Origin of the sequence: Caryophanon tenue (assembly GCF_001700315.1) — a bacterium.
GTDB classification, from domain to species: domain Bacteria; phylum Bacillota; class Bacilli; order Bacillales_A; family Planococcaceae; genus Caryophanon; species Caryophanon tenue.
Genome location: NZ_MASJ01000002.1, coordinates 1 through 57,671, shown reverse-complemented (window position 1 = coordinate 57,671; position 57,671 = coordinate 1). Strand labels below are relative to the sequence as shown.

Below are 57,671 nucleotides of genomic sequence, written 5' to 3'. Positions count from 1 at the left end.
TGTAATATAGCTACTGTTTCCTCAGGCTGGCTAATTTGAGGATAATGACCTTTTATATTTAAAAAAACAAGCTCACTTCCTGCAATATGCTGATGCAAATATTCCGAAACTTGAACGGGTACAATTGCATCATCTTTGCTTTGAATTAACACAGTTGGTACCTTTATTCTTTCTAAATCAGCACGATGGTCTGCTAAAAATGTTGCAGTCGCAAATTCTCGTGCAATTGCTGCATCATTACTTTTAAATGTTTGTTCTACTTGCGAAGTAGCTTTTGGCGTGCGCTCAGGATCCGTTACAATCGGCGCTAAATGGCTTGCCCATCCTGTAAAGTTCAATTCCATCATTTGGAATAAACCTTCGACAGCTTCCTTCGTAAAACCACCGATATAATCACCATCGTTTAAATAACACGGGGAAGCACCAATCATTATCAACGTTGAAAAAGCATTAGGGCGTTCAAATGATGCAAGCATACCAATCATGGCACTAATCGAATGTCCCACAAACACAACGTTTGTTAAGTTCCATTCATCAATCATATCAATAACATCTTGTGCATAACCATGAAGTGTCGCATACTTTTCAGTAGAATAGGCTGTTTTGTCCGATGCACCTGAACCAACATAATCAAATAACATGACACGGTACTCCTGTGAAAGTGTCGGTAAAATATACTTCCACATTTGTTGGTTACTCGCAAAGCCATGCGCTAGTATAATCGTTTTCTCGCCATTTCCAATGAATTGAACATTATTTCGTTTTTGAATTGTCATGATGATTCCCCCCTAGTATTTATATTATACCGTGAAGTATGTAATTTTCGTTAATAAGTCTAAAGAACTTATATTAGTGCTTTAAAACTAAATAAAGCATTTAAAAGGAATCTACACAATTAATGCTTTTCATCTAGTTACAATACTGCAATTACAATATTATACAAAAAAGATGAAGTGATATCTAGTTAAAGATACCACTTCCCCTGTTTTACGCTTGTAATAGCTGATCAATCCATGTTTGGATTTTCGCGCCCTCTTCAAATGTCACTAAGCCTTGTCGTACTTCACAAGCATCTAATAACGAATCCACAGTTTGTTCAACAGTAATTTGCTTTTCACCTTCTTGTGACGTCATTTCCCAAAGCTCTCCCCAGTTACGAATAAGCATCGATTTTTTCGTACCATATACTTTATAGTCAATACGCTCTTGCTGTGCAATACCGGCTGCTGCGTTGGCGACGAATGGAATACCCGTTGCTGTTTTTGCAAGTGCCGTTACTGCTGTTTCACATAATGTAACGTCCTCTGGATATACCGTTTGATGTGCTTCAATCGAAATATCTCCAAAAATATGATGCGTTAATTGGAAATAATGCGGGAAGATTTCACGAATGAATCCACCTTGTTCACGTGATGCAATCCATGGGTTTTGTTGCCAAGGACGTGGCCAAACTGGGAAATGTGTGTGTAGCTCAATGCGTACAATTTCTCCTAACTCCTTTGTATCAACCGCTTGTTTCAAACGATGCACGATTGGGCTATACATCATCGGGAAATGCATCGCTGTCTGTACTGCTTCTGTATCTTCTACCATTTGTTGTCCGTCTACCGCATCATGTGCTAACGGCTTCTCGCATAAAATATTAAACCCTTGCTGTGCAGCTAATTTCGCTAACGGCCCATGGCTAACAGGTGGTGTGCCAATATATACCCAGTCCGGCTTTGTCGCAAATAGTTCTTCTAAAGAAGAGACAGCTGGCACATTATATTTTTGTGCCATTTGTTGTAGTCTTGCTGTATTTTCATCATAAATAGCTGTAATACTGCTTGTTCCATGCTGTGAAATTTGATGAATAATACGTTCACCTACAACGCCTGTTCCGATAATCGCATATGTTGTCATACTGTTCCTCCATTTTGTTCGTGGTGTAATAGCCATTCTTTGCGCCAAACGCCTCCTGCATAACCAGTTAGCTTACCATTTGTCCCAATAATACGGTGACAAGGTACGATAATGCTCAAGGGGTTTTTGCTATTGGTCATACCAACTGCGCGCACAGCTTTTTCATTATCAATCGCAATCGCAATATCTTTGTAAGAAGCTGTATCGCCGTACGGCACGGTCGTTAACGCTTGCCATACTCGTTGTTGAAATGTAGTCCCCTCTAAATGATACGGCACATTAAATGTTGTACGCTGTCCATTAAAGTATTGCTGTAATTGTTCAATGGCTTCGATTAATACTTGTGGCTTTGTCGTTTCTGGATGACTTTGTTCAACGAAGTAAACAGATACGATATGTGTCGCAGTAGATGTCACCTCTACTAGCCCGATTGGAGAGTTGAATGATGCAAAGAATCGTTCCATAACGTCACCTCATTTTCTACTTTTCTTCACTATACAATATTTCGAAATACGAAAAAACACATTATGATAAAAAAGAGACTGAACAGAACTCTATTTCTGATGAAAATGAGTTGATTGAGCGGATAAAAATTTGCTGGTGCGTCCGCTATGTAGAGTAGCGCCAAAAGCAAAAAAATATCCTTCAGCATTTGTCGTTGCTGAAGGATATTTCTTTTTGTTCCATTCTCTCTACTTACATTTATAAATTATACGTTTAATGTTGCTTTCGCATCTTCTTTAACAGCTTTTAAAAGCTCTGGCTCGTTTCCTAATGCAATACCATATGAAGGAACCATTTCTTTAATTTTATCTTCCCAAGCAGGTACTTGCTCTGGGAAACACTTGTTAATGATGTTTAACATTACGGTAACAGCTGTAGAAGCACCTGGAGAAGCACCTAATAATGCTGCAACAGAACCATCTTGAGATGTAATTACTTCTGTACCGAATTGTAATGTACCTTTACCAGCTGGTGTATCTTTAATTACTTGTACACGTTGACCAGCTACTACGATATCCCAATCTTTTGCTTGTGCAGTTGGAATGAAATCACGTAATTCTTCAATACGTTGGTCTTTGTTTAACATTAGCTGTTGTACTAAGTATTTTGTTAAGCCCATTTCTTTCGCGCCACAAGCTAACATTGTGAATAAGTTGCTTGGTTTAACAGACGTTACTAAGTCCATGTTTGAACCTGTTTTTAAGAACTTCGGAGAGAAGCCTGCGAATGGTCCGAATAATAATGATTTTTTACCATCGATGTAACGAGTATCTAAGTGAGGTACTGACATTGGTGGTGCACCAACTGCTGCCTTACCATATACTTTACCATGGTGTTGCTCAACGATTTCTTCATTATTACATACTAAGAAGATACCACTTACAGGGAATCCACCCACATGTTTTGATTCAGGAATACCTGTTTTTTGTAGCATGTGTAAGCTTCCGCCACCAGCACCGATGAATACGAATTTAGCTGTATGGTATTCAACTTTGCCTTCTGCTTCGTTTTTCACTTTTAATTCCCAACGACCATCAGCTGTACGTTTAATATCTTCAACTGCATGTTTGTAGTTTACAGATACGCCTTTCGCTGATAAATCATCCATTAAGTCACGTGTTAATTGACCAAAGTTAACGTCTGTACCACTGTCGATTTTTGTTGCAGCGATTGCATCGTTTGCTGGACGGTTATCCATCATTACTGGCATCCACTCTTTTAGTACTTCATGGTCTTCAGAGAATTCCATACCTGCAAATAGTGGGCTTTCTGATAATGCTTCAAAGCGTTTCTTTAAAAATTGAATATTATCTGCACCGCGTACCATACTTAAATGTGGTAATGGACGGATAAATGCTGAAGGATTTTTGAGAACTTCTTTTTTTGCTAAATAAGACCAGAATTGTAATGACTCTTGGAATTGAACGTTAATGTTAATTGCTTTTGATACATCAACTTTTCCGTCTTTTTCAGGTGTATAGTTTAATTCACATAATGCCGCGTGACCTGTACCTGCGTTATTCCACTCATTCGAGCTTTCTTCGCCTGCTTTTTCAAGCTTTTCGAACACTTTAATGTTCCATTCAGGTGATAATTCTTTTAACATTGTCCCTAATGTAGCACTCATAATACCTGCGCCAATTAAGATAACGTCTGTTTGTTTTTGATTGCTCATGTTTGACCATCCTTATTATCTTATTATAGTTGCAGAAGTAGTCCATACCTCCCTCAGCATAGATACCTCTGATATTTCTTCCTAGCGTAAACTAATACGCTCTAATAATCACTCTGTTGCTCATTATATAATAGTTACTTGCCTTTTGAAAGCGTTTGAAATTCATGCAGCCCGTTAAGTTTCCATCAAAAAATAAATATAAATAACGGAATTTGCGACTTTTTAGCATTAAAGCTTTTTTTGTCGTAAGTTGCGACATAATTGAAGTAAAAAAGTATTGCTTCATAATCTTTTCAATTTTAAATTGTTTCAAATTGCATTTCAATAACACCGCTAGAAATGACTGAATTTTCGAGTTTATAAAGCGAAATTACGCGAATTTAAGCATATCAAATAGCAAGGTTTTAAAAATGCATATTTTTTGTTATTTAAGTGTTTTCCCTTTGCGAAAAAAGCCAATATTCGTTCATATCCCTTTTTCAAAATCGCGATATTTTACATCGAAAAAGCTATGAACATTCTATCTGCCCATAGCTTTTTTATGTTATCTTAATGTTGTTAAATGTCCATGTTCATACGGTTTTAAAATGCCATAAATTGTAGCGATAGTCGGCAGCTTTATGTCATGGTTATGCGCGATACGTAATGCGCCTCCATGTAAATGTTCGACTTCAATTGGCAAGCCTTTGCGTAAATCTTGATGCATAGATGAAGTCATATGGGGCTTAAACTTCACTAAACGTGAGGCTTCTTTTTCAATCTCTTCATCGCTAAATGCAACGCCTTCTAAGCGAGCAATTTGTCCCATTTCATAAACGATTTGCTTCGCTGTTGCTTCTGTCGCAGGCTGCTCAATAATGGCTTGTGCAGGCTGTTGCGTTGCTGCTGTAATGCCTGAAAATGCCGTAATAAACATGTATTTACTCCACATGCCTTTTCGAATATTTTCATTCACAATAATATTTGTATGTACATGCGGTTGTAAAGCACCGATTGCTTCGATTACATTTCGTTGACTAGGATGTAGCGTCCCAATTTGGATAGCACTGCTTCCGCTTGTATGTAAAACATGCCCTTGTTCGTTAAGTGTTGCTATAATTGACGCAAATCCACCTAGCACTTGCTCTTCTCCAAGTGCTTGTTGTAAATGCGTTACATGTTCGATACCATTTAATAATGGCAGCACATACGCGTTTGTTTGTTTCGCCAATTGAATAATTTGTGGTAATGCTTCTTTTAAATGATAGCCTTTTACCGCCACTAAAATAACGTCAGCTTGTTGAACTTCCTCAACAGTAGCCGCAACTTGCACATGCGTAGTAAATACGCCTTCTGGACTTTCTAAACGTAAGCCATGTGCTGACAGTTGTTCAGCACGGCGTTGGCGCACGAAAAAGGTTACATCTTGTTTGGCTTCAACTAGACGTCCACCAAAATACGCGCCAATTGCCCCTGCACCATACACGATAAATTTCATTCATTTCTCCTCCTATCAATATTGTTCTATCCATAGCATACCTTACTTCAAAAGCAATGGTGTTGTCATTTATGCAATTTAAATAAACTTCCTGTATTGCCTACAATTTTAACAATCACTTTTTAATTCATTATGTATTTAGACCTCTTTTAGGGTATAACAAATTATATATGTATTTTACGATGATTCTAAAGAAATGGATGGGTGCCTATGCAGCAGTTATTTTCAATTGACCAACAACAACAGCACTTTGAAAAAGGGAAAAGCCTCTTTACAGCATTGATGAAACATTCCCTCTTCTTACCCAGTTACACAATTTAATTTTAAATGCGCCTTTTTATATTTCAAAACACGACCATACGATTTCCATTTCTGTCAGTATAGGTGTTGGCTATACGCACGCCACATATCACACGCTTCAAACGTTATTTGAAGTAGCTGATAATGCCATCTATAAAGCAAAACAACAGCATGGTATGCTCGTTATTGATGAAGCAAAATAAATAAAGGACAGCGACACTTACATACGCTGTCCTTTATTATTTAGTTCATGACTTGAATGAATACAACTTTTAAATAATTAAACTCTGGGAAATTATTAGGTACTGTGAAATCTTCTGGTAGTTGATGTTGTTCTAATACTTTATAACGTTTACCTGTCTCGTTAAATGCCTTGTCAATAAATGTTTTAAACTTCTTCATATTGAAGCTCGCATTATTCGTTGACGCCACAATTACACCACCATCATTTGTAATCGCGAGTGCATCCTTTAATAATTTCGGATAGTCTTTTGCTGTACTAAATGTCATTTTCTTTGTACGCGCAAAGCTTGGTGGGTCAAGTACAACGACATCAAATTTTAAGCCATGGCGCGCTGCGTAACTAAAGTAATCAAATACATTCATTACTTTAATATCTTGTGATTCATAATCAATGCCATTTACCGCAAATTGCTCAATTGTTTTTGGTAAACTACGCTTTGCTAAATCGACGCTTGTTGTACCAGCTGAACCACCAAGTGCTGCTGCGACTGAAAATGCACCTGTATAAGAGAATGTATTTAACACTGTTTTGTCCATTGAGTAGCGGTCACGTAATGCTTTACGTACATTACGTTGATCAAGGAAAATGCCTGTCATTGCCCCGTCATTTAAATCGACTGCATAATGCATGCCATTTTCTAAGACGATTAATGGAAACTCGCCCTTTTCGCCAAATACGTAGTCATCTTTTTCGATATATTGCCCGTTTGTATTAAAACGTAATTTCTCATATACGCCACGTACATTAAATACTTCTTTTAACGCCGCATAAATAAGTTCGCGGAATGAGTAAATGCCTTCACTATACCAACTCACCATATAAAAACCGTTGAAGAAATCAATCGTTAAACCACCAATGCCATCGCCTTCACCATTAAACACACGGAATGCTGTCGTATCGTCTGATGCAAAGAAATCTTCACGCTTTTGACCAGCTTCTTTTAATTTTTTCGCAAAGAATTTTTGGTCGATTGTCTCGCGCTCTTTACGCGTTAAAATCCAGCCAATTCCTTTATTTTGTTCACCGTAATAACCTGTCGCAATATACCCGCCATGCTGGTCCACTAAATGCATTAAGCTACCTTGTTCCATTGGCACTTCTGGCACACGAATCGCTTCTTTTAAAATCAGTGGATAGCCATTCGTAATATCTTTAATTGCTTCCGACTTTACTTGTACTTCTAATAATTGTTTCATCGAGTCATCCTAACTATCATGTAATTCATTTATTATGCCATGTTTTAAGGAAATAAGCGAAAAAGAAAGAATATCGCTTCTTTTTACAATACCCGATCATTTGCAAATTAATAGGACAAAGGACATATAACGTCCATAGCTGATATATCAAAGAACTTCAAAAATGGGTATAATTAGGGTATGTAATTATAAAAAGACTGAAGGTGTCGTATTATGCGTATTCAATATAATCAAGGTCAGTTCGTACAAAACCGTTATAACCATACAAATACAGAATTAAATAAAACATTAAATAAATTATCGTCAGGCTATCAAATTAACCAAGCCGCAGACGACGCAGCTGGCTTAACAATCAGTGAAAAAATGCGCGGACAAATTCGTGGGTTGGAGCAAGCTGCAGAAAATATTCAGGATGGCATTTCATTAGTGAATGTAGCAGATAGTGCAATGGGAATTATTCAAGATCCTAATTTAATTCGATTACGTGAGTTAGCTATTCAATCAGCAAACGATACCAATACAGACGAAGACCGTCAGAAGATTCAAACAGAGGTTGATGCAATTATTGAAGGTATTCGAGACATTGGTAATAACACCGAATTCAATGGAATGAAACTATTAGCAGGTACGCTAGATAAAGACAATAATAATCACAATGTATTTAGTGGCTCATTAGCAAATTATGTTCAACAAGTGACAACTACTGGTGGTGTTACAGATGTATACAGCTATAATGGTAAAGATTATGCAAGTGCTATAATTGACTTTAGCAACATTAACTCTGCTCAAGATGCATCAAAATTAGATGGAAAAGGTGTGTACTATACTTGTTGTACATGTAATAAAGCATATAGTATCAAGTTCGTAAATGGTACTCCTGACACATCAAGATTAAACGAAGAAAACCCCGTTATGGAAGTAGATATTAGTAGTATTACTAACGGTACAGATTTAGTAGATAAAATTATCGAAACTGCTTATGGACAACCTGGCTATGTACATGATCCAGCGAATCAAACGCCTCCTTCTACTGCTACTAGCTTCGTTAATCATTATTCACAGCTCACTTCAGACGATGCAAAAATTTTTATTTATGATAACAGGGAAGGGTATAACAATGAGCCATGGCCTATGAGTGGTAGCGGTGTATTTGAGCTAAATGTATTCGGTGAACCAGCTGTAGAGCCAGAATTGTTTTTCCATTTGAAAATTCAATTAGGTAGTAATGAAAATCAAAACCTACAAATTTCCATCCCAAATGTTACTGTTGAATATTTAAAGCTAGATCCGTTGAAGATGGATACACAAGCCCAGGCAAACGCTGCTTTAACAAAACTTGATGCCGTTATGGCAAAAGTATCAAAATCACGTTCTATAATGGGTTCGTATGCAAATCGATTAGAGCATGCCTATAATACTGCTTCAAATACTGGAGAAAACTTAACAAAAGCCGAATCGAATTTACGTGATGCAGATATGGCAAATGAAATTACAAAGCTTAATAAAGACCAAGTATTACTGCAATCGTCGCAATCGATGATGACGCAAATTAATCAAATGAGCCAAAGCATTTTAGAAATTTTAGCGTAATACTCTACGATACACAAAAAGCCATTCGGAAAAATCGAATGGCTCTTTTCTTATTACACGCCTCGTTTATTGCCCCACAATAAAGCATGCAATTGTGGCAATACTTTCACGCGATTCATCTCTTCATCTTGCATCACACAGTCGATTAATCGCTCGTATTTTTGCAATAAATAAACGGTTAACTGCTGCTCATCTACCATCATCAGTTCATCGTTGCCAACCTGCACGAAGAATGGCACGTCCGGATAACGTGTATGTACATCTTTAGCATACGCGTAATCTTCTTCGGTAAATACGACGACTTTTAACGATATACGTTGTGATGATGTCGATTGTTCAAGTTTGTGCAAAATCGTTGTTAATATGTCAAAATCCGTTGTCATTGTTGAACTCGGTGGCTTTGGTGAAATCGTTAATTCATCAATGTCGTAAAACCAATCTTGCCACTTACTCCCTTGTGTCTCAACGCCAATTTGAATATTTTTTTGCTTCAGTAGGGTAATGAACGGTGCTAAATTTTTAAGAAGTGCAGGGTTGCCACCTAAAATCGTCACAAATGAAAAACGTTTTCCACCAATTGCTTCCAGCTGTTCCCAAATTTCTTCTGCGGTCATGTGCGTAATTAAATGCTTACCACTGCTATCCCATGTAAAAGCAGAATCACACCATGCACATGTATAATCACAACCGGCAGTTCGTACAAACATCGTCTTCTGTCCAATAACCATCCCTTCGCCTTGAATTGTCGGTCCGAACATTTCAATTACAGGTACTTTACTCAAGCTCCATCCACTCCCTTCTCGCTTCAGCATAGCTTGTCGGTGTTTCATATAAGCGTACAAACTCTACGCGTGCGCCGTCATATTGTATTTCGCTCTTTAATGCAAACGTTAACTGCTCATAAATCCACACAACGATATTTTCAGCAGTTGTGTTCATTGGTGGTAATGTTTCATTTAAGTAATGGTGATCTAAATACGCTTCGATACTTTTCCAAATCGTTTTAATATCGCCAAAATCAATGACTAATCCTCGGTCATCTGCATAACCACTTATGCCTAAAATAGCGCGATATGTGTGACCATGTAGGTTTTTACATTTCCCTTCATAGTTATGTAAATGCCTTACTTACAAGCACTCGCTTTGCGTGGTACTTTAATTCGCTTCGCTGAATATCCTCGTCTAGTTTTTGTAGCTTGTCGACAATTCTAAAATCTGGTATGTTCGCTCCTCCTTTTATGAGCTCATCGCAATTCCATCTAAAAAATGCCCCTTTCTAATTTGGCTACTTCACCAATAAGAAAGAGGCATCTATCATCTACATTAAAACGACTGTAAAAACATAAAAAGCCACGTCCTATATGGACATGGCGTAGTGTCATGTTTCCATAGTTTTTTATAGAGGGTATTTGCTATGAACCTCTCCCAATATCATCTGGGTATTTCATGTTCTACTATATACATAATTCTTCTAAAATTCAAATACATCATGTTTTTATAATTTAAATCGTGTGACCATTGCCTGCAATGATTCTGCCATGTGTGACAATGCTTGTGCAGAAGACGATACTTCTTCCATCACTGCAAGCTGTTCCTCAGTAGACGCTGCAATTTCTGATGTAACATCACCGCTATGCTGTGACAACGCTAATAAATGTTGAATAGCTGCCGACACTTGCTCGACTTGCGCTGAAAAGGCTGTTGCTGTTGACGAGATTTCAGCCATTTGAGGACTTAGCACCTGCATTGTCGAAGATATTTCGCCAAATTGCTGCGCTGTTTGCTGTGTCATTTGCATACCAGTATCAACATTCGCTGTTACTGTTCGCATCATTGCAACCGATTCGACGCTATGTCGCTGCATCCCACTAATAAGCTGCGTAATTTGACTAGCTGATTGGCGAGACTCTGAGGCAAGCTTGCGTACTTCATCAGCGACGACCGCAAATCCTGCTCCGTGCTCTCCAGCTCGTGCTGCCTCAATCGCCGCATTAAGCGCCAATAAATTCGTTTGATCAGCAATATCGGTAATGACATGGACGATTGAGTCAATTTGAGTCGATTGTTCATGTAGTTCATTCATTTTGTCATTTGTTTGTGCTACATGGTGTTGAATATTCATCATCTCTTGTAATGCTTGCTGTACCGTTTCATGACCTGCTGTGGCAGAAAGCGTCGCATTATTCGCTAGTGTTGCTACATCCACACTATTTTTAGCAATACGTTCAATACTTGTGACCATGTCTTCCATCGCATGTGTACTATCTGTCAAATGTTGTAGCTGTGTATCCGACTCTGTCGCTAAATCATTTACTGCATGTGTGACATGTTCAACGGATGACGTAGCCTCTTCAGCGCTCGCATGTAACTCCTCACTAGCGCTTGATACATGTTCTGCGCTCGTTTGAATTTCTTCTACTAATTGTTGTAATTGCTTCGTCATTTGATTAAACGCGATCTCAACCTCATACATTTCATCCTGTGTGTGTAATGCTACTGTTGCAGTGATATCTCCCTCCGCAACCTTCGTAGCCCCATCTTTTAACAACGTAATAGACTGACGAATCGCTAAAAATAAGCCGACAAATAAAATAAGTGCAATAAAAATCGTTACTGTCGTTACGACAAAAATAAAGATTTGTGTATTTACTAATGACTTATAATCTTCTTGAAGTGTCATTACAAGCGTTTCCATACTCGCTGTATAATAATCGAAGTTTTCATTAATCGCATTCGTTGCAATTCCATAATAATCCGATGTACTAATAATTCCTTGCTCCGCTTTACGGATCGCTTCTAAGTACCCCGTCGTCGTTTGCTCTAACGCAACAATTTTCGTTGATAATGCTGCTTCGAATAATGAATTTTTAAAAATCACGGCTGCATCTTTTTCTAAATCGATTAATGCCTGTTGTACTTGTGCAGAAATCATTTCAATTTCTGCATGTTCAGTTGTATTTTGTTCACCTTTCTCAATCATAGTAACGCCTAGTGCACGTAATTTTCCGAACTGCTCGGCCAACTGTGGTAATTTAATTGATGTATTGTGAATCAGCGTAAATTCCTCTGATGACGTCGCTAAAATCAAGCCGGACTCATATGTAATATGTTGCATCAATGCCAAAATATTTTCTGCATAATTCGAATAATTTTCATACACATTATGTGAATTTGTCCAAATAGATTGCTCGATATTATGCCATTGTTGCTCGAGCTTTGCGAGTTGTTCTAGCGTATCAAAATCATCCTCTAACGTTGGGACAAGTTCATTTACATCGGCAAAAGCTGCATTTACTTTTTTGGTTACATCATCTACTTGCGTTTGAACAGATGGGTCTGTTAATAACGAAATATTGAGCGCCCGCAATTGCTGACTATATTGCAGCACATCTTTTAACGCCGCATTATACGTAGCTGCCTCCATATGCCTTTTTGTTTGCTCACGGTCATTTAAAACTGTCGTTAAATATAAAACACTCATCGTGATTAACGGTACGAGTAATACGATACCAACAATCAAAAACTTCTTGATATACGTTAGCTTATTCAATATCTGAATAAGCGGTGAAAATAATTTCATAGTTCCCTCCAAAAACCGTATTCTATAGTATATAAACACTAGAAAATACTACTATAGTCGTCTAACAACTACAAATCTTTTGGCCTAAAAAAACGTGAAATGACAACTTTTATTCGTTATCATTCCACGTTTTTATTTTATGGCTGTAATAATACGATCATTTCTTTATAATCCTTTTGAATCGCATAATCGAGTGCTGTCATTTGTTGATTGTCCTTTAAGTCTGTTCGTGCATTATAACGCAGTAACTCCTGTACAATCGTTTGATAAAGTTCCGAACCGTCCGTTAACGCGACCGCTTCAATTAAGGCTGTATACCCGAAATTATTTTGATGGTCAATATCAACACGCCCATCCGCTAACAACAGCTTCACATTGTCTAAATGCCCCTTTTCTGCTGCTGGAATTAGCGCATTTCCCCCGTAGCGATTATACACAGATTGATTTGGCTCGCGATGCTCAAGCATATACGCTAAAATGTCCGTTTTTCCTTGCGCACCGGCATATAAATACGGGCTATCCTGTATGGCATCTTGCTTATTAATATCCGCACCCGCGTCAATTAGAGCTTTTGCGATGTCGATATAATTATGATGTGTCGCCACTAATAACGGTGTTTCTTGTTTGCCATTTAGTGCATCTACTTGTACATTTTGTTGTGCTAAAAGTTCGCGCACTTGTTGTAAATTATTATTTGCTACCGCGTCATGCAATGTCATACTTTTTTCCTCCTCAGTTGTACATCCTACACATATGATGATTAACAGTAAGAGCCATCTCATCTGCTCACCTTCTCCTTGACCCGCTGTAACAACCGCTCAATGCGGGCACGGTTATAACGCTGCGTTACAATAAACGGCACATTCGCAATAATAGCATACGCCACATTTATCCATGCTGCCCATTCCGGATTCCATAAAAAAAATAATGGCGCCGGCACCATAAGTAGCCAATGTGTTAGCTCGGCACGTTTTGTTTCAGCCGCAAACTCCGTTAATTGCTCCACCGCATTTCCATGCAAATGGCTTTTATTATAGCTTTTCTTAACAATTTTCGAACCGTCCATTAAATGCTGTTTCCACGTTTTCACGCGAAATAGTTGGTGCCATATATTCCCCTGCTTCTCCCATTTTGCAATACGCAAAAACGGTATATCTTTTAGGAAAAAACGTAACGGAATATAAAAGCACATCGCTGAAATCGTAAAATGAAAAAATAGCCATGCGACACCATTGATTAAAATGAGTGTTATTGCCTCTAGTATAGTCATTTACTTCCCTACTTATACGTTAATTTTGCGGCCTCGCCACATAACGGAACGTAAAATATGTGTGCGATATAACGAGTAGATAAAAATGGCTGTAAAAAACAGCACATAGAGCGGATATACAATTACGATGCTCCAATGAAAGCAACCTGCACGCCTCGCGAGTATATACACATGTATGCCGTATACTATGTACATACTTACACTAATCATCAGTGCTATCGTTGATGATGTGCACAATGCTACAATTGGCGATAATGTCACCATGATAACACCAAAAATCCACAATTGAATCAATGTCATGACAAAGCGATGCGTTGACTGTGAGGCTGTCGCTAAATTTTTTGTCCAACCTTCTACGAGCTGTCCGATCCCCTCTTCATACATGCGCATTTCAATAATATGTCGTCCACCATAATTCGTAACCGGTAAGTTTTGTGCCACAAACACATCACTTAACGCAAAGTCATCCATAATCGATTCTTCTGCCGCCTCATGTCCACCTGTTTGCTCATAACTTTGACGGTCACATAGTATACATGGACCGAATGAACCCGCTGTTTGAAAACGCTCACGCCACACGGTAAACACATTCATCCCCGTTAAAACGATAATATTAAAAATAACCGATAAATTTTCATATGGCTTTACGATACGGTGATATGGCTGCATCGATAAAATACCGCGTCCTTGTTGGACATGAAAGCTGCTCGCCATCATCGCTAAACTATTTTCATTTACTAATTGCACATCGGCATCTAAAAATAATAGCCATGTTCCTGTGGCATGTTGCGCTCCGACTGCACAGGCATTTGATTTTCCAGGTGCCATTTGTCCAATTGGTCGACTCTTCACAACAATTGCTCCGTACGCTTTTGCCACTTCCTCCGTATTATCTGTTGAGCCATCATCCACCACAATGACTTCCATATTGCGCCACGTTTGACGCTGTAGCGACGCTAGAAGCGGTGTAATGCGCAACGCTTCATTACGTGCCGGAATAATAATCGACAATGTTTCGTGATGTGTTTCGCCGAGTACTTCAGGTGGCTTTTTCGTCGTCCAAAACATCAACACACCACATAGTAACCCAATAAACGACAGTACTTGGAGAATTACATAAAGTATATCCATCTGCACCGTTCCCTTCGTTTATTCATTAGTATGTGCTGCTTCAATTTTGTCCGCTACTTGCTGACCACTTAATGTTACCATTGGCATACCACCACCTGGATTTACTGTGCCGCCTACGAAATACAAATTTTCATAACGCTCGCTCTTTTTCGGATGCTTAAAGCCTTTATTCAATTTTTTATCAGAGACTGTGCCGTAAATTGCACCTCGATGTGAACCGTATGTACGCTCAATATCATGTGGTGTCCACATATCCTTTGTGACAATATTTTCTCTCAAATCAACAAGCCCTAAACGCTCAAGCTTCTCTAATACAAGCTCCGCAAAACCCTCGTATTGTTGACGCGTCGGTGGATTCTCTTGTAAATACGGAATATGTGGCAATACCTTTATATTTTCGTGCCCTGGCAATGCTTGAGAAGGATCCGTTTTATTAACGTTTACTAAATAAATAATCGGGTCATCTGGTAAAACATGCTGTTTAAAAATTCGCTTCATTTGGCGTTTCATATCATCGGCAAAGAAGAAATTATGATGGGCTAGCTGTGGATATTGTTTCTTCACTCCTAAATGAAGGACAAGCCCCGAACTTGCTGGCTCAAATGTTTCCGTCAGCTTTTTCGTATAGCTTTCTTTTTCTGCTGTTAACTGCTCGTATACTGGAATAACTTCCATATTGGAAACGAAATAATCTGCTTCTAGCTTCGTGCCATTATCTAAATAAGCAGCAGTAATCGTTTTTTTATCTGTATCAAGCTTCACTACTTTATGTCCAAAATGCAACGTCACGCCAAGCTCCTGTGCAAGTGTCGTCAGTGCATTGCCAAGCTGATGCATACCACCTTTTACGTACCAAACCCCTTGCGCATGTTGCATGTAGAGCATCATATTTAATACAGCTGGTGCATGATAAGCAGACGAGCCAACGTACTTCACGATATAGCTCAACATATCGCGGAATTGAGGATTTTTAATGTAGCTACGAATGGCATCGTACATCGTTGAGGATAAATCAAAGTGACGTAGTGCATTGAACGCCCCGTGATGCTTTAATACTTCTTGCAGGTTATCAAGCCCTTTTTCAAAATAACCAGCTTCGGTCACATCGTATAGCTTTTTAGCATAGGCAAGTAAACGCTCATATTGCTGTATATCTTTTTTTGTTAGCGTCGTATTACTTGTCAGCATCGTATCGAGATTTTCATGTAAGTCGAGCACATTACCGTCTGGGAAAAATGAACGCCACTGAAGCGGTAAACGTTCGATTGTCACGTAATCGCTCATACGCTTGCCACTGCGTGTAAACAATGTTTCAAAAATATGAGGCATCGTTAAAATCGACGGTCCTAAGTCAAAGCCAAAACCATCTTGTTCTAAACGATTTAGCTTACCACCAATATGATGATTCTTTTCATAAACCTCTACATCGTAGCCCTTTTGTGTTAATGAAATTGCAGCGGAAATACCACCTAAACCGCCACCAACTACTACAACTTTCTTGCTCATACATTTGCCCCCTTTTATTCATCACTTACGTATAGCTATGTAGATGCTATACCAATTCTTTCTACCCATCGTTTACCCGTAAACGCTTCTTTCAACTCTTTCCCTCATGGTTTTCTAGCGAATGGAAAAGCCTCGCTTGCGAATGAAAAAACATCCGCAGACGAGGTGATTATTTGTATATTTAGTCGATTTAAAATTTGATAAGGCTTTCACAATACAAATTTTGAACAAGGTATACTTGTTTACATAAAAGATGAAAATGAATTTACACGCAAAAAATGCGTACCTATCGTATATATGCGACTTTAAGTGAGCAACGTGAGCCTATAATTTCAAATAAACATATCCATGATTTCAAATAACTTACGAAGATCGTTTTACGCTTAGAGAAAAGTTGGCTATTAAGTATAAGTGCGGTTTTTTTCGCCAACGTTTATAATAAAGAAAAGGTGGTGATAACATGCTTGAAAAAAACCTTGGAAAGCAGCTAATCGAAAAAATTCAAAGCAAACTAAATCCGGATTTCATCATCCTATTTGGATCGTTCGCAAACGGTACTAATCGCCTTGATAGCGATATTGATTTAGCTTTTTTTAGCAAAGAGCAGTTATCATCTTATGAACGTTTTTTACTATCTGGTGAACTCGCTGAAATTGCTGGACGTGAAGTAGATTTAATCGACCTTAAACAAATCGATACCGTATTCACGATGCAAATTTTCTCACAGGGTACACCCATTTATATTCAAGATGAAAATGAATTTACACGCCAAAAAATGCGCGCCTATAGTATGTATGCAACACTAAGCGAGCAACGTGCGGGTGTGATTGAACGTATTAAAGAAAGAGGAAGTGTTTTTGGCGATGAATGATGTCATTTTAAATAAAATAACAACGATTGAACGCTGTGTAAATCGAATTCATGAGGTTTACGAAGGCAATCCTGAAAATTTAAAAGACTTTACAAAGCAAGACAGTATTATTTTAAATATTCAACGTGCATGTGAAGCGAGTATTGACTTAGCAATGCATATTGTTAGTGAACGTAAATTAGGTGTTCCGAAAGCGAGTCGTGAAGGCTTTAAACTTTTAGAGGACGCTGGCTTAATTGATTCATCATTAGCTAAGACATTAATGAATATGGTTGGATTCAGAAATATTGCGGTACATGACTATCAAGCATTAGAGGTTGAGATTTTAGAAGCCATTTTAGAAAAGCATATTGATGATTTTAAAGATTTTACGAAGGTTGTTCTCAAACTAAACATGGGTTGAATATTATGTTAATGCCCCCGATGTGAGTGGGCGTTTATCAATTCTTGTACCTTTGAAGGAACAAGCAACCGTTCGCTGTGTGCTTCAAAATAACATAATTGTTGGACATCCTGAAACAGGAGAAAACCTCGAAGCCATTTCTTTTTATTATGACGATGTAAAATTATCGATTGGCGTCACAGCTGACTTTATGCAACAAGAAGCGCAAATTGTAACGAATGGCATTGAACTCACTACGACTTCGCCAATTACATTTGTAGTTAGTTGGATTCAACCTGTAACGGGAGACAATGACCTTCCAACATTTTTTAGTGTAGATTTATTTTATTTTGTAAACAATAAAAATGCGATGGATACACATAAAAGAACTGTTTCCATCGCGTTTTTTAATATTTAAATATAACACTTACTTGAATGATTTATTAAAAACCGCACTTACTTATGATACGGTTCGCCTTTAATAATTCTAAAACTACGGTAAATTTGTTCGATTAACACCAGCTTCATCAGTTGGTGAGGGAGTGTCATCTTACCGAATGATTGTTGTTCGTCGGCACGTTTTAATACGTCGTCATGTAAGCCGAGAGAGCCTCCGATAACGAATGCCACTTTGCTGCGGCCGTATGTCATTAAAGATTCAATGTCTTTTGCCATTTGTTCAGATGTTTTTTGTTTACCGTTGATAGCCAGGGCAATGACATATGTGTCGGCACCGATTTTAGCTAAAATGCGCTCGGCTTCTTTTTTCTTGACGATTTCCATTTCCGCTTCGCTTAGTTGCTCGGGTGCTTTTTCGTCCGGCACTTCGATTAAATCGATTTTTGCGTAGCTGCCAAGGCGTTTCGCATACTCGTCGATACCCATCTTCAAGTATTTTTCTTTCAGTTTTCCTACCGTTATAATTGAAATATTCATTCGTTATCCTCACTTTATAAATAACTTATCCACAGAGTTATCCACAGAATCCACAGTTTAACGCAATATATTGTGTAAAGTTTTTATCTTGATACTATATATATAGCTTTTTCATCACAATAACTGCATGTTTTTGTCGGTTGTTCCTCGTCGATTAAGTTCATCGTTGGAAATACTTGTTCTTGTGCCACGAACATATCTAATGCGTGGTCAATATGTGTTTCACAGCTGTATGTCTCCATAAATAGCCTCCTCTCTCTTATGATTCATCTACAGGCGTATACTATGTCGTATTATTTATCCATCATTCATTGTAACAAACGACGAGCGACTAGGAAAGAAATGTCCTAGTCGCTCGTTTTGAATTTCTTATAATGTTTCGCCACTTGTTAAGTTCATTGTGACTGAAACTTCTTTACCTTGACGATATACAGTAACATCCATTGTGTCGCCAACCGTTTTTTCATTGTATAAATGTTGGCGTAAATCAATGACGCTGTCTACCTTTTCACCATCTAAAGCAGTAATGACATCATATTGTTGGAGTCCTGCTTGCTCAGCTGCAGAGCCAGGTACCACTTCCGCAATGACAACACCTGTTGTAATGTCTTGTGGTAATTTTAATGTTTCTTGTTGGTAGAATGACGGTACTTCCGATACGTCCATTAATGAAATGCCCATTTGTGGACGTACAACTTTTCCGTTTTGTTCAAGCTGTGTAATCACCGGGATAACGGTGTTGATTGGAATCGCAAAGCCAAGTCCTTCTACACTTTCTTCCGCAATTTTCATTGAGTTAATGCCGACTAATTCACCGTTAATATTGACAAGTGCACCACCTGAGTTACCACCGTTAATCGCGGCGTCTGTTTGAATAACTTCAGATTCCCAATCCTCAGCACCGTCACCATCTAAATCGACAGGTACTGAACGTTCTAAACCAGAAATAACCCCTGTTGTGACAGAGCCGTAAAAGTCTAAGCCAAGTGGATTACCAATCGCAATCGCCGGTTCACCTTGTTTTAATGTGTCTGAGTCACCAAATGTTGCGACAGTATCAATGCCGTCCGCTTCTACTTTTATAACGGCTAAATCCGTCCACACATCACCACCGACTAATGTTGCTTCCTTTTTCGTACCATCTGCTAATGTAATATCAATACGTTCTGCGTTTTCAATTACGTGGTAGTTTGTCACCACATAAGCTGTATCGCCATCAATTTTATAAATAACGCCAGAGCCTGTACCCGCTTCTGTTAGTTCACCTTCTGTTTGTTGTCCACCTTGCCCAAACCAAAAACCGAAGCCGCCTAATGAGCTTTGTGCTTGCTGGTAGTTTGAAATCCCAACGACTGCCCCCGATGCTTTTTCAACGGCACTCGTAATGTCAGATGTTACCGTTGTCGCTGTTTGCGAAACATTGCCTGTATTGTTCGTTACAGATGTTGTGTTGTTTTCAACGTCACCTAGCATGCTCGGCATTAAAAACCATACGAGCAGCGCACCAATCATGACACCGATAAGGGCGCTAAAAAAGTAACCGATGCTGCCTTTATCCTTTTTTGGTTTTTGCTTTGACATCCGCTTCTCATCTTCTGCTAAACGTTGTTGTAGCGGCGTAAGTTCCTCTTGTTGTTGTGGGTCTTTATCGTCAAAATAACTCATGATTAACTCCTCCACTTCCTGTCGTTTTCTATAGCTTTACTATACCGAGCAAACATTAAAATTACATGAAAATTGCCTAATGATTCATTAAAAAACAGTCCGAGACAAAAAGAAATATCCTTCAGCCGTTGTCGTTGCTGAAGGATATTTTTCTGCTTTTGGTGCTACTCCACATAGCGGACGCATTTCGCAGGCATGGCTTGGGGTAAATACGAAGTTTGTCACATATGCCTTGCCACACGATGTGGCGTTCTTGGCAGATGTTCCTCTTAAAAGTCTCAAGCGTATGCTCCTGCGGTCACTCGTCGCAGAAAAACATTACTTTTCCTGCAGAAGTCGCCGCTTGTGTCGGGACGTACCCGCAAATTCTTATCATCTCAATACACTTATTTTCATCAGAAATGGAATTCTGGCACAGCTTTCCATTATACTTGCACTAATTTCGTTGGGATATTTGCGTCCGTATCATGTAAATGTACATGCTCACCGCAAATAATACCGCATGACTGCAATGTTTGTGTGACACTCATACGTGCTAATTCCTTCATATTGTTATCCTTACTTAAATGGGATAAATAAATTTGTGTAGGTTTTTCAAACACGACATCACTCATTGCAATGGCTGCATCCTCATTTGAAACATGTCCTACGTCGCTTAAAATTCGACGTTTCGTATTCCAAGGATACGCACCCATTTGAAGCATGCTCACATCATGGTTACTTTCAAACACAAATGCGTCTGCCCCTCGAATATGTCCTTTCATTCGATCGCTCACATACCCCGTATCCGTAATGATGGCTAATTTTTTATCACCTTCGTGGAATACATAAAACATCGGGTCTGCTGCATCGTGGCTTACCGCAAATGATTCAATGCTTAATCCACCGAAGCTATGTATCGCCTCCATATCAAAATGGAAACGTTGGTCAAGTGGGATGGTGCCCACACTTCTATCCATAGCATCCCATGTTTTCGCATTCGCAAAAATCGGCAAATTGTACTTTCTTGCTAATACGCCGACCCCTTTAATATGATCCACGTGCTCATGTGTTACTAAAATGCCCGAAAGCTTTTTGACATCACGATTAATTTCAGCAAAAAGTTGCTCCATCTTTTTACCGGTCAAGCCTGCATCTACTAAAAAGGCATGCTCATCGTTTTCCACATAAATGGCATTACCTGTACTGCCACTTGCTAATACACTAAAACGCATGTCCTTACTCCTTACGTTCATCATCTACTCGTTCACTCGGTGTAATATTTAAAATCGTTCCATCCACCGCATTCACAAAAAATGATTCCTCTGTTTGTAATTCTTTATTTTCAACATGAACTTCCCATGTTGCAACGAATACCTCGCGCTGTGATAATGCCGACATAAACGTATAGCCAATGCTGACCGCTTTAATATGGTCTTTTGGCTCTAATAACTTTTGTAAATATAATTTTTCAATAACTGCTACTGGTTCTACAAGTGGGGCTTGATGTTCAAATGGCTCCATTTCTGTAAGCATCGACATTTTATACATGCGAATTAAATTGTCTTTATTCCACTCAATTTCTAACACCGCATCTTCCTCATAATAAATAGGTCGGTCCGATGTTTTTTGAAAGAAAATCGCTCGCTGTTCGTCTTCATCAATTTCCCATAATGTAAATTGGTCGCCTAAGTAAACATAGTCCTCCACAAATTCCGTTAAGCTCTCGGCATCAATCGTTTTTAACGTTTGTGGCTGATTTAGTGTACCTGTTAATGTATAGCCAGTATCTTCTACATAGAAGTTTTGTTCAGGCATATCGGCAACTTCATTTAACGTAAACTTATGGCGCTTGCCTGAAATGTATAGATCCCCATCTTCAATTTCAGGTAGCTCTTCCATTGTAATGCGGTCCTCTTTTAAACGAACTTCTAACGACTTGTCCGCAATAATATCTAAATCCTGTGCGGCATTTTTTCGGTCAATGTAGAGCGAGTAGAGGAACATATTTAAGATTAAAAACACGATAATAAAAATCGTCTGTGTTTTACTCCAATCCATTAAATGTCCCTCCAATCATATTCGGGTCAATCCGAATATATTTCATTCCTTGTATCGCAAACCATGACGGCTCTAACACGAAAATTCGACTGTTTTCGGTATGCTTCAGCGTATATCCAACGACTAAGTCATCAATCGTTTGTAATAGCTCGGGATTTTGTAGGCTTAATGTGCTGATAGCTGCCGTACCTGACATCAATGCCTCTGCCTGCATATCCGCAATATCTAATGTATAGTACGGTCGGTCATATTCATACGGTCGACCGCCACGCCACGTAAGTGAAATAAACGTTGACGAATCTTCACTATAAACAGGGAAGCCCTGCACAAATAGCTGATACTGCGTTAAATTACGTCCAAGGTCACCGTACACATAGCGGAAATCGCCTGTAAAACTACCTGTACTATTAATAAAGCGGAATGTTTGATAAATCAACTCATCAGGTGTTAGTTGTTCAGCACGCCCACGCGGATTCACATACTTGAACTGACGACGAATCGGATTCACATCCATCTTTTCAGAAGCACTAATATATTGCTCACTCGCTGCTGAATTTGTTTGCTTGTTGACGCTTGAGTAATCTGAGAACAACGAACGTACAAACTTGTCTACAGACGCTTCACCTGTATGGTATGTGTATTGTACGGTTTCTACTGCATCTTTTACAACATATAAAGATGTCGCATTATCGCGCGTAATCTCAGTATAATCTGTCGATGCATTAATAACGTCGTGCAGCATCATTTCATCATCATTCGGTGCTGGCATCATAATTTGAGCTTCATAAAGTACCGCATTTTGTAAATTCACAAAATATGCTTGCGCGGCTTTCGTTTCAGCATCCCAATAGACGACAAAACGGTCAAATGACATATTCGGTGTACGTTCCACGTCTAATTGGAAAAATTCACGGAATAGCGCAATCGGCACTTCCTCAGCAAAAATCATCGTCATATGGTCAGGCGTTCTCACGAGGTCGTTAAATTGCTGTGCATCAAATGTATTCGTAATTAACGTTAAATCTGTTAATGTCCAATCATGCATGACATTTAGTACATTATCGACATTGCTTGTTGATACCGTACCACGCCAACCACTTTCCCCTCGAAAGACTAGCTTATACGGCCGTAACACCTTTGAAAGGGATGTCGGTTCATCAATAATAATTTCTTCTACTTCTTTTTCTTCAATCACACCATAGTCTGGCTTGTATGTCCAAATCATAAATGTGAGAAGTAAGCTAAGTGCTACTAAAAACAGCAGCACCCCTGTTTTAACTTGCTCGATATAGCGCATCAATCCCAATCACCTACTTCATCGTCCATCTCTTGATACGGTAACGTGAAGAAAATCGTTGTACCATGCCCTTCTTCACTTTCAGCCCAAATTTGACCACCATGCGCTTGAATCATTTCCTTCGCAATTGCTAAACCTAAACCAGTGCCGCCCATTGAACGCGCACGCGCACGGTCTACACGATAGAAACGGTCAAAAATACGTGTTAAGTTTTCTTTCGGTATCCCCATACCATCATCCGAAATCATGACTTTTAGGAATGTATCTTGTACGGTGAAGCCAAAACGAATATAACCACCATCTGGCGAGTACTTCATCGCATTTGAAATAATATTATCAATAACTTGCGTTAGCTTATCCGTATCGATTTCTACAAAGTATGACTGCTCAGGTAACAAGCGAATAAAGTCGACATTTTGTGATTTTGACATTTCAAAGCGGTCAATAATACGCTCAAAGAAGCGGTTAAATTCAACGACTTCCTTATTAAATTGATAATCTTGGCTATCCATTTTTGATAGCTGTAATAAATCATTTACTAAACGAATCATACGCTCTGTTTCCGTTTGCGTGACATTTAAAAATGTCGGTGCAATATTTTCGTCTTGCCACGCACCATCTGCAAGCGCATCTAAATAACTGCGCATCGTCGTTAATGGCGTACGCAATTCATGTGATACATTCGCAACAAACTCACGACGTTCCATTTCGATTTTCTCTTGCTCCGTAATATCATGTAATACTGTAATTAAACCATTTACAAAGCCTGATTCCTTTTGAATCACCGAGAAATTCGCACGTAAAATATACGGAATATCTTGTGTGCTAAAGTTTAAATTCACCGAATCCTTCATATGAATTAAATCTTCAAATTCATAATCTTGGTCAAGCCCTAACACGCTAATAATCGGACGGTTTAGTGTTTCCGTACGTTCAAACTGTAACAGCTGCAAGGCCGGGTCATTAATTAAAATAATGCGTCCTTTTCGATCTGTCGCAATAACACCGTCTGTCATATTCGTCAGTACGGATGCAAGCTTACGACGCTCCGCTTCAGTTGTGGAGTGCGCCTCTTGCAAACGGTTCGTTAAGTTATTAAACGCAATCGCTAACTGACCAATTTCATCCGAGCCGTACACACGTACTTTACGAGAGAAATTTCCTTTTGCAAGTGCTTGTGCCTGACGACGCATATCAGAAATTGGGCGTGTAATCGTACGTGCAATTAATGTTCCTAACACGATCGTAATACATAAAGCAATGAGCGTACCTAACGCTAAAATGCCGTTAATTTCATTCATATTGTCATACACTTTTTCAATATCTGATTCAATGTATAACACACCGATCACTTTATCGTTCGTCATGACTGGCACAATCAGTACCCATACGCGCTTTTTCGTATTTTCATCGACGGTAATAACGTCATATTGCTCGCCAGATTTCACTACTTTTTCAATCGCTTCATTCTCTACATATTGTCCTACTTTACTGCGCGAGCTATTTTTCGCTGTCCCAAGCACACGGTACTGGTCATTTAACACACGCGCATCCAAAATATCATTTGAGGCGAAGCCCGATAATACTTCATTTAAGCTCGACTCTTGTGAAACGGTCGTCTCATCTCGCTCTCGCTGCATTTCTTCACTGACATTATATTTTACGAGCTCTACGCGATTATTAATCGACTCCATAAAGTTTTCCTTTAAGTTGTGCTCTAGCTCTTTAATAAAATACAGCCCAATAATTTGCATTGCTAAAACGATAAGTAAAATATAAATGACCACGATTTTCACATGAATCGATTTTAAAAATTTTACTTTTGGCATATATGTTTACTCCTGCTCAGGATTTCGTAAATAGTAACCAACACCACGACGCGTAACAATCCATACAGGGTGTGACGGATTATCTTCAATCTTTTCACGCAGACGACGGATTGTTACGTCTACCGTACGCACATCCCCAAAATAGTCATAGCCCCACACCGTTTGAAGTAAGTGCTCACGTGTCATTACTTGTCCGATATGCTGTGCTAAGTAATGTAATAGTTCAAACTCACGGTGTGTCAGCTCAATTGCTTCCCCGCGCTTTTGGACTAAATATGCATCCGGCTGAATCACAAGCGCTCCTACTGCGATATCATTTGAATCACGCTCTGCTTCCTCTACTTGAGCAGAAACATTTAAACGGCGCATATTTGCTTTAACACGTGCAATTAACTCACGCGTACTAAATGGCTTCGTGACATAATCATCCGCACCCATTTCAAGTCCTAACACTTTATCAATTTCCGAGCCCTTCGCCGTTAACATAATAATCGGGAAGTCATATTTTTTACGCACTTCACGACATACTTCCATGCCGTCGCGTTTTGGTAGCATAATATCTAATAACATTAAATCAGGTTGTGCTTCCTCCACCTTTTGTAGCGCTTCATCTCCATCATATGCGCATACGACATTATAGCCTTCTTTTATTAAGTTAAATTGCAAAATATCTGCAATCGGTTTTTCATCATCAACAACTAATATTGTTTTGTTCATTTTATTCATGCTCCTTTCAGCTTTCGTTCCTTACAATTTGACTTTACTCTTAACTGTATCACGCTTTGTGTTTCTCTGCATGTTTCAGTCATAGTTGATGCCAATTTTCCTACTCCATTAATATTGTACAATAGATATATATTGTATAGAACGTTATAAAAGCCTAGTGAGTTCGACTATACTTCACTAGGCTTTGTTATTATTGCTGTATATAGTTTAATGGATTTTGCACACGACCATTTTTATACACTTCAAAATGTAAATGCGTGCCTGTTGAACGACCTGTCGAACCCATTGTCCCAATGCGTTGTCCACGTCCAACCTTCTCACCAACACGCACTTTAAATGCCGACAAATGCGCATAAATCGTTTCGTAACCATTTTGATGGTCAATTTTAATGTAGTTACCGTATGTGCTATGAGCGGTCGCTATTGTAACCACGCCGCCATCTGACGCTAAAATATCACGATTCGTTGGTCTCGCAATATCGATTCCTTGATGTTGTCGTCCCCAACGCTCGCCCATTTTACTTGAAATATAGCCACCCACTGCTGGCCACACGAAATCACCAGTACCAAAACCGATATTTTGGCGCGTCCCTTTCAGCGTAATATGTGGCTGTGACTCGCGTACAGTTTGTTTTGCAATAACCGATTTCCCGACACGTTTACCATTAATTTCACGCACCGTGTACGTCACGCCTTCAACACCATTCGCACCATGTTGCGCTACGCGTGTGTCCCCCTTAAACATAGAGGCATCTTCTTGCACAACGTGTGTATATGGAACTTCCACATGCGTATAATCACGGAAAATTGCCTGCACCGATATATGTGGCAATAACGCTTGAACAGCATTATCCTCACCTTTCACATTTGACGGCTTCACCGTTGTCTTTACCACTTCAAACGTTTCATTAAAATACACATCCGTCGTATAGCGCTGGTGATTTGCAAGCTCCGTCGGTACTTCACCGCTCCGTGCTTGCTGTAGTTGCTCCCATGTAACATATTGTAAATATAGACGCTGCTTTACTTCATGTGCTGTTGCCTCGTCTTTTACATGTGTAATCGTTTCACCGTCTACACGAATTGCATATGCTTGTACATCAACCTCTAATGCATCCGCCAGTTGCTGCGCCGCATTATCTTCATTTACAAGTTCATACGCTACTTCTTCTGTTACCACTTTAATACCATTAATTGGCTCTATCGTATAGTTCGGGTATGCCGATGCCACTTGCTGCTCATTCAAAATTTGAATATGCTCTACCAACTGCTCATTTTCTACTGTCGTTATATATTGGTCTTCAATAAATACACGATGGACTTCTTGCTTTTCAACTGGCTCTTCTTTCGCGAATGCTACAGAATATGTAACGAGCGCAACACTTACTACTACGCCTAGCATGGCGACATAGCTTATTATCATTAGCCATGTTTGCTTCCCCAGTTGCCTTGTTCCTTTCATACTCATTTCCTCAACTTTCATATGTCTATCATTCTTGCTTATTATTTTTTCACACAACTTTTAATACTTTATCATAATATGAGTTTAGAAGCCCATCATCTGCTCAGTTTTAAACCTTACATTATTTTAAGAAAATTATCGTATAGGCAAATTACGTTGAACGAAGAAAAGAGATGGGGACCCTATTTCTGATGAAAATACGTGTATGGAGACGATAAGAATTTGGCGGGTGCGTTCCGACACAAGCGGCGACTTCAGCAGGACAAGCATGCGCTATGTGGAGTAGCACCAAAAGCACAAAAATATCCCTCAGCAGTTATCGCTGAAGGATATTTCTTTTTGACTCAATCTCTCTTTTTAATACTTGAAATTGTCTTTTTATTCCCAGATGGCATTAACGATATTTGTTTGCTCACGTGCTGGTCCTACTGAGAACGTCATTAAATCAATACCTGTTAGCTCTAGTACACGCTCAATATAACGACGTGCATTTTGCGGTAATTCATCTAATGTACGTACAGCTGTTACATCTTCTGACCAGCCTGGTAACTCTTCATATACTGGCTCACAAGCTTTTAGCACATCTAAACTTGCTGGGTATTCGGTTAATACCTCACCGTTATATTTATACGCTGTACAAATTTTCACCGTTTCTAAGCCTGATAACACATCAATCGAGTTTAATGCTAAATCTGTAATGCCTGATACACGACGGCTATGGCGCACAACAACTGCATCAAACCAACCTACGCGACGTGGTCGACCTGTCGTTGTCCCATACTCACGCCCAACCTCGCGAATATGATGCCCTTGCTCATCAAATAATTCTGTCGGAAACGGACCGTCACCAACACGTGATGTGTACGCTTTACATACACCCACAACACGCGATACATACGAAGGACCAATACCCGTACCTGTTGTGACACCACCTGCAACGGGATTAGATGAAGTAACGAACGGATAAGTTCCGTGGTCAACATCAAGCATCACCCCTTGCGCTCCTTCAAATAACACGCGTCCCCTTTCATCTAATACATCATTTAAAACTTTCGATGTATCGGTTACATACTGTGCGATTTGTTGACCGTAGTTGTAGTACTCTTCAAATAGTTCATCAAAGTTTAATGTGTCAGCCTCGTAGTATTTATCAAATAAGCGGTTTTTCTTCTCTAAGTTTTCACGTAACTTTTGTTCGAATGTATCCTTATGCAATAAATCTGCAATACGAATTCCCATACGCGCAATTTTATCTTGGTAACAAGGACCAATACCTTTTACGGTCGTGCCAATTTTATTATCGCCACGTGCTTCTTCCTCTAACTGATCTTGATAAATATGATACGGTAAAATCACATGCGCACGATCTGAAATACGTAAGTTCGATGGGTCAACACCGCGCTCTACTAAGCCCGTTAGTTCCTTTACTAATGACTTCGGGTTAATGACCATACCGTTCCCCATTACCGATAGCTTTTCCCCATAAAAAATACCTGATGGAATTAAATGAAGCTTATATGTTTCCCCATCAAATTTAATCGTATGACCTGCATTATCGCCACCTGAAAAACGTGCAATAATATCAGCTTTCTTTGATAAAAAGTCTGTAATCTTTCCTTTACCTTCGTCGCCCCACTGTGTACCTACAACTACTACTGATGTCATAATCAGCACCTCCACTAGAAATTATTTACCAATTAATTCCTCAACGCTTTTCATTTTATCAATTTATAGTAATTATGGTCAACAAAAAACACGAACGCATTTTGATAATAAAACCAAAATCGTTCGTGTTTACGATTGGATATGAGGATAATCCGCGTCAGTACGCAGTCACATATCTACTATTTTAATAGTTGCTATAAGTAATTCAAATAGCTAAGGGTTCTGCAAAAACTTTCACTTATCACCTTAATAAGGTGCTGGTGCATTTCGTTCTTCACTAAAATCTAAGTTAATAAATTTATTATATTCCTTTTTGAACATAAGCTTAACGGTATCAGTCGGGCCATTACGTTGTTTCGCAACAATGATTTCGATAATGCCCTTATCTTCCGCTTCATCTGATTTATCATAATAGTCATTACGATACAAGAACGCCACGATATCAGCATCTTGCTCAATCGAACCCGATTCACGTAAGTCACTCATCATTGGACGCTTATCTTGTCGTTGCTCTACACCGCGTGACAGCTGTGATAACGCAATAACTGGCACTTTTAACTCACGCGCCAACGCTTTTAAGGAACGTGAAATTTCCGATACTTCTTGCTGACGGCTTTCGCCTGCTTTACCGTTCCCTTGAATGAGCTGTAAATAGTCGATTAAAATCATGCCTAAACCGCCCTGCTCGTTCGCTAAACGACGGCATTTCGCACGAATTTCACTAATGCGAACACCTGGCGTATCATCAATAAAAATACCTGAATCTGATAATGTCCCCATCGCAATCATTAGCTTATTCCAGTCTTCTGGTGTTAATGCACCCGTACGTAAATTTTGCGCGTCAATATTGCCTTCCGCACAAAGCATACGCATAATTAATTGTTCTGCCCCCATCTCTAAAGAGAAAATAGCGACATTTTCATTTGCACGCACTGCGACATTTTGTGCCACGTTCAAAGCAAATGCGGTTTTACCAACAGATGGACGTGCAGCAACAATAATTAAATCATTGCGCTGGAAGCCCGCTGTTAACTTATCTAAATCAACGAATCCTGTTGGTACACCTGTTACATCTCCTGTTCGGTGCTGGAGTTGTTCAATATTATCATACGTGTTAACTAATACATCTTTAATATGACGGAAATCACTCGCATTTTTGCGGTTCGCCACTTCCATCACTTTGCGTTCAGCCTCGCCTAATAACGCTTCTACTTCATCCTCACGCGTATACCCATCTTCTGCAATTTTCGTAGCAACATGGATTAAACGACGAAGGAGTGCCTTCTCCTCTACAATTTTGGCATAGTAGCCAACATTTGCAGCGGTCGGAACAGCACTGGAGAGTTCCATTAAATATGCAACTCCACCAACGTTTTCTAGTTCCTTTTTCGAAGACAACTCCTCAGTTACAGTAACGACATCTATTGCTTTTCCTTGGTCACTTAAACGAATCAACGTTTCAAAGATTTTTTGATGTGCTGATCGATAAAAATCCTCAGCTCGTAAAATTTCAGATGCGGTAATTAGCGTTGTAGGATCAAGGAAAATCGCCCCAAGGACAGCTTGTTCAGCTTCCTGGTTATGCGGCGGAACACGGTCCATAATTGGATCGGCCATAGATCTCTCTCCTTATTACGCTTCTTCTTTCACGTGAACTTTTAATGTCGCTTTTACATCATGATGTAATTTAATTGGTACATTTGTGTAGCCTAATGAACGGATACCGTCTGGTAATTCCATTTTACGCTTATCCACTTTAATACCATGTGTTTTTTGTAGTTCTGCAGCTACTTGCTTCGTTGATACTGAACCGAATAAACGACCACCTTCACCTGATTTTGCCTTTACGACTACTTCAAGTGCTTCTAACTTTTCTTTTAAATCTTTAGCTGCTTGTAATTCAGCCGCTGCATTTTTTTCTTCAAGGCGTTTTTGACCTTGTAGTTCGCTCATTGCTTGCGCGTTCGCTTCTTTTGCTAATCCTTTTTTAATTAAAAAGTTTTGTGCGTACCCTTCAGATACCTCTTTAATTTGTCCCTTTTTACCTTGTCCTTTAACATCTTGTAAAAATACTACTTTCATGTTTCTGAACTCCCTTCTATCACTTCAGTAATCGCTTGTTTTAACTGTGCCACAACGTCTGTAAATGGCTGGTCTGGCATTTGTGTCGCAGCGTTTGTTAAATGACCTCCGCCACCTAACTTTTCCATCACTAGCTGAACATTCGTATCACCAAGTGAACGTGCACTAATGCCAATTCTGCCATCCATACGCTTTGCAATAACGAACGATGCTGAAATATCCTTCATCGTTAATAAAATATCAGCTGTTTGTGCGACGAGTACAGATTCATAAATTTCTGTTTCCTCGCCATGTGCAATTGCAATGCCTGGTGCTGCAAATTCCACCGTTTGGATAATGCGTGAGCGTTCAATATACGTATCAATATCCTCTTTTAGAAGGCGCTGTACTAAAATCGTATCAGCTCCTGCTGTACGCAAATACGATGCCGCTTCAAACGTTCGGGAACCGGTACGTAATGTGAAGCTCTTCGTATCGACAATAATTCCTGATAAAAGCGCTGTGGCTTCAATCATTGTAATTTTATCATGTTTTGGCTGATACTCAAGTAGCTCGGTCACAAGCTCAGCGGTTGATGACGCATATGGCTCCATATATACAAGTGTCGGATGTTCAATAAACTCCTCACCACGGCGATGATGATCAATGACAACGACTTTATCAAAACGCTTTAAAATCGATGGATCTACAACTAAACTTGGTTTATGTGTATCCACAATTACCAGTAGTGATTTTTCAGTTACAAGCGTTGTCACATCCTGTGGTGAAATGAATGATGTATATAATTCTTCCTTTTGCTTTACTTCATCCATTAAACGCCCTACACTACCTGTTAACTCATCGAAATTCACAATAATATGCCCATCTATTTTATTCATGCTTGCCATTTTTCGAACACCGATACAAGCACCAATGGAATCTAAGTCTGGCTGAGCATGCCCCATTGCAAATACGCGGTCACTATCTTGAATTAAATCACGCAGTGCATGTGAAATAACACGTGCACGTACACGCGTCCGCTTTTCTACTGGATTCGTTTTTCCGCCATAGAAGCTCAGTTTACCATCTGGATTTTTAACAGCTACTTGGTCACCGCCACGCCCTAGCACTAAATCAAGACTAGATTGTGCAAGTTGTCCAAGCTCCGTTAATGAACCTGACTCCACGCCAACACCAATACTTAATGTTAATGATAAATTGCGTTGCTGTGTTTTTTCACGCATATCATCTAAAATGGCAAACTTCTTTTGCTCTAATACGCGTAAAATGGATTCATTTAACACCGCAATAAAACGGTCCGATGAAATCCGTTTAATGAAAATATCATGCTCTTTTGCCCAATCATTCACAATCGATGTCACAATTGTATTCGTTAAACTACGAGCTTGGTCATCCATCATGGATGTAATTTCATCATAGTTATCAATAAATAAAATGGCTAACACGGTACGATCTGCAAAGTACTGTGTTTCAATTTCAACTTTTTCTGTAATATCAAAGAAATACAATAGTCGCTCATGGCGTTTATAAATAACATGATATTTTTTCGTATCCACCGTAATTGTACGCTCACGCTGCTCTTCTTGCCTCACAAAAGGCACAAGCTCCGGTGAAATAATATCTAAATCTGCATTGATTAATGATTCTTTTTCTAACGCTTGTACCATGTAAGGATTTGTCCATTCGATCTCCTGCTGTTCATTTAACAGCACAATTCCAATTGGCATTTCTAAGAATGCCTCTTCCCCTACATTTTTCATGCGATATGACAATGTCTCAATATGATTTTCTGTTTCTACATATAAAATACGCTCCACCTTCCATGCATACAGTGCACTTACGACGGCAATGAGTGTATAAAAAATAGCAGCCCATACATTCCAAAAGCTAATGAGGAATGCTGCGATAATTAGTAATATCATAAAGACAATGATTGGATAACGCATCGGTCTTTTGCGAAAAGTCCCCATTGGATCAACCCCTATTCTTTCGGCTGCTCTTTGTCGATAAATCCGCGAATGTTAAAGCCTAAATCCAAAATGCCTAGCAGTACAAAGAACGAATATAACGGTACTGCAAAGATTGTTGCAAGCCATGCTAATGCTTTCGGTAAGCCTTTCACATGTATGAAGAAGTGAACAAGTGAAATCCCTTGTAGTACTAATAAAATCCAGAGCACCATCGATATATTCAACGTCACCATATGCAATGTTGAACCCGATGCTGGTTGAATAAATATATCTACAACTAAAATAGCTAAGTAATACCATAAAATCGCTTTTGGTAAACGCATATGGCGAAACGGTGCAAACTTCGGTACGTCCACTCCTAGACGTTTTAAAATTGGTAAGTTGACCATCATAATGATGAACGTAATTAAAAATACGGCAATCGTTACGTTTGCCGGAATGGTTAATTCAATCGTTTCAAACATTAAGTTTAACTGCTCTTGTGTAAATACTTCTTGACCTGTTAATTCTTTTGAATACTCTAGTGATTCTGTATACGTCGTACGTACGAGCGCGATAGAATCTTTAATAAAATCAATTTCAAATAATTTAATCGAAACGATATATTGAATGGCTGACGCTAGTAATACAGCAACACTAGACGATAAAAACACCATTTCTTTGCTCTTTTTCGTGCGGATACCATACCCCATAACAACACCGAGCGCAATAAATAATAACGCAAATGGGAAAGCTAATAATCCACCGATTAACAAGGAAATAATACATCCTGCTGTCGCTACTAAAAGCGTGGCCTTCAAATCATACGTTGCTGCGTACCAAATAATCGGTAGTGCCACAAATAATGTAGCGACCGTTCCAACTAATGGCACGTAAAAAGCAAGCGCTAATAATACTGTAAACAGTGCGGTCATCATCGCACCTTGCGCTAACTTACTCGTTTGCTTTTTCGGCATAATAAACCTTCCTTTTTGATGCTAATTGTCAATACTTTTTCATTGTACCATGTTTTGTATAGCCATCCAAACCATGCTTATCGCTACTTTTCGCATAAAAAAACCACGCTATAAGCAAAAGCTTATAGCGTGGTTAGCTGTAATTTGACGGGAAAGTCAAATCTTATTTCTCATCAGCAACGAATGGTAATAATGCCATAATACGTGAAACTTTGATAGCTGTTGTAAGCTTACGTTGGTATTTAGCAGAAGTACCAGTTACGCGACGTGGTAAAATTTTACCGCGCTCAGAGATGAATTTCTTTAAAAGATCTACATCTTTGTAGTCGATGTGCGTAATGTTGTTAGAAGTGAAGTAGCAAACTTTACGGCGTTTGCGGCCTCCGCGACGTGGTGCCATTATCGTGTTCCTCCTTTAATAATTTTTTAATGTCCATATTAGAACGGTAAGTCATCCTCTGAAATATCAACAGAGTTTTTATTACCGTTATCTGTAAATGGATCATCGTTCATTGTTGTATAGTTTTGCTGATTCGGCGGCTGTTGCATTGGAGCCGGATTCGTAAATGGAGCCTGTTGTGGTGCATTGCCATATGGTTGTTGACCGTAAGACGGCTGTTGACCATATTGGTTATTATTGCTATAACCAGCTTGTTGTTGAGGCTGTTGCCAACCACCAGCACCTTGCTGATTACCACTGTTTTTAGACTCTAAAAATTGGATGTTGTCTGCAACGACTTCAGTTGTATAAACACGTTTACCGTCTTGACCATCATATGAACCTGTTTCGATGCGGCCACTTACGCCAATTAATCCGCCTTTGCGCATAAAGTTAGCTAAGTTCTCCGCTTGCTTGCGCCAAGCGATACAGTTAATGAAATCCGCTTTCTTTTCGCCACCTTGGCTTGTAAATGGACGGTTTACAGCAATTGTAAAACGAGCCACTGCAATACCAGATGGAGTCATTTTTAATTCCGGATCCTTTGTTAGTCTTCCAACTAATACGACGTTATTAATCATTCGTATACAACCTCCTTGTCAGCAGTTTAATTCAAAATTATTTCTCTTCTTCGCGAACAGCGATGAAGCGGATGATGTCTTCGCTGATGTTAGCAAGACGAGTGTACTCGTTGATTGCTTCAGTTCCAGCGTTAACTTTCACGATTTGGTAGAAACCTTCGCGGAAGTCGTTGATTTCGTAAGCTAAGCGGCGTTTACCCCACTCTTTTGCTTCTACGATTTCAGCACCGTTAGAAGTTAAGATCTCTTCGAAACGTTCAACTACTGCTTTCTTCGCGTCCTCTTCGATGTTTGGACGGATGATGTACATTAATTCGTATTTACGCATTGTATAATTGCACCTCCTTATGGTCTTTGGCTCACTCATCTAAAACGAGGAGCAAGGAGCAAGTAACATTTATTACTCACATCAATGAATTGTAACATAGCGAAGAAAGACATTCAAGAAATATCTTTTGAAATTACTGCTGATTCTTTTAATTTTGATGTTTTATCGCCCGAACAAAAATCGAACATATATTCTTATTGTATCAAATAAATTGCTGCTTTGCACGTGATACAATAGGGAGAAATAACAGAAAGTTAGGTGATTACATGAAACGTGACATTATTGCCCTTAATATGAATAACATGATTCGCCAAAATATCATTTGGTCTATCCTATTAGTCATTGTTTTACCCATGCTCAATTACATACTACAGCCACGCGAGCTATTCCTAGGTGTTGGCAACTTCCTTATCGATATTCTCCTTCTGTGTGCTGTTTACGTCATACTCATTGTTTTACATGAGCTTTTCCACTTAGTCGGCTTCGTTGTGTATGGCAATGTGCCAATCAAATCGCTCAAATACGGCCTAAACCTTGAGTTAGGCATTGCATATGCGACGACCTCAACACCACTTGAAAACCGTGCGATGAAAAAGGCGTTACTGCTTCCGTTTTGGTTAACAGGTGTTGTACCAACGATTTTCGGTTTTTACACGGATAACTACATATGGATTTTCGCTGGTGCATTGTTAATCGCTGGTGCTGTCGGGGATTTTACGATGTATAAAGCACTTCGAAAATTCCCAAAAGATGCACTTGTACAAGATGACCCGAAAGAACCGACACTTTACGTTTACCCACCAGGCACGACTGAATTCGAGCCGCTTCATGAACAAGAACAGCAATAAGAAAAGCCGCCGACAGTGAATGTCAGCGGCTTTTTTAAATTATACGTTAAATAAGAACTCCATTACGTCGCCATCTTGTACAACGTATTCTTTACCTTCAGCACGTACGCGCCCTGCTTCTTTAGCAGCTGGTTTTGAACCGTACTCTACTAAATCTGTGAAGGCCACTGTTTCTGCACGGATAAAGCCACGCTCGAAGTCAGAGTGGATAATTCCTGCACATTGAGGTGCTTTCATGCCTTTACGGAATGTCCATGCACGTACTTCTTGTACACCTGCAGTGAAGTAAGTAGCTAAACCAAGTAAGCTATAAGAAGCTTTAATTAATTGGTCTAAGCCTGATTCTGGAATACCTAGCTCTGCTAAAAACTCTTTTTTCTCGTCGTCTTCTAACTCAGAGATTTCTTCTTCGATTTTTGCACAAATTGTAATAACTTGTGCACCTTCAGCAGCTGCATATTCACGTACCATGTTTACATACTTGTTGTCAGAAGTATCAGCTACTTCATCTTCAGAAACGTTCGCTACGTAAAGTGTTGGTTTAATCGTTAATAAGTTTAAGCCTTTAATCACTTTATACTCATCTTCTGATAATTCAACTGTACGCGCTGCTTTTTCAGCTTCTAACGCTTCTTTAATTTTTTGAAGAATTGGCTCTTCTACCATTGCATCTTTATCTTTTTGCTTTGCCATTTTCCCAACACGTGCAATACGTTTATCTACTGATTCTAAATCCGCTAAAATTAACTCTAAGTTAATTACTTCAATATCATCAATTGGGTTTACTGTACCTGATACGTGTGTAATGTTTTCATCTTCGAAACAACGTACAACTTGGCAAATTGCGTCTACTTCACGGATATGTGCAAGGAATTTGTTTCCTAACCCTTCACCTGTAGAAGCACCTTTTACGATACCAGCGATGTCTGTAAATTCAAATGTTGTTGGAACTGTTTTTTTCGGTGTTACTAACTCTGTTAATTTATCTAAACGCTCATCTGGAACTGTTACACTTCCTACGTTTGGTTCGATTGTTGCGAATGGATAGTTGGCTGCAAGTGCGCCTGCTTTTGTAATTGCATTGAATAATGTTGATTTACCAACGTTCGGTAAACCTACGATACCAGCTGTTAATGCCATAGGTGACACGACCTTCCTTTAATGTTTAATATTTAATGCTGTCTGTTGAGAGCCTAAATTTCATGTTATAACCTTGTCTATTATATGGACTTAGACGTAAAAAGTCTAATGTCATTGTGCAGATGAAATGACGCGTTTCATTTTCTTCGTGAACTCCCGACGTGGCAACATTACGCTATGCCCACACCCTTCACATTTAATACGAATATCCGCACCGACACGAATCACTTTCCACGCATTTGTTCCACATGGATGCTGCTTCTTCATTTCAACAATGTCGTTTAATGCAAATGTTTTTTGTTCCATTAGCTTTCTTCTCCTTCATCCGAATCTGTCGCGATAAAGCCAAAGCCCGCAAAAATTGAAATTACATCACGGCGGATAACACGGCCAATTGGACCTGATTGTCGTGGCAATGTTTCATACGTAATGCGCACAGTCGCCTCTGTTGAGTTAAAGTTCACAACACCGATAAATTGCGGTGCACGTACTAACTCTTCATGTGTTTGTGGCAATGTATTTAAATATTCTTGAATGACACTTTGTACAGTTTCAATATCGGCATTCACCGGCACATCTAAATCAATTGTGGCATTTGTATTATTCACCGAGTAGTTTGTGACATTTGTAATCCCACCGTTTGGAATAATATATTGTTCGCCAGTTGGTCCTTGAATTTTCGTTGTACGTAACCCAATTTCAACAACCGTTCCTTCGCCGCCCGTTAATTTAATATAATCACCAACACCGAACTGATCTTCAAAAATAATAAAGAATCCAGTAATGACATCCTTTACTAAGCTTTGTGCACCAAAACCAATCGCTAAACCAGCTACCCCGGCTCCGGCAAGTAAACCAGCTACTTGAATACCCATTGATGATAAAATCCCAACAATTGCTGAGAAGTATACTAAGTACACGACAATATTTTGTAGTAATTTTAAAATCGTCGTATCACGGCGGTCGTTGCCGCGAAGCGGTGTTTTTCGGCGTAATTTGAACACCCTCGCAATAATTGACTTAACGAGTGGCACGACAATTGCGGACACAATTAAAATTAACGTAATTTCAAGTGTAGCACTGCCGATTTTGTCCCATAGTTGTGGACTCATTAAATAGTCTGTCCATCGTTGTATTAATCCTTGTACGTCCATAAAAATTCCTTTCCTTCATCCATATTCTACAGTAGATGCTAACATATAATTTATGTCGCACACAATCATGCTTTCCTACTTTTCACTACTCTAAATCTTCAAGCTGTAGCAGCTCTAAAATACGCGCTAGATCATCATCAGAATAAAATTCGATTTCGATTTTCCCTTTATTTTTCGTCGTTTGTATTTGTACATTTGTGCCAAAATATTCACGTAACTGTGATTCACATTCTTGTACAAAAACATTTTTAGAAGACGGGACTTTGGTTTCACGTGAAACAGTCGTTTGTTGCTGGACGATTTTTTCGAGCTGACGCACACTTACTCCTTCTCGCATCACTTTTTGTGCCATGACAGACATTTGGCGTTGCACCTTTAACCCAAGAAGTGCTCGACCATGTCCCATTGATAACTTTCCGTCAGTAATGGCTGTTCGTACATCTTGTGGCAAACTCAGTAAACGAATGTGGTTCGCAATATGCGGACGACTTTTGCCTAAACGTACGGCAAGCTCTTCCTGCGTAAACTTTAAATTTTGAATTAAATTGTAATATGCTTCCGCTTCTTCAATCGGTGTTAAATCTTCACGTTGTAAGTTTTCTAAAATGGCAAGCTCCATCATTTCTTGGTCTGTTAGCTCACGAATTATCGCAGGAATGGTCGTTAGTCCAGCACGTTTTGATGCACGAAAACGTCGTTCACCGACAACGATTTCATACTTCGCACTCTTCTTGCGTAACACAATCGGCTGCAATACACCGTGCTCTCGAATCGAGTCGCTAAGTTCCTGCAATGCTTCGTCATCAAACACTTTCCGTGGCTGATACGGATTAACAATAATGCTCGCTACGCTCACATGGTGAATTTGTTCTTCTTGCTGTGGCACCGCCAACACTCCTTTTTCTCATAACTGTACAAAAAGTATACCGCTGTCAGCCTAAAAAAAATACCGCCACTTCAGAAAGTAGCGGTACACCGTTTATTTAATTGGTGATTTATTTGGTACACCTGGTTTACGTGGATATTTTTTTGGCGTCGCTTTAATTTTGTTAAACACATATAAAGAACGCTCACTTTCTTCCACCGGTAATAAGAAGTGATGCTCTTCTTCTAATTTACCACCTAGCGTATTAATACCTGACTTCGCATCTTTAAATTCATCTGCGCCCGCTGCTGCTTTTAACGCCACAAACTTGCCGCCCTCTTTTACAAGTGGGATACATAGCTCTGATAAGACACTTAGACGCGCAACTGCACGGGCTGTTACCGTATCAAATTTTTCACGGTATGCTGGGTTTTGTCCAAATTCTTCAGCACGTGCATGCACGAACTGTACATTGTCTAAACCAAGCTCTTCGCTTAAATGGTTTAAAAACGTAATGCGCTTATTTAATGAATCCACAATCGTAATGTGTAAATGTGGATAACAAATTTTAATTGGTAAGCTTGGGAAGCCCGCGCCTGCACCTACATCGCATACGCTTTCTGTTTGCGTAAAGTCATAATAAAATGACGCGCTAATTGAATCGTAAAAATGCTTTAAATACACGCCTTCTAAATCTGTAATGGCTGTTAAGTTCATCTTTTCGTTCCACTCTACAAGCAACTCAAAGTATTTACGGAACTGTGCGATTTGTTGCTCACTTAGCTCAATACCTTTTTCTTTTAATGCCGCAATAAACTGCTGTTCATTCATGTTAAAACCTCATTTCTTTCAAAATCCATATTGTCCACAGTATACCATTTCACATACAAACTATACACAATATGTGGATAAGCTGTGCATAGAAAAAGGAGCTGTCTGCAATGTTCTGCAGGACAGCTCCTGTACTATTATACGCGGGCAATTTTTCCTTGTTCAATATACACAAGTAAAATCGAAATGTCCGCTGGGTTTACACCGGCAATACGTGATGCTTGTGCAATCGTTAATGGACGCACTTGCTTTAATTTTTGTAGCGCTTCTGTTGCTAAGCTGCCAATCGCATCATAATCGATGTTTTCAGGAATTTTCTTGTCTTCCATTTTCTTTAGCTTATCTGCTTGCTGAAGTGCTTTTTGGATGTACCCTTCATACTTTAATTGAATTTCAACTTGCTCACGCACATCTTCATCTAACGCTTCAGCAGTTGGTTCAATTAAACCTGCTACTAGCTCATATGTCATTTCTGTACGTTTTACGAAATCAGATGCACGAATACCATCTTTTAATTCCGCACCACCAACAGAACGTACTGTTTCTTGCGTTTTTTCATTTGGCTTCACGATAATATCACGTAAACGCGCAATTTCCTGTTCAACTTGTTGACGTTTTTTCGTAAAGCGTGCATAACGCTCGTCTGAAATTAACCCAACTTTGTAGCCCACATCTGTTAAACGTAAATCTGCATTGTCATGACGTAATAATAAACGATACTCCGCACGTGACGTTAATAAACGGTAAGGCTCATTTGTGCCTTTCGTTACTAAGTCATCAATTAATACACCGATATAAGCATCTGAACGTGATAAAATCACTTCTTCTTTGCCTTGTACTTTTAAGCCTGCGTTAATACCGGCCATTAACCCTTGACCAGCCGCTTCTTCATATCCAGAAGTACCATTTAGCTGACCAGCTGTGTATAACCCGCTAATCGCTTTTGTTTCAAGTGTTGGCCATAATTGTGTTGGCACAATCGCATCATACTCAATCGCATAACCAGCACGCATAATTTCAGCGTTCTCTAATCCTGGAATTGATGCCACCATTAAACGCTGTACATGCTCTGGTAATGACGTTGAGAAACCTTGTACGTATACTTCTTGTGTATCGCGACCTTCTGGCTCAAGGAAGATTTGATGACGTGGCTTATCCGCAAAACGTGTAATCTTATCCTCAATGGATGGACAGTAACGAGGACCTGTCCCTTTAATCATGCCTGAGAACATCGGTGATAAGTGTAAGTTCTCGTTAATAATGTCATGTGTATGTTCACTCGTATATGTTAACCAACATGGCATTTGGTCTGTAATATATTCCGTTGTTTCATAACTAAATGCACGTGGCTCTTCATCACCTGGTTGGATTTCCGTTTTTGAATAATCAATCGTACGGCTATTCACACGTGGTGGTGTACCTGTTTTAAAACGAACTAAGTCAAAGCCTAACTCTTTTAAATTATCGGCTAAACGAATTGACGGCTGCTGGTTATTCGGACCTGATGAATATTTTAGATCCCCAATAATGATTTCTCCGCGTAAAAACGTACCTGTCGTTAAAATAACTGCGTCTGCACGGTAAATCGCACCAACTTGTGTTAACACACCTTTTACTGCACCGTCTTCAATAATTAATTCTTCCACCATCGCTTGACGAATTTGTAAGTTTGGCTCTTCTTCTAAGATACGTTTCATTTCACGTTGGTATAACTGTTTGTCTGCTTGCGCACGTAATGCACGCACAGCAGGACCTTTTGCTGTATTTAACATACGCATTTGAATATGCGTTTTATCAATCACGCGACCCATTAAGCCACCTAAAGCATCGATTTCACGTACAACGATTCCTTTTGCAGGTCCCCCAACAGATGGATTACATGGCATAAATGCGATTAGTTCTAAATTGATTGTAAGCATTAATGTCTTTGCGCCCGTTTTTGCCGCTGCATATGCCGCTTCGACACCTGCATGACCAGAACCGACAACAATTACATCATAATTACCTGCTTCATATTGTGTTGCCATAATTTGACTACCTCTCTTATTGTTAAATCTATTTTATTTCCCTAAACAGAACTGCGAGAACAACTGATTAATTAAGCTTTCTTGAACGGTATCACCGACAATTTCACCAAGTAATTCCCATGTACGCGTTACGTCGATTTGTACCATATCTACAGGTACACCCGCTTCGGCTGCATCAAGTGCATCAGTAATAACATCTTTTGCTTGGTGAAGTAAGGCAATGTGGCGCGCATTCGACACATACGTCATGTCGCCTTGCTCTACTTGCCCTTCAAAGAATAATGCCGCAATTGCTTCTTCAAGCTCAATGACACCTTCTTCTTTTAAAATCGACGTTGTTACAACACGTGATTTTCCAGCTAAGTCATACACACGATTTAAATCGATTTTACGCTCTAAATCGGTCTTGTTGACAACAACGATGTAATCCATATGTTGAATCGTTTCAAATAAGCGCTCGTCTTCAACTGAAAGCTCCTCTGCAGAGTTTAACATAAGTAAGATTAAATCCGCTTCTTTCAAAGCTTCACGCGAACGCTCTACACCGATGCGTTCAACGATATCTTCCGTCTCACGAATCCCCGCTGTATCGACTAAACGAAGCGGCACACCGCGAACGTTCACATATTCTTCGATAATGTCACGTGTCGTACCAGCAATATCCGTCACAATCGCTTTATTTTCTTGTACTAAACTATTTAATAATGACGACTTCCCAACGTTCGGGCGTCCTAAAATAACCGTTGATAGCCCTTCACGTAAAATTTTCCCTTGAGATGATGTTTGTAGTAATTTATCAATTTCATCACGTACCCATGAACATTTTTCAAGTAATACCGGTACTGTCATTTCCTCAACATCATCATATTCTGGATAATCGATATTGACTTCTACTTGCGCTAATGTTTCAATTAAAGCTTGTCGCAAATCCGCAATCAAACGTGATAGCTTGCCGTCCATTTGACCAAGTGCTACGTTCATTGCACGATCTGTTTTCGCACGAATTAAATCCATAACAGCTTCGGCTTGTGATAAATCGATACGCCCATTTAAAAAAGCACGTTTCGTAAACTCACCTGGCTCAGCTAAACGTGCACCATTAACAAGTACAAGTTGTAATACACGATTTACCGAAACAATTCCACCATGACAGTTAATTTCAACAACGTCTTCACGTGTAAATGTTTTCGGAGCGCGCATTAATGACAGCATAACTTCTTCTACGACTTCACCTGTTTTTGGCTCATGTAAATGTCCGTAATGAATTGTATGTGTGGGTTGTTGCATTAAACTTTTGCCACCAGGTGTTTTAAACACACGGTCAGCAATTTCAACCGCTTTATCCCCACTTAAACGAACAATCGCAATGGCGCCTTCGCCCATCGGTGTGGAAATCGCAGCAATAGTATCAAATTCCATTTGTAATCCTCCTAAAAATTACTTATCCACATGTGGACAAGTAAATCCGTTCCTTTACTCACTAACTACATAGATTATCACAATTTATAAAAAATCTAAAGTAATCAACTAGCATTGTGTATAACTATTTTGACACTGTCTTTTTCCACAATTTACAGAAAAGTTACACACATTTTGTGTATAACCTGTGTATATGTTTCAATCCATAAAAAAAGTTGCCTAAGATTTTCATCTTAGACAACCTATATACGTCTGTATTATTTCGTTGGTTGAATTACTAAATAACGATTTGGCTCTGCGCCTTCTGAATAAGTTTCAATATCCACACGTTTCGATAGTACATGGTGGATAACTTTTCGTTCATACGACGGCATCGGCTCAAATGCAACACGTTTTCCTGTACGCACTGCTTTTTCTGCCATACGCGAAGCTAATAACTCTAACGCTTCCTCACGTCGATCTCGATAGTTTTCAACATCAATCAACACCGTTACATATTGCTGTGAATCTTTATTAACAACGAGCTGCGTTAATTGCTGTAAGGCATTTAACGTTTGGCCACGCTTCCCAATTAGTAGCGCAGCTTTTTTACTTGATAAGTTCACATATAACGTTTTCCCTTTTTTGTGGATATCTACATCTAAATCCAGAATATCCATCGCTTCTGCCACTTGCTGCAAATAGTGTCGCGTCACTTCCACAACATCTACTTGTACCGGCTCTTCAGAAATTGTTACATTTTCTACTTCAATAGTTTGTTCAATTACCGGCTCTTCTTCAGTTATAGCTTCAATCACCGGTTCAGGAATAATTTGCGGCTGCGGCATTTCTACGACAACCGGCTGTGGTTCAGGAATAGGCTCTTCCTTCACTCGCACAATAACATGTGCAGAACGAGCACCTATTCCTAAAAAACCTTTTTTTCCTTCTTGTAAAACCTGTATCTCAACTTGCTCACGTGTCTTGCCAAGCTTTTTGAGAGCTAATTCGATTGCTTCTTCCGACGTAGCACCAATTTGCGTAGTTTGTTTCACGTTTGAGCCCTCCTAAAAAGAGTGATCTGATATTCTCAACAATTTAAGCTTTCTTTTGTAACCAAGGTTTGTGAATTACTAAGTTTTGACCAATTGAGAAAATGTTTCCGACAATCCAGTAAAGCGATAATGCTGCTGGTAAGAATGCACCAAATCCAACAATCATCACTGGCATGATATACATCATCATTTTCATTTGTGGGTTATCACCCATTGGTGGTCCTGTTAAAATTACAACTAACTGCATAATACCAGCAAGCAATGCAAAAATAAGACTCGGCTCTGCTAAATGTACGCCTAAGAAATAACCTAAATCGTACGCTGGTGTTACGTTCATACGACTAATCGCATGATAGAAACCAATTAAAATTGGCATTTGAATGAAGATCGGTAAACAGCCTGCAAGTGGGTTCACACCCGACTCTTGCATTAACTTCATCATTTCTTGTTGGTATTGCTGTTGAGTTTGCGCATCTTTTGATGAATATTTTGCTTGTAATTCTTTTAATTTCGGCTGAATTTCTTGCATTTGTTTTGCGCTTTTCGTTTGCTTAACCATTAGCGGTAGGATAATTAAACGGATAATAATTGTTACCGCGATAATTGCTAAACCAAATGTACCTAACCAACCTTCAAACATGTCGATTAATGACACTAATGGCCAAACGATGAAGCTATTCCAAAAGCCTTCGCTTTCAGCTGAAATTGGTTGATCAAACTCTGTACAACCTGCTAATGCTAACGTAGCAACAGCAAGTGTTAAGAGTACCCAAAGTTTTTTCTTCAAGCTTCTTCCTCCTAATAAAACACTATTCATTTTCGCTATTTTACCATGTCATAAAACAACTTCTCTACTATCGAACAGTTCATTTGCTTTACGATGGTTATATTTTATATGAATTCCGCTATATTTAGCACCTATTCACTCTTTAATTTCTTAACTTTTAACACTTTTGCGATTTTCATCACATGCATTAAACTGTTCTTCGTTTCATGGAAGTCCAGCGCGGCCGCCCCATGTCTGGCGATAATAACATAATCTGCATCCTGTCTTACGTCTTCTTGAAGTTCTAACAACGACTGACGGATGTAGCGTTTAATTTGGTTACGCACTACAGCATTCCCAACTTTTTTACTCACAGATAATCCTACACGGAACATCTGCTGCTCTTGCTTCGGCAATACATAAATTACAAACTGACGATTGGCAAAAGACTTTCCTCTTTTAAACACCTTTTGAAACTCTTCATTCTTTTTAATTCGCTGGCGTTTATTCATTTTCTCACCTGCTTAATCAAACATTTACATAAAAATAAAAATAGAGGCGATCCGCGTGAAACACACAAATCGCCTTAAAAACTCTTTTTTTCGTAACACTAACGAAAAAAAAGACCACTGATGTGGCTCAGTGGACTTATGCTGATAATACTTTACGACCTTTTTTGCGACGACGAGCTAAAACATTGCGACCGTTTTTAGTTGCCATACGTGCGCGGAAGCCGTGTACTTTACTATGTTTACGTTTTTTAGGTTGGTACGTACGTTTCATTACTATACACCTCCTGTTGCTATAAAATTCATCTATTTTCTACATACAGACTTGAATAGTATAAACGTAAGGCTATTATTTTGTCAATCCTTTCTCCAAAAACTTTCTTGTAAGCAGCAAGGAAACAACGTCATAAAACTTTTCTATTTCATCGCTCTACCTTTGTCCCTCTTTTTGTGGATTACCTATGGATAACCCGTGAATAACTTTTATGCCGAAAAAAATTACCCACAGTACTTATAAACAGTTTTTCCACAAATCCATACCCTGTGGATAACTGTATTGTGGATACTGTTTATAGTTGTGGATAAGTAAAGAAAAGCCTTGTAATTACTTGATTTATTTGCTATCATAAATTTGTTTTCTGCTGTTGAAAACTTTTTTTATTTTTTCGCTATCCACATTATACACAAGCCTGTGGGTAACTTTATGCACGGTCTTTGGATAAACTTTATCCACAAGATGTGATTATGTATATAACTATGATTTTACACATACAAAAAGAGGACTAATTTAGCCCTCTTTTCTATCCAATAAATTTTTTTAGCGCTCGTACTTTGAACAGCGTTTATTTTCATGTTAAGGTCATGTAGTTTGGTTGATTCGCAAATTGCTCTCCCCTCCCCTACCGACCTGTTTACAAAAAATATTTCCATTTACAGAAAAGGAGACACACGCTTGGAACATTTAGAAGAACTTTGGAATCAAGTTCTTGCACAAGTTGAACAAAAAATCTCAAAGCCGAGCTTCGAAACTTGGCTCAAATCAACAAAGCTTTTAACATACAAAGGACAAACGGTAACGATAGCTGCACCGAATTCCTTCGCACGTGATTGGCTTGAAAATCATTATGTTCATTTAGTTGCAGGAATTTTAACCGAATTAACCGGCAAAGATTTATTAATTAAATTTGTCGTACAAAAAGATAATGATGACGATGAGCTAGATATGCCATTACCTGCTATGCAGCCACGAACAAATGAACAACATGATATCTCATCTGGGATGCTAAATCCGAAATATACATTTGATACATTTGTCATTGGCTCTGGTAACCGCTTCGCTCACGCAGCTTCACTCGCTGTTGCAGAAGCTCCTGCTAAAGCATATAACCCGTTCTTCATTTACGGAGGCGTTGGCTTAGGAAAGACACACTTAATGCATGCAATTGGCCATTATGTATTGGACCACAATCCAAACGCGAAAGTTGTGTACTTATCATCTGAAAAGTTTACAAATGAGTTTATTAACTCGATTCGTGACAATAAAGCAATTGAATTTCGCAATAAATACCGTAATGTAGATGTATTACTAATCGATGATATTCAGTTTTTAGCTGGGAAAGAGTCCACACAAGAAGAATTTTTCCACACGTTTAATACGCTTCATGAAGAATCAAAACAAATTGTGATTTCGAGTGATCGTCCGCCAAAAGAGATTCCTACATTAGAAGATCGCCTGCGCTCACGCTTTGAATGGGGTTTAATTACAGACATTACGCCACCAGATTTAGAGACACGTATTGCGATTTTACGAAAAAAAGCAAACGCAGATAAATTAAACGTACCAAACGAAGTAATGCTGTATATCGCAAACCAAATTGACTCCAATATTCGAGAGCTAGAAGGTGCATTAATTCGTGTTGTGGCGTATTCTTCATTAGTAAATAAAGAAATGAGTATCGAATTAGCAGCAGAAGCGTTAAAAGATATTCGCCCAAACGCGAAGCCACGTGCGATTACCATTTTAGATATCCAACATGCTGTTGGTGAACATTATCAAATTCGCTTAGAAGACTTTGCTGCAAAGAAGCGTACAAAATCAATTGCATATCCACGCCAAATCGCGATGTACTTATCACGTGAATTAACCGACTTTTCATTACCAAAAATCGGTGAAGAGTTCGGTGGTCGAGATCATACAACCGTTATTCACGCCCATGAAAAAATCTCATCTTTATTAAAAGATGATCAACAATTACAGCAAGATGTTAAACAAATTCGAGGCGTTCTCGGGAAATAAGCCTGTGTATAAGTCAGTGAGTTATACACCGACTTATACACAATCTATCTACAGGCAAAAGTGTTGTTCTATAAGGGTTTATACCCACTTATCCACAAATCCACAGCGCCTATTACTATATCTTTTAAAAAAAGAATAAATAATTATATATAAGAGAGGGTTTTTTTAGTATGAAATTTGATATTATGAGAGACCGTTTATTAGACGGTTTAAATAACGCAATGCGTGCAGTAAGTTCAAAAACAACGATTCCAATTTTGACAGGTATTAAACTAGATGTAACTGCAGAAGGTTTACGTTTAACAGGTAGTGATGCAGATGTCACGATTCAAACATTTATTCAACCTGAAGAAGATGGTAAACAAATCATTAACGTCGAAGCGCCAGGCTCAATTGTTTTACAAGCACGTATGCTTCATGAAATCGTTCGTAAATTACCAACAAATATTGTGGAAATCGAAGTAACAGATAATTTTCAAACATTTATTCGTTCAGGTAAATCAGAATTCCATTTAATTGGCTCAGATGCAAATGAATATCCACAGTTACCAGAGCTGTCAAATAACGAACAATTTTCAATTCCAAGTGATTTATTAAAAACAGTTATTCGTGAAACAGTATTTGCTGTTGCTACATCAGAATCTCGTCCAGTATTAACAGGTGTACATTGGCAAACAACAGAAAACGAGTTAATTTGTGTAGCAACAGATAGCCACCGTCTTGCACGTCGCAAAGTAACAGTAGACAACTTACCAACAGGACAAAATGTTGTTATTCCTGGGAAAAGCTTAAACGAATTAAATAAAATTTTAGATGACTCATCAACAGCGGTGGAAATCGCCTTAACAAGCCAGCAAGTGTTATTTAAAACAAACGAAGTATTATTCTTCTCACGTTTACTTGAAGGCAACTACCCAGACACAAGCCGTCTAATTCCAAACGAATACAAAACGAATGTCACGATTAACGGGAAATTATTATTACAAGCAATCGACCGTGCGTCATTACTTGCACGTGAAGACCGCAACAATGTTGTACGTTTTGAAACAGTTGGGGATAATTCTGTGGAAATCTCATCAAACTCACCGGAGATTGGGAAAGTAAAAGAACAAATTGCTGTAGAGCAAGCAGAAGGCGAAGAATTAAAAATTTCATTCTCTGCAAAGTATATGATGGACGCGTTAAAAGCGATTGATGGTCAAGATGTAATGATCCAATTTACAGGCGCGATGAAGCCATTTATTTTACGTTCAATTCATGACGACGCCATTTTACAATTAATTTTACCGGTACGCACATACTAAACAACGCATAGCACCGGGATGGAAACGTTCTACTTGTTCGATTATATGTTCGCATGTTAAAATTTATATACTGAATTGTACAAATCAGATAGTCACAACTCGTGGCTATCTTTTTTTACTTCATACCGAATTTTAGGTATGATAGAGAAATACATGTTTGAAATATGGAGGAAAAAATACGTGGAAGAGTTAATCATTGATACAGAATATATTACGTTAGGCCAAGCGTTAAAATTAACAGACACAATTAGCTCGGGCGGTATGGCAAAATGGTTTTTAAGTGAACATACAGTTTTTGTGAATGGTGAGGAAGAAGACCGTCGTGGCCGTAAATTGCGCGATGGGGATTTATTAAATATCCCAGGCACTGGACGTTTTAAAATCGTCGAGCAACAAGGTGAATAATGCATATTGAGAAACTCAAACTTTCCAATTATCGCAATTACGAACACTTAGAACTTGATTTTTCTCCTAAAATAAATGTTTTTATCGGTCAAAATGCACAAGGTAAAACAAACTTGATGGAAGCAATTTATGTGCTTGCGATGGCAAAGTCACACCGCACTGCCAATGATAAAGAATTAATACGTTGGGAGCAGGATTATGGTAAAATAGAAGGTGTGATTGAACGACGTTATGGTCCAATTCCGATGGAGCTCTTGTTCTCAAAAAAGGGCAAAAAAGGGAAAGTGAATCATATTGAGCAAAGTAAATTAAGCCAATATATTGGGCAGATGAATGTCGTCATGTTTGCACCAGAGGACTTACATGTAGTAAAGGGAAGTCCGCAAGTAAGACGCCGATTTATCGACATGGAAATTGGACAAATTTCATCCGTTTATTTACATGATTTATTGCAATATCAAAAAATTTTAAAGCAGCGTAATTTGTTTTTAAAAGCGCATCAAGGGCGTCAAAAAATAGACGAAGTGATGCTTGATGTTTATACAGAGCAGTTTATTGCTGCCGCCATTAAAATTATTCGAAAACGTTATCAGTTTATTGAGATGTTACAAGAATGGGCAGAGCCTATTCATGCTGGCATTACACAGCAAGCGGAAACGTTAGTAATTAAATATAAAACGGTCACAGGCATGCAGGCACAGTGGTCTTCAGAAGAAATGGCGGAGCATTTACGCCAAAAATCAACTGAAGCCCGTTCACGTGAGCTTGAGCGTGGTGTGACACTCGTTGGTCCACATCGTGATGATTTACAATTTTTTGTAAATGATTATGATGTTCAAGTTTTTGGCTCACAAGGGCAGCAACGAACAACGGCGTTATCATTAAAGCTTGCAGAAATCGAATTGATTAAGCAGGAGACGAAGGAAGCGCCTATTTTGTTACTGGATGATGTGTTGTCAGAACTTGATGAATATCGTCAATCGCATTTATTAAATATTATGCAAGGTGAAGTCCAAACATTTGTGACGACGCCTAGTGTTGAGGGTATTCACCATGACACAATTAAGCATGCGAAGATGTTTCACGTGGAACGAGGAATCATCAAGTAACCTGAATAAATATTCAGGCTATTTTTAGGTGGATAAATATACACAGCAACTTTATGTTGAAATAATATACAGACTGAAGTTAGAAAGAGTAGGTGAACACGGTGGCTATGGAAAATTCAAAAGTAGAGCATGCGTATGATGCAGACCAGATACAAGTACTAGAAGGATTAGAAGCGGTACGTAAGCGTCCTGGTATGTATATCGGTTCTACAAGTTCAAAAGGGCTACACCATTTAGTATGGGAAATCGTTGATAACAGTATTGATGAAGCGTTAGCTGGATACTGTACGGATATTGTTGTTGCAATTGAAGAAGGTAACTGGATTCGTGTAGAAGATAATGGGCGAGGTATCCCCGTAAGCACACAGGAAAAGCTAGGAAAGCCAGCCGTAGAGGTTATTATGACTGTTTTACACGCAGGTGGTAAGTTTGGCGGTGGCGGTTATAAGGTTTCAGGTGGTTTACATGGTGTAGGTGCGTCGGTTGTAAACGCATTATCTTTGGAAACAGTTGTCCAAGTTCGTCGTGATGGTCATGTGCATGAAATTATTTTCGAGCGCGGACATACGAAACAACCACTAACGGTCATTGGAGAAGCTACAGATACGGGAACAACAACTCGTTTTAAAGCAGACCCAGAAATCTTTAAAGAGACTACGGTATATGAATACGATATTTTAGTGAAACGTGTACGTGAGCTAGCGTACTTAAACCGTGGTATTCGTTTAACAATTGCCGATGAGCGTGCAGGCGAAGAAAAAACGCAAATGTTCCACTACGAAGGCGGTATTAAATCATACGTTGAAGATATGAACGAATCAAAAGGGCCAATCCACGAAGCGATTGATGTCATGGGGGAAAAGGACGGCATTACTGTTGAAATTGCGATGCAGTACAACGAAGGTTTTGCAGCGAATATTTTCTCATTTGCTAACAACATCAATACGTACGAAGGTGGTACACATGAATCTGGCTTTAAGACGGCATTAACGCGTGTGATTAATGACTATGCACGTAAAGCGGGCGTTGTAAAAGATTCTGAACAAAACTTAACAGGTGAAGACGTACGTGAAGGTTTAACAGCAATCGTGTCAGTCAAACACCCAGACCCGCAATTTGAAGGGCAAACGAAAACGAAGCTAGGTAACTCAGAAGTGAGCTCAATTACGAACTCATTATTCTCAGAAGGCTTTGAGCGTTTCTTAATGGAGAACCCATCTATCGCACGTAAAATTGTGGAAAAAGGGCAAATGGCAGCGCGCGCACGTGTTGCAGCGAAAAAGGCACGTGAATTTACACGTCGTAAGTCCGCACTTGAAGTGTCGAGTTTACCAGGTAAATTAGCAGACTGTTCATCAACAAACCCTGCAGAATCTGAAATTTACATCGTAGAGGGTGACTCTGCCGGTGGTTCAGCGAAATCAGGTCGTGACCGTCATTTCCAAGCGATTCTGCCACTACGAGGTAAAATTTTAAACGTTGAAAAAGCACGTTTAGACCGTATTTTATCAAACGCAGAAATTCGCGCGATGATTACAGCATTTGGTACAGGTATTGGTGAAGACTTTGATATTTCAAAAGCTCGTTATCACAAAATTGTCATTATGACCGATGCCGATGTTGATGGTGCACATATTCGCGTATTAATGCTGACGTTCTTCTTCCGTTTCATGCGTCCACTAATTGAAGCGGGCTATGTATACGCGGCAAAGCCACCACTTTATCAAGTAAAGCAAGGCAAGCATGTTGAATATTGCTACTCGGATGCTGAACTGCAAGCGATTTTAGAAAATCTGCCAAAAGTGCCAAAGCCAAATGTACAGCGTTACAAAGGTTTAGGTGAAATGAATGCAGCGCAATTATGGGACACAACAATGGACCCTGAGCACCGAACATTAATCCGTATTGATTTAGACGATGCCATTGAAGCAGACCAAATCTTTACACATCTCATGGGGGATGATGTAGGACCGCGCCGTGACTTTATTGAAGATAATGCGGTGTATGTCGAGGATTTAGATATTTAATATAGTCGGAGAGGAGGTTCTTATTTTGTCTGATATTCAACACGGAAAAATAGAAACTAGAAATATTACGAGTGAAATAAAAACATCATTTTTAAGCTATGCGATGAGCGTAATCGTCTCACGTGCCCTGCCGGATGTACGCGATGGACTGAAGCCGGTTCATCGTCGTATTTTATTCGGTATGCAGGAGTTAGGGAACACATCGGATAAGCCTTACAAAAAAAGTGCACGTATTGTCGGGGACGTAATGGGTAAATTCCATCCACACGGTGACTCGTCAATTTATGATGCGATGGTACGTATGGCACAAGATTTTAGCTATCGTTATATGCTTGTAGATGGTCACGGTAACTTCGGTTCTGTCGATGGTGACGGAGCTGCAGCGATGCGTTACACAGAATCTCGTATGTCAAAAATCGCAATGGAAATGTTGCGTGATATTAATAAAAATACGATTAATTATGGGGATAACTATGACGGTAGTGAGCGCGAGCCACTTGTACTACCAGCCCGCTACCCGAATTTATTAGTCAATGGTTCGTCAGGGATTGCGGTAGGGATGGCAACGAACATTCCACCTCATCAGCTTGGTGAAACGATTGATGCTGTTATTGCGTTATCGCATAATGCAGCAATTACGACAGAAGAACTAATGGAGATTATGCCAGGACCGGATTTCCCAACAGGAGCCCTTATTTTAGGGCGCAGCGGTATTCGTCGTGCATATGAAACAGGTCGTGGTTCAATTATGCTGCGTGCAGCGGTAGAAATTGAGCAAAAAGCAAACGGACGTGAAACGATTTTAGTACATGAATTACCATATCAAGTGAACAAAGCGAAGCTAATTGAAAAGATTGCTGAGCTTGTCCGCGATAAAAAAATCGATGGTATCACAGGATTACGTGATGAATCTGACCGTAACGGTATGCGTATCGTTATTGAAGTACGTCGTGATGCGAATGCCAACGTCGTATTAAATAATTTATATAAACAAACACCAATGCAATCAAGCTTTGGTATTAACATGCTTGCATTAGTGGATGGTCAGCCAAAAATATTGCCATTAAAGGATATGCTGTTCCATTACTTAGAGCATCAAAAAGAAGTAATCACACGTCGTACGAAGTTTGAATTAGCGAAAGCAGAAGCGCGTGCGCATATTTTAGAAGGTTTACGTATTGCACTGGACCATATCGAAGAAATTATTAAAATTATTCGTAGCTCACGTAATGGTGAAGAAGCGAAACCATTATTGATGGAGCGTTTCAATTTATCAGAAAAGCAATCACAGGCTATTCTTGATATGCGTTTAGTACGTTTAAGTGGCCTAGAGCGCGAAAAAATTGAAGAAGAGTACCAAGAATTACAGCGTCTAATTGCCGAGCTACAAGCGATTTTAGCGGATGGTGAAAAAGTTGTGGCCATTGTACGTGAAGAATTACTTGATATTAAAGAACGTTTTAATGACGCACGTCGTACACAAATTACGATGGGTGGTTTAGAGATGATTGAGGATGAAGATTTAATTCCTCAAGAAAACTCGGTCGTAACGTTAACACATAAAGGGTATATTAAACGTTTAGCTGCAAACACATACCGTAGCCAAAAGCGTGGCGGTCGTGGTGTTCAAGGTATGAATACGAACGAAGATGACTTTGTAGAGCATTTATTATATACATCTACACATGATGTGATTTTATTCTTTACATCAAAAGGGAAAGTATATAAAGCAAAAGGATACGAAGTACCAGAGTTTGGTCGTACTGCGAAAGGTTTACCGATTGTCAATTTATTAAATATTGATAAGGATGAGCATGTAACAGCAATGATTCGTGTGAATTCTTATAACGAAGATGAGTTCCTTGTGTTTACAACGAAGCAAGGGGTAACGAAACGTACATCGGTAGCACAGTTTGCGAATATCCGTACAAATGGTTTAATCGCCGTGACATTACATGAGGATGATGATTTAATTTCAGTTCGTTTAACAGACGGTACAAAACAAATTATTATCGGTACACATGATGGGATGGCTGTTCGTTTCGATGAGCAAGAAGTTCGTGCGATGGGACGTAGTGCAGCTGGTGTACGCGGCATTAAATTACGTGAAGGCGATTATGTTGTCGGCATGGAAATCGTAGAACCAGGACAAGAAATTTTAGTCGTGACGGAAAATGGTTACGGTAAACGTACACCAGAAGCGGAGTACCGCGTTCAGAGCCGTGGCGGTGTTGGTTTAAAAACAATTCAAATTACGGATAAAAACGGTGCGATGGTAGCTCTAAAAACAGTAGATGGCAGCGAAGACATTATGTTAATGACGATTAACGGTATGGTTATTCGTATGGATATCGAAGACGTATCGATTATTGGACGTAGCACGCAAGGTGTTCGTTTAATCCGTTTAGCCAATGATGAATTAGTTGCTTCTGTTGCGAAAGTACAAAAAGCGCCAGAAGAAGAGTTAGAGCAAGAAGACGAGCAATCAGAAGAATAGAAAAAGGAACTAGGACTATTGGTCCTAGTTCCTTTCTTTTTATCTATGTGGAATAACTGTTGAAAATGCTTTCAAAGAAATGAGACTTTCCGATATTACTTATAGTTCGGATTTCCGATAAAATGGAAATAATTACTCTGCAATAAAGGCGGGACAAACGATGGAAATTACATTAGCAAAAGTAGAACAAATTCAGCTTGGGAAAATTATTGCGCAAGATGTATTTGCCAATACAAAAAATCCGATTATTACAAAGGACACAATTGTTCGACCGGTACATTTATTGGTGTTAGAAGCATTTAATATTAAAGAGGTGCTTATTAAGAGTGCAGAGCCATTAGAGCTAACGGAAGAAAGTGAAAGTATTCAAACAGCGGATACGACTAATTTATTGAAATCGCCACTGCGTAATCACCCAGCGATTACAATCAATACATTTGAACGTAGTTATCAATTTGCGATTCAACAGCTAAAGAAAGAATTTTTCAATTGGGAAGCGGGCGCGCAAATAGATATTACGAAGGTAAGGTCTTTCTTTTTACCATTGATTAATTTTATTTTAGAAGATCGTACGATTATGTTTGATTTAAATTTATATTCTCGCCCAGAAGAATATATTTACCATCATTGTATTGCAACAGGACTTATTTCAGCAGTTATTACACAGAAGCTAGGGTATGATAAAGGAACAATCATTCAAATGGGCTTAGCAGGCTTATTGGCGGATTGTGGGATGTCGAAAGTTGATCGTCGTATTCGTAATAAAACGGAAGCGTTGACGGTGCAAGAGTATAGCGATGTGAAACGCCACCCGATGCATAGCCTAAATATGATTAAACTTATTCCAGTTTTAAAAGATGCGATGAAACTAGCAATCTTTCAACACCATGAACGTTTGGACGGCAGCGGATATCCACGAGGTGATAAAGGGGAGCGTCTATCAAAGTACGCGCAAATTATTGCTGTAGCGGATGTGTTTCACGCGATGACATCGGAGCGATTGTATCGTTCACGTACGTCTGCGTTTAAAGTTGTAGAGATGATTCAAGAGTCAGAGTTTGGAAAATTCGATATCGAAGTCGTAAAAGCATTGGTGAGCGTTGTTGCTGAATTGCCACTTGGAACGACCGTCGAGTTATCGAATCGCGATAAAGCAGAAGTTATGTACATTAATCAATATGCTGTGACGAGACCACTTGTGAAGATTTGTCGTACAGAGGAACTTATTGACTTATCGCAAAAACGCTTGTTGCACATTACAAAAATCGTAAAGCAATAATCAAATAATTCATTTGGTATGCAGATTGAACGTAAACACCTTTCTCTGAAAAGCGGTAGCGAATACCGAATAATCAGAGCAAAGGTGTTTTTTGTAGCAAAATTTAAAATGAGTCTAAGGTTTATCGATTATTCAAATTGGCATGAGTGTTTTCCGCCATCTAAGCTTCTAACTTTATTAAAGAAGTAAACAGAAAATAACAGGATTGGTCATAGTATCTTTGTTAAAAAAACAAGCCAGTGCCGAAAAAAGGATGATATTTTATTCTGCATATAATGAAAGAAAAATAAAAATGAAAAAAATATTAAAAAGTGTTGACTCTATTTGAATTTTAATGATATTATATTGAAGTCGCCAAGAGAGGCGGCAACGAAACAACAACGAAAAAAGAAATTTAAAAAGTTGTTGACAGCATACGAGAGAAAATGCTAAGATATAGAAGTTCGCTTAACACGAACGAAAAACATGAACCTTGAAAACTGAACAACAAACGTTGATGAAACATAGTCGGTCTAACCGACAAAATTATGACATCTTAAATGATGCCAGCAACATCG

General features: G+C 39.1%; 53 protein-coding genes, 1 pseudogene and 1 riboswitch (1 of these 55 running past the window's edge). Of the genes and pseudogenes, 13 read left to right on the top strand and 41 right to left on the bottom strand.

Features of this window, described 5'->3' with window-relative positions; translation table 11 throughout:
• From A6M13_RS02800 to A6M13_RS02780, 5 genes are all read right to left on the bottom strand, one after another.
• Positions 1-776, bottom strand: the 5' portion of a protein-coding gene (locus A6M13_RS02800; RefSeq protein ID WP_066542746.1) for an alpha/beta fold hydrolase. 13 nt of this gene lie to the left of the window's left edge; 776 of the gene's 789 nt are visible here — the first part of the coding sequence; the start codon lies at positions 774-776; the stop codon falls past the left edge of the window.
• A gap of 211 nt (positions 777-987) precedes the next feature.
• Positions 988-1,902 carry a Gfo/Idh/MocA family protein gene (locus tag A6M13_RS02795; RefSeq protein WP_245669208.1) on the bottom strand — a complete coding sequence of 305 codons (915 nt, stop codon included), beginning with the start codon at positions 1,900-1,902 and terminating at the stop codon, positions 988-990.
• Entirely contained in the window at positions 1,899-2,366 is a 468-nt protein-coding gene (locus tag A6M13_RS02790; protein WP_066542744.1) for a methylated-DNA--[protein]-cysteine S-methyltransferase, read from the bottom strand. Before A6M13_RS02790 ends, A6M13_RS02795 begins: the two co-directional genes overlap by 4 nt.
• Before the next feature lie 245 nt (positions 2,367-2,611).
• On the bottom strand, positions 2,612-4,081 hold the full coding sequence (gene mqo / locus A6M13_RS02785; protein ID WP_066542743.1) for a malate dehydrogenase (quinone): 1,470 nt from the start codon (positions 4,079-4,081) through the stop codon (positions 2,612-2,614).
• 544 nt (positions 4,082-4,625) lie between these two features.
• Positions 4,626-5,558 carry a ketopantoate reductase family protein gene (locus tag A6M13_RS02780; RefSeq protein ID WP_066542742.1) on the bottom strand — a complete coding sequence of 311 codons (933 nt, stop codon included), beginning with the start codon at positions 5,556-5,558 and terminating at the stop codon, positions 4,626-4,628.
• Between the two features lie 278 nt (positions 5,559-5,836).
• On the opposite strand from A6M13_RS02780, the gene A6M13_RS16695 reads away from it, so the two are divergent.
• On the top strand, positions 5,837-6,061 hold the full coding sequence (locus A6M13_RS16695; RefSeq protein WP_083998197.1) for a diguanylate cyclase domain-containing protein: 225 nt from the start codon (positions 5,837-5,839) through the stop codon (positions 6,059-6,061).
• A gap of 40 nt (positions 6,062-6,101) precedes the next feature.
• Here A6M13_RS16695 and A6M13_RS02775 read toward each other — a convergent pair whose 3' ends face one another.
• Positions 6,102-7,298 (bottom strand): class I SAM-dependent rRNA methyltransferase, encoded by a 1,197-nt coding sequence (locus tag A6M13_RS02775; RefSeq protein WP_066542741.1) that lies wholly within the window; start codon positions 7,296-7,298, stop codon positions 6,102-6,104.
• Positions 7,299-7,511: 213 nt separating this feature from the next.
• Here A6M13_RS02775 and A6M13_RS02770 point away from each other — a divergent pair, with 213 nt between their 5' ends.
• On the top strand, positions 7,512-8,888 hold the full coding sequence (locus A6M13_RS02770; RefSeq protein ID WP_066542740.1) for a flagellin N-terminal helical domain-containing protein: 1,377 nt from the start codon (positions 7,512-7,514) through the stop codon (positions 8,886-8,888).
• A gap of 53 nt (positions 8,889-8,941) precedes the next feature.
• Here the strand turns inward: A6M13_RS02770 and queE are convergent, their stop codons facing one another.
• The 7 genes and pseudogenes from queE to A6M13_RS02735 all read right to left on the bottom strand — a co-directional run bounded on the left by queE (position 8,942) and on the right by A6M13_RS02735 (position 16,375).
• A complete protein-coding gene (gene queE, locus A6M13_RS02765; protein ID WP_066542739.1) occupies positions 8,942-9,670 on the bottom strand; it encodes a 7-carboxy-7-deazaguanine synthase QueE in 729 nt (242 codons plus the stop codon).
• Positions 9,663-10,110: pseudogene (locus A6M13_RS02760) on the bottom strand (6-pyruvoyl trahydropterin synthase family protein). The gene queE and the pseudogene A6M13_RS02760 overlap by 8 nt, the downstream one beginning before the upstream one ends.
• Positions 10,111-10,270: 160 nt before the next feature.
• Positions 10,271-10,317: riboswitch (PreQ1 riboswitch) on the bottom strand.
• A gap of 66 nt (positions 10,318-10,383) precedes the next feature.
• Positions 10,384-12,468, bottom strand: a complete 2,085-nt coding sequence (locus A6M13_RS02755; protein WP_066542738.1) for a methyl-accepting chemotaxis protein — start codon at positions 12,466-12,468, stop codon at positions 10,384-10,386.
• Positions 12,469-12,605: 137 nt separating this feature from the next.
• Positions 12,606-13,250, bottom strand: coding sequence for an ankyrin repeat domain-containing protein (locus tag A6M13_RS02750; RefSeq protein WP_083998191.1), 645 nt, complete (start codon positions 13,248-13,250; stop codon positions 12,606-12,608).
• Positions 13,247-13,738 carry a glycosyl-4,4'-diaponeurosporenoate acyltransferase CrtO family protein gene (locus A6M13_RS02745; protein WP_066542736.1) on the bottom strand — a complete coding sequence of 164 codons (492 nt, stop codon included), beginning with the start codon at positions 13,736-13,738 and terminating at the stop codon, positions 13,247-13,249. The genes A6M13_RS02750 and A6M13_RS02745 overlap by 4 nt, the downstream gene beginning before the upstream one ends.
• Positions 13,739-13,750: 12 nt before the next feature.
• Complete coding sequence (locus A6M13_RS02740) at positions 13,751-14,869, bottom strand: glycosyltransferase family 2 protein (RefSeq protein WP_066542735.1); 1,119 nt, start codon at positions 14,867-14,869, stop codon at positions 13,751-13,753.
• Between the two features lie 18 nt (positions 14,870-14,887).
• A complete protein-coding gene (locus A6M13_RS02735; protein ID WP_066542734.1) occupies positions 14,888-16,375 on the bottom strand; it encodes a phytoene desaturase family protein in 1,488 nt (495 codons plus the stop codon).
• A gap of 460 nt (positions 16,376-16,835) precedes the next feature.
• Between A6M13_RS02735 and mntA the strand changes: the two genes are divergently transcribed.
• The 3 genes from mntA to A6M13_RS02720 all read left to right on the top strand — a co-directional run bounded on the left by mntA (position 16,836) and on the right by A6M13_RS02720 (position 18,046).
• On the top strand, positions 16,836-17,246 hold the full coding sequence (gene mntA, locus A6M13_RS02730; RefSeq protein ID WP_066542733.1) for a type VII toxin-antitoxin system MntA family adenylyltransferase antitoxin: 411 nt from the start codon (positions 16,836-16,838) through the stop codon (positions 17,244-17,246).
• The gene (gene hepT, locus A6M13_RS02725; protein ID WP_066542832.1) at positions 17,239-17,649 is read left to right on the top strand and encodes a type VII toxin-antitoxin system HepT family RNase toxin; all 411 of its coding nucleotides are present in this window, start codon (positions 17,239-17,241) and stop codon (positions 17,647-17,649) included. Before mntA ends, hepT begins: the two co-directional genes overlap by 8 nt.
• A gap of 79 nt (positions 17,650-17,728) precedes the next feature.
• Complete coding sequence (locus A6M13_RS02720; protein WP_141680890.1) at positions 17,729-18,046, top strand: hypothetical protein; 318 nt, start codon at positions 17,729-17,731, stop codon at positions 18,044-18,046.
• A gap of 38 nt (positions 18,047-18,084) precedes the next feature.
• Here the strand turns inward: A6M13_RS02720 and rlmH are convergent, their stop codons facing one another.
• The 17 genes from rlmH to rpsF all read right to left on the bottom strand — a co-directional run bounded on the left by rlmH (position 18,085) and on the right by rpsF (position 35,604).
• A complete protein-coding gene (rlmH, locus tag A6M13_RS02715) occupies positions 18,085-18,564 on the bottom strand; it encodes a 23S rRNA (pseudouridine(1915)-N(3))-methyltransferase RlmH (RefSeq protein ID WP_066542731.1) in 480 nt (159 codons plus the stop codon).
• Between the two features lie 83 nt (positions 18,565-18,647).
• Positions 18,648-18,806, bottom strand: a complete 159-nt coding sequence (locus A6M13_RS02710) for a CxxH/CxxC protein (protein WP_066542730.1) — start codon at positions 18,804-18,806, stop codon at positions 18,648-18,650.
• 127 nt (positions 18,807-18,933) lie between these two features.
• Positions 18,934-20,229, bottom strand: coding sequence for a S1C family serine protease (locus tag A6M13_RS02705; RefSeq protein WP_066542729.1), 1,296 nt, complete (start codon positions 20,227-20,229; stop codon positions 18,934-18,936).
• Positions 20,230-20,654: 425 nt separating this feature from the next.
• On the bottom strand, positions 20,655-21,443 hold the full coding sequence (locus A6M13_RS02700) for an MBL fold metallo-hydrolase (protein ID WP_066542728.1): 789 nt from the start codon (positions 21,441-21,443) through the stop codon (positions 20,655-20,657).
• Positions 21,444-21,447: 4 nt separating this feature from the next.
• Positions 21,448-22,269, bottom strand: a complete 822-nt coding sequence (locus A6M13_RS02695) for a two-component system regulatory protein YycI (protein ID WP_066542726.1) — start codon at positions 22,267-22,269, stop codon at positions 21,448-21,450.
• Entirely contained in the window at positions 22,256-23,566 is a 1,311-nt protein-coding gene (locus A6M13_RS02690) for a YycH family regulatory protein (protein WP_066542724.1), read from the bottom strand. The genes A6M13_RS02695 and A6M13_RS02690 overlap by 14 nt, the downstream gene beginning before the upstream one ends.
• Positions 23,566-25,395 (bottom strand): cell wall metabolism sensor histidine kinase WalK, encoded by a 1,830-nt coding sequence (gene walK / locus A6M13_RS02685; RefSeq protein ID WP_066542722.1) that lies wholly within the window; start codon positions 25,393-25,395, stop codon positions 23,566-23,568. The genes A6M13_RS02690 and walK overlap by 1 nt, the downstream gene beginning before the upstream one ends.
• Positions 25,396-25,401: 6 nt before the next feature.
• Positions 25,402-26,112, bottom strand: a complete 711-nt coding sequence (yycF, locus tag A6M13_RS02680; RefSeq protein WP_066542719.1) for a response regulator YycF — start codon at positions 26,110-26,112, stop codon at positions 25,402-25,404.
• 199 nt (positions 26,113-26,311) lie between these two features.
• Positions 26,312-27,583: a peptidoglycan DD-metalloendopeptidase family protein gene (locus A6M13_RS16585; protein WP_066542718.1), complete on the bottom strand. Its 1,272-nt coding sequence runs from the start codon at positions 27,581-27,583 to the stop codon at positions 26,312-26,314.
• A 378-nt stretch (positions 27,584-27,961) separates the two neighbouring features.
• The gene (locus A6M13_RS02670) at positions 27,962-29,248 is read right to left on the bottom strand and encodes an adenylosuccinate synthase (RefSeq protein WP_066542717.1); all 1,287 of its coding nucleotides are present in this window, start codon (positions 29,246-29,248) and stop codon (positions 27,962-27,964) included.
• A 246-nt stretch (positions 29,249-29,494) separates the two neighbouring features.
• Positions 29,495-30,865, bottom strand: a complete 1,371-nt coding sequence (gene dnaB / locus A6M13_RS02665; RefSeq protein WP_066542716.1) for a replicative DNA helicase — start codon at positions 30,863-30,865, stop codon at positions 29,495-29,497.
• A gap of 15 nt (positions 30,866-30,880) precedes the next feature.
• On the bottom strand, positions 30,881-31,330 hold the full coding sequence (rplI, locus tag A6M13_RS02660) for a 50S ribosomal protein L9 (RefSeq protein WP_066542715.1): 450 nt from the start codon (positions 31,328-31,330) through the stop codon (positions 30,881-30,883).
• On the bottom strand, positions 31,327-33,300 hold the full coding sequence (locus A6M13_RS02655) for a DHH family phosphoesterase (protein WP_066542713.1): 1,974 nt from the start codon (positions 33,298-33,300) through the stop codon (positions 31,327-31,329). The genes rplI and A6M13_RS02655 overlap by 4 nt, the downstream gene beginning before the upstream one ends.
• A gap of 11 nt (positions 33,301-33,311) precedes the next feature.
• On the bottom strand, positions 33,312-34,256 hold the full coding sequence (locus tag A6M13_RS02650; protein WP_066542711.1) for a YybS family protein: 945 nt from the start codon (positions 34,254-34,256) through the stop codon (positions 33,312-33,314).
• Positions 34,257-34,419: 163 nt separating this feature from the next.
• Positions 34,420-34,659, bottom strand: a complete 240-nt coding sequence (gene rpsR, locus A6M13_RS02645; RefSeq protein ID WP_211270286.1) for a 30S ribosomal protein S18 — start codon at positions 34,657-34,659, stop codon at positions 34,420-34,422.
• A 35-nt stretch (positions 34,660-34,694) separates the two neighbouring features.
• On the bottom strand, positions 34,695-35,276 hold the full coding sequence (ssb, locus tag A6M13_RS02640) for a single-stranded DNA-binding protein (RefSeq protein ID WP_066542709.1): 582 nt from the start codon (positions 35,274-35,276) through the stop codon (positions 34,695-34,697).
• 37 nt (positions 35,277-35,313) lie between these two features.
• Complete coding sequence (gene rpsF / locus A6M13_RS02635; protein ID WP_066542707.1) at positions 35,314-35,604, bottom strand: 30S ribosomal protein S6; 291 nt, start codon at positions 35,602-35,604, stop codon at positions 35,314-35,316.
• 266 nt (positions 35,605-35,870) lie between these two features.
• Here rpsF and A6M13_RS02630 point away from each other — a divergent pair, with 266 nt between their 5' ends.
• Positions 35,871-36,452: a DUF3267 domain-containing protein gene (locus A6M13_RS02630; RefSeq protein ID WP_066542702.1), complete on the top strand. Its 582-nt coding sequence runs from the start codon at positions 35,871-35,873 to the stop codon at positions 36,450-36,452.
• Between the two features lie 39 nt (positions 36,453-36,491).
• On the opposite strand, the gene ychF is transcribed toward A6M13_RS02630, so the two are convergent.
• From ychF to rpmH, 11 genes are all read right to left on the bottom strand, one after another.
• A complete protein-coding gene (gene ychF / locus A6M13_RS02625) occupies positions 36,492-37,592 on the bottom strand; it encodes a redox-regulated ATPase YchF (protein WP_066542701.1) in 1,101 nt (366 codons plus the stop codon).
• A 111-nt stretch (positions 37,593-37,703) separates the two neighbouring features.
• Positions 37,704-37,898, bottom strand: coding sequence for a DUF951 domain-containing protein (locus A6M13_RS02620; RefSeq protein WP_066542700.1), 195 nt, complete (start codon positions 37,896-37,898; stop codon positions 37,704-37,706).
• Positions 37,898-38,746: a mechanosensitive ion channel family protein gene (locus A6M13_RS02615; protein WP_066542698.1), complete on the bottom strand. Its 849-nt coding sequence runs from the start codon at positions 38,744-38,746 to the stop codon at positions 37,898-37,900. The genes A6M13_RS02620 and A6M13_RS02615 overlap by 1 nt, the downstream gene beginning before the upstream one ends.
• Positions 38,747-38,831: 85 nt before the next feature.
• Positions 38,832-39,632 (bottom strand): ParB/RepB/Spo0J family partition protein, encoded by an 801-nt coding sequence (locus tag A6M13_RS02610; protein ID WP_245669206.1) that lies wholly within the window; start codon positions 39,630-39,632, stop codon positions 38,832-38,834.
• Positions 39,633-39,725: 93 nt separating this feature from the next.
• On the bottom strand, positions 39,726-40,442 hold the full coding sequence (gene rsmG, locus A6M13_RS02605) for a 16S rRNA (guanine(527)-N(7))-methyltransferase RsmG (protein WP_066542694.1): 717 nt from the start codon (positions 40,440-40,442) through the stop codon (positions 39,726-39,728).
• 137 nt (positions 40,443-40,579) lie between these two features.
• Positions 40,580-42,469, bottom strand: coding sequence for a tRNA uridine-5-carboxymethylaminomethyl(34) synthesis enzyme MnmG (mnmG, locus tag A6M13_RS02600; protein WP_066542692.1), 1,890 nt, complete (start codon positions 42,467-42,469; stop codon positions 40,580-40,582).
• A 33-nt stretch (positions 42,470-42,502) separates the two neighbouring features.
• A complete protein-coding gene (mnmE, locus tag A6M13_RS02595) occupies positions 42,503-43,888 on the bottom strand; it encodes a tRNA uridine-5-carboxymethylaminomethyl(34) synthesis GTPase MnmE (protein WP_066542690.1) in 1,386 nt (461 codons plus the stop codon).
• Positions 43,889-44,145: 257 nt separating this feature from the next.
• Entirely contained in the window at positions 44,146-44,922 is a 777-nt protein-coding gene (gene jag, locus A6M13_RS02590; protein WP_066542689.1) for an RNA-binding cell elongation regulator Jag/EloR, read from the bottom strand.
• A gap of 43 nt (positions 44,923-44,965) precedes the next feature.
• Positions 44,966-45,709, bottom strand: a complete 744-nt coding sequence (gene yidC / locus A6M13_RS02585; RefSeq protein WP_066542687.1) for a membrane protein insertase YidC — start codon at positions 45,707-45,709, stop codon at positions 44,966-44,968.
• A 131-nt stretch (positions 45,710-45,840) separates the two neighbouring features.
• Positions 45,841-46,200: a ribonuclease P protein component gene (gene rnpA, locus A6M13_RS02580; RefSeq protein ID WP_066542685.1), complete on the bottom strand. Its 360-nt coding sequence runs from the start codon at positions 46,198-46,200 to the stop codon at positions 45,841-45,843.
• A gap of 136 nt (positions 46,201-46,336) precedes the next feature.
• On the bottom strand, positions 46,337-46,471 hold the full coding sequence (rpmH, locus tag A6M13_RS02575; protein ID WP_066466510.1) for a 50S ribosomal protein L34: 135 nt from the start codon (positions 46,469-46,471) through the stop codon (positions 46,337-46,339).
• 678 nt (positions 46,472-47,149) lie between these two features.
• On the opposite strand from rpmH, the gene dnaA reads away from it, so the two are divergent.
• The 7 genes from dnaA (at position 47,150) to A6M13_RS02540 (ending at position 57,114) form a co-directional block, all read left to right on the top strand.
• Entirely contained in the window at positions 47,150-48,493 is a 1,344-nt protein-coding gene (gene dnaA, locus A6M13_RS02570; RefSeq protein WP_066542683.1) for a chromosomal replication initiator protein DnaA, read from the top strand.
• A 170-nt stretch (positions 48,494-48,663) separates the two neighbouring features.
• On the top strand, positions 48,664-49,797 hold the full coding sequence (dnaN, locus tag A6M13_RS02565; RefSeq protein ID WP_066542681.1) for a DNA polymerase III subunit beta: 1,134 nt from the start codon (positions 48,664-48,666) through the stop codon (positions 49,795-49,797).
• 153 nt (positions 49,798-49,950) lie between these two features.
• Positions 49,951-50,202 carry a S4 domain-containing protein YaaA gene (yaaA, locus tag A6M13_RS02560; protein WP_211270284.1) on the top strand — a complete coding sequence of 84 codons (252 nt, stop codon included), beginning with the start codon at positions 49,951-49,953 and terminating at the stop codon, positions 50,200-50,202.
• Positions 50,202-51,311 (top strand): DNA replication/repair protein RecF, encoded by a 1,110-nt coding sequence (recF, locus tag A6M13_RS02555; RefSeq protein WP_066542677.1) that lies wholly within the window; start codon positions 50,202-50,204, stop codon positions 51,309-51,311. The genes yaaA and recF overlap by 1 nt, the downstream gene beginning before the upstream one ends.
• Before the next feature lie 107 nt (positions 51,312-51,418).
• Complete coding sequence (gene gyrB, locus A6M13_RS02550) at positions 51,419-53,338, top strand: DNA topoisomerase (ATP-hydrolyzing) subunit B (protein WP_141680891.1); 1,920 nt, start codon at positions 51,419-51,421, stop codon at positions 53,336-53,338.
• A gap of 25 nt (positions 53,339-53,363) precedes the next feature.
• Positions 53,364-55,835, top strand: a complete 2,472-nt coding sequence (gyrA, locus tag A6M13_RS02545; protein WP_066542673.1) for a DNA gyrase subunit A — start codon at positions 53,364-53,366, stop codon at positions 55,833-55,835.
• Between the two features lie 160 nt (positions 55,836-55,995).
• Complete coding sequence (locus tag A6M13_RS02540; protein ID WP_066542670.1) at positions 55,996-57,114, top strand: HD-GYP domain-containing protein; 1,119 nt, start codon at positions 55,996-55,998, stop codon at positions 57,112-57,114.
• The last annotated feature ends 557 nt before the right edge of the window (positions 57,115-57,671 follow it).

What these genes read in the sequence shown, in the direction of transcription:
- A6M13_RS02795 (WP_245669208.1), bottom strand. Translation starts at nt 1,902, where the DNA reads ATGACAACATATGCGATTATCGGAACAGGCGTTGTAGGTGAACGTATT.
- A6M13_RS02790 (WP_066542744.1), bottom strand. Translation starts at nt 2,366, where the DNA reads ATGGAACGATTCTTTGCATCATTCAACTCTCCAATCGGGCTAGTAGAG.
- mqo (WP_066542743.1), bottom strand. Translation starts at nt 4,081, where the DNA reads ATGAGCAATCAAAAACAAACAGACGTTATCTTAATTGGCGCAGGTATT.
- A6M13_RS02780 (WP_066542742.1), bottom strand. Translation starts at nt 5,558, where the DNA reads ATGAAATTTATCGTGTATGGTGCAGGGGCAATTGGCGCGTATTTTGGT.
- A6M13_RS02775 (WP_066542741.1), bottom strand. Translation starts at nt 7,298, where the DNA reads ATGAAACAATTATTAGAAGTACAAGTAAAGTCGGAAGCAATTAAAGAT.
- A6M13_RS02770 (WP_066542740.1), top strand. Translation starts at nt 7,512, where the DNA reads ATGCGTATTCAATATAATCAAGGTCAGTTCGTACAAAACCGTTATAAC.
- A6M13_RS02755 (WP_066542738.1), bottom strand. Translation starts at nt 12,468, where the DNA reads ATGAAATTATTTTCACCGCTTATTCAGATATTGAATAAGCTAACGTAT.
- A6M13_RS02750 (WP_083998191.1), bottom strand. Translation starts at nt 13,250, where the DNA reads ATGAGATGGCTCTTACTGTTAATCATCATATGTGTAGGATGTACAACT.
- A6M13_RS02745 (WP_066542736.1), bottom strand. Translation starts at nt 13,738, where the DNA reads ATGACTATACTAGAGGCAATAACACTCATTTTAATCAATGGTGTCGCA.
- A6M13_RS02740 (WP_066542735.1), bottom strand. Translation starts at nt 14,869, where the DNA reads ATGGATATACTTTATGTAATTCTCCAAGTACTGTCGTTTATTGGGTTA.
- A6M13_RS02735 (WP_066542734.1), bottom strand. Translation starts at nt 16,375, where the DNA reads ATGAGCAAGAAAGTTGTAGTAGTTGGTGGCGGTTTAGGTGGTATTTCC.
- mntA (WP_066542733.1), top strand. Translation starts at nt 16,836, where the DNA reads ATGCTTGAAAAAAACCTTGGAAAGCAGCTAATCGAAAAAATTCAAAGC.
- hepT (WP_066542832.1), top strand. Translation starts at nt 17,239, where the DNA reads ATGAATGATGTCATTTTAAATAAAATAACAACGATTGAACGCTGTGTA.
- rlmH (WP_066542731.1), bottom strand. Translation starts at nt 18,564, where the DNA reads ATGAATATTTCAATTATAACGGTAGGAAAACTGAAAGAAAAATACTTG.
- A6M13_RS02710 (WP_066542730.1), bottom strand. Translation starts at nt 18,806, where the DNA reads ATGGAGACATACAGCTGTGAAACACATATTGACCACGCATTAGATATG.
- A6M13_RS02705 (WP_066542729.1), bottom strand. Translation starts at nt 20,229, where the DNA reads ATGAGTTATTTTGACGATAAAGACCCACAACAACAAGAGGAACTTACG.
- A6M13_RS02700 (WP_066542728.1), bottom strand. Translation starts at nt 21,443, where the DNA reads ATGCGTTTTAGTGTATTAGCAAGTGGCAGTACAGGTAATGCCATTTAT.
- A6M13_RS02695 (WP_066542726.1), bottom strand. Translation starts at nt 22,269, where the DNA reads ATGGATTGGAGTAAAACACAGACGATTTTTATTATCGTGTTTTTAATC.
- A6M13_RS02690 (WP_066542724.1), bottom strand. Translation starts at nt 23,566, where the DNA reads ATGCGCTATATCGAGCAAGTTAAAACAGGGGTGCTGCTGTTTTTAGTA.
- walK (WP_066542722.1), bottom strand. Translation starts at nt 25,395, where the DNA reads ATGCCAAAAGTAAAATTTTTAAAATCGATTCATGTGAAAATCGTGGTC.
- yycF (WP_066542719.1), bottom strand. Translation starts at nt 26,112, where the DNA reads ATGAACAAAACAATATTAGTTGTTGATGATGAAAAACCGATTGCAGAT.
- A6M13_RS16585 (WP_066542718.1), bottom strand. Translation starts at nt 27,583, where the DNA reads ATGAAAGGAACAAGGCAACTGGGGAAGCAAACATGGCTAATGATAATA.
- A6M13_RS02670 (WP_066542717.1), bottom strand. Translation starts at nt 29,248, where the DNA reads ATGACATCAGTAGTAGTTGTAGGTACACAGTGGGGCGACGAAGGTAAA.
- dnaB (WP_066542716.1), bottom strand. Translation starts at nt 30,865, where the DNA reads ATGGCCGATCCAATTATGGACCGTGTTCCGCCGCATAACCAGGAAGCT.
- rplI (WP_066542715.1), bottom strand. Translation starts at nt 31,330, where the DNA reads ATGAAAGTAGTATTTTTACAAGATGTTAAAGGACAAGGTAAAAAGGGA.
- A6M13_RS02655 (WP_066542713.1), bottom strand. Translation starts at nt 33,300, where the DNA reads ATGGGGACTTTTCGCAAAAGACCGATGCGTTATCCAATCATTGTCTTT.
- A6M13_RS02650 (WP_066542711.1), bottom strand. Translation starts at nt 34,256, where the DNA reads ATGCCGAAAAAGCAAACGAGTAAGTTAGCGCAAGGTGCGATGATGACC.
- ssb (WP_066542709.1), bottom strand. Translation starts at nt 35,276, where the DNA reads ATGATTAATAACGTCGTATTAGTTGGAAGACTAACAAAGGATCCGGAA.
- rpsF (WP_066542707.1), bottom strand. Translation starts at nt 35,604, where the DNA reads ATGCGTAAATACGAATTAATGTACATCATCCGTCCAAACATCGAAGAG.
- A6M13_RS02630 (WP_066542702.1), top strand. Translation starts at nt 35,871, where the DNA reads ATGAAACGTGACATTATTGCCCTTAATATGAATAACATGATTCGCCAA.
- ychF (WP_066542701.1), bottom strand. Translation starts at nt 37,592, where the DNA reads ATGGCATTAACAGCTGGTATCGTAGGTTTACCGAACGTTGGTAAATCA.
- A6M13_RS02620 (WP_066542700.1), bottom strand. Translation starts at nt 37,898, where the DNA reads ATGGAACAAAAAACATTTGCATTAAACGACATTGTTGAAATGAAGAAG.
- A6M13_RS02615 (WP_066542698.1), bottom strand. Translation starts at nt 38,746, where the DNA reads ATGGACGTACAAGGATTAATACAACGATGGACAGACTATTTAATGAGT.
- rsmG (WP_066542694.1), bottom strand. Translation starts at nt 40,442, where the DNA reads ATGAATGAACAGCAGTTTATTGCGGCATTAAAAGAAAAAGGTATTGAG.
- mnmG (WP_066542692.1), bottom strand. Translation starts at nt 42,469, where the DNA reads ATGGCAACACAATATGAAGCAGGTAATTATGATGTAATTGTTGTCGGT.
- mnmE (WP_066542690.1), bottom strand. Translation starts at nt 43,888, where the DNA reads ATGGAATTTGATACTATTGCTGCGATTTCCACACCGATGGGCGAAGGC.
- rnpA (WP_066542685.1), bottom strand. Translation starts at nt 46,200, where the DNA reads ATGAATAAACGCCAGCGAATTAAAAAGAATGAAGAGTTTCAAAAGGTG.
- rpmH (WP_066466510.1), bottom strand. Translation starts at nt 46,471, where the DNA reads ATGAAACGTACGTACCAACCTAAAAAACGTAAACATAGTAAAGTACAC.
- dnaN (WP_066542681.1), top strand. Translation starts at nt 48,664, where the DNA reads ATGAAATTTGATATTATGAGAGACCGTTTATTAGACGGTTTAAATAAC.
- yaaA (WP_211270284.1), top strand. Translation starts at nt 49,951, where the DNA reads ATGTTTGAAATATGGAGGAAAAAATACGTGGAAGAGTTAATCATTGAT.
- recF (WP_066542677.1), top strand. Translation starts at nt 50,202, where the DNA reads ATGCATATTGAGAAACTCAAACTTTCCAATTATCGCAATTACGAACAC.
- gyrB (WP_141680891.1), top strand. Translation starts at nt 51,419, where the DNA reads ATGGAAAATTCAAAAGTAGAGCATGCGTATGATGCAGACCAGATACAA.
- A6M13_RS02540 (WP_066542670.1), top strand. Translation starts at nt 55,996, where the DNA reads ATGGAAATTACATTAGCAAAAGTAGAACAAATTCAGCTTGGGAAAATT.